The organism is Kaistella yonginensis (assembly GCF_030409525.1).
GTDB lineage: Bacteria > Bacteroidota > Bacteroidia > Flavobacteriales > Weeksellaceae > Kaistella > Kaistella yonginensis.
The window spans coordinates 1-57,671 of the sequence record NZ_JAUFQB010000011.1; the positions used below are offsets into that span (position 1 = coordinate 1).

Consider the following 57,671-nt stretch of genomic DNA (forward strand, 5'->3'; position numbering starts at 1 on the left):
AATGAGATTGTTCATGTATTTAAGTGATTGGTAGTCAGGTAAATATACGATTTTTTAATCAAATGAACAATCTTTTTTCCTATATTTCTAAATGCACAACGGGTTGCTTTAATAAATAATGAAAAGATTCAAAAAAGCTTCATCGTTTTGTGCCATGTAAAATTGGTACAACATAAGAAAGAGTATATTTTTCAGTTTGAAAAAGAGATTACACAGTTTCCAGAAGTGTTAGAATGTTTTCATGTGGCGGGTGATTACGATTACATTCTTAAGATTTGTGTACGTGACATTCAGGAATACCGTGAATTTATGGTGAGTAAACTAACGAATTTGCAACATATCGCCAGTACGCAAAGCGCTTTTATGATTAAAGAAGTTAAAAACTCTACGGTGATAGAACCTTAAAATAATTCCCACTTATAAGAAAAAAAACGAAGCAGATATTCATCTTCGTAATTTATTAATAGTTTTGTGTGCGCTGTGAAAGTTATTTTATTTCCCGAAGAAATCCATCAAGTCCATATAATTTTTTTGATTTACGCCATGTCCGCTCATGTATTCGCGGAAAGAAAAATAGGCCCCTTTTTCATAAAGCATATCTGCGGCTTTTCGGCCCCAGTCCAATGGGATAATTGCGTCATCGGTTCCATGAGAAATAAAGAAGCGTAATTTTTCGATTTTCTTTTTATCTTTTACCATATTGGTGAGCAACTTTTCTTCTGCATAACAACTCATGCAGGCAACCTTATTGAACAAATCTGGTTGGTTTAGCGCCAAAGCATAGCTTAAAATTCCCCCTTGCGAAAATCCACACAAATGCGTTTCATTTTCTGTTAAACCATAGTCATTAGAAATTTTCAAAATATGTTCTAAGATGGCTTCTTGTGATTCTTTGGCTTGGCGAACATCAATTCGGTTTTCTTCATTCATTAGATCAATATCGTACCAAGAATAACCTTCGTAATTGGTGTTGAATGGTGCCCTGAAACTTACGATTAACCAATCCTCTGGCAAAGTAGGTGCGAAAGAAAATAAATCCTGTTCATTGCTTCCATATCCGTGAAGCAATATAAGTAAAGGTGTTTTTGAAGTAATATTTTGAGGTTCGCGAACGATATAGTGTAAATCCATTTGGCAAAGATAATAATTTAGGTTGAAGGTCGAAGGGTGCGGTTTCCGATTGGCAATGAGGTAAAGATAGCTTCTGACATTGAAATAGTGCTTAAACTCTTCATCATGACCTATGAAACTCCGAGTGCTTATTAAACTTGTAAGCTTTTTATTTTAATAATATCTTTGTGAAAATTATAATTATGAGTGATACCGTACTTTGTCCGAAATGCCAATCAGAGTTCACCTATGAGCAAGATGATATGATGGTTTGTTCCCAATGCTTTCATGAGTGGAAGCCGGGAGAAACTGCAGATGAAGATAGAATTTTAGATGCCAACGGAAATGAATTGAAAGATGGCGATACCGTAGTTGTCGTAAAAGATTTGCCAGTAAAAGGGGCACCGAAACCTGTTAAAGCGGGTACAAAAGTTAAAAACATTCGATTAAGACCCCACAGCGATCACAATATCGACTGTAAAATTGATGGGTTTGGGTCAATGGCGCTCAAATCAGAATTTGTGAAAAAGGCATAAAAAAAGGAAAAATTTGGACAGGGTTCCGTTTCGAAGACTAGTTGTACAAATGAATTGTCCTAATTTCGTCTCAGGGGCAGAAAGAGAATTAACCAAAAATTTCCTTACGTTTTGAATACCAAAGCTAAGAATTATTTTTAAAAAATAAAAACGAAGTGATAAAAGTCAAGTTTCTATTCATTATTATTGAATAGGCTTGACTTTTTTTAATCTTTAAAAGATAATTGAACCGAACCTTCTGCTTTTTCAGGCGTGTAAATAATGAGCTGTTTGTTGTTGACTGAAACTTTAGTCCAATAATAACTTCCCGCAAATCGGCTTTCTACTACCACAGCTTCTTTTCCAGTGTCTGCAATTTTGATTTCGTGCGGATACCAAAAGTTTTTCGAAAGATTGAACGCAGATTTCTCTTCGTCTGAAAAAATATTTACTTCGCCAAAAAGCGATGCAACATATTGATTATAAGGATTTTTGTAGGTTTCTTCTGCGTTATCATTTTGAATTAATCTGCCTTCATGCAAGACGATAATTTGATCCAGCCAAGGCATGACTTCCTGAATTTCATGCGTGGAAATGATCAGTGAAATGTTCTTTTCTTGAACATACTTAAATAACCGCTCTCGCAATTCTATCTTTCGAGAAAAATCGATGTTGCTAAATGGTTCATCCAACAGTAAAAGTTTGGGCATTACCGACAAAGCTCTTGCAATCGCCACGCGCTGCATTTGTCCGCCACTGAGGTATTTTGGCAGAATATATTCGTATTCTTCTAATCCAACTACTTTCAAGAGTTCCTGAACTCTTTGTTTTTTTTCTTCTAAATCAATATTAGAAATGAATTTACCAACATTTTCCGCAACAGTTGCATACGGCATCAAATCGTAATTTTGCGCGACCAATTTCATGTTTTCTTCCCCTGGAACCAAATTGTGGTCGGGACCTAAAACCGGTAAACCATCAAAGATAATTTCACCTTGTTGCCAATCGAGCAGGCCGTAAATTAAATTTAGTAAAGTAGATTTCCCACAGCCACTTTCACCCGCCAAAGCGATGATTTTACTTTCCTCAACCTTTAAATTAAAATTTTGAAAAAGCCTTTGATCGGACCGATGCGAAAAAAATAAATTCTTGATTTCTAATAGCATACTGCAAAAATAACATATTTGTCTTTAATAAAGATATTTTTGTTATTTTAGCCAAAACAATTTAATAAAAAGGTATTTAATGATGAAAAACATTACAAATTCGGTATTTTTAGGTCTATTTTCGGCGATGGTATTGGTGTCTTGTGGAAAAGATAAACCACTGACAAGTGAGGTAACCGAAGTTTCTACGACCAATCAGGGTGCAACATATGAACTCGATACGCTAAACAGTAGAATTGAATGGAAAGGCTACAAGGTAGTGAAATCTGACCAGTCAAGTCATTTCGGAACGATTAAGTTCGAGAGTGGCGACCTTACCGTGAAAGATGGAGTTTTGGAAAGTGGAAAATTCGTGGCAGACATGAACTCGCTTACCTCTGAAGATTTGAAAGATGATGCTGAGCAATTGGCCAAACTGAATGGACATTTAAAAAGCGGCGATTTCTTTGAAGCTGATAAATTCCCAACTGCGTCATTTGAAATTACCAAAGTTTCAGCGAACGAGTCTGGCGATTATAACATGCTTTTAGATGGAAACTTAACCATCAAAGGAATTACAAAACCAGTTCAGTTTAATGCAAATGTTTCTATTAAAGATGGTGAAGCAACCATTGCAACGGAACCTAAAGATATTATGCGCGAAGAATTTGGTGTGAAATTTCAAATGCCTCTAGCGAACGGGGTGATTAAAGATGAAGTAAATATTCAGATTTTAATTAAAGCTTTAGAGAAAAAATAGCATTTTAATTTAAAGGTATTATAATTTAAATTCCGTCTCATTCTTTTGGGACGGTTTTTTTTTGTCTAAATTTATCTTTAAGAATGAAAAATAAACTTACCAAGAAATATTATGTCCCAGGACTGATGAGCGCACTGATCATCCCGCTTCTTTTTTGGCATTATGGAAATAGAGAGCTGCAAAAGCCCATCCCGAATGTGATGGATTTGGGGTTGCCAGGGAAATACAATCCGAAGATTCCTTTGAACCAGCAATTCTCTTTTGAAAATTTCACGAAATTTCAATTTGATTTAACAAACCTTCCCAAAAATACAGTTTATATTATTTTTGGATTTCTTATTCTTTTAAATGTTTCAATCTTGAACATCAAAAAATTTTTATAAAAAAAAGGTTGCCTTTCGACAACCTTTAATTTTATTATTTCGCCGAGGGAAGCGGGTTTGCTTTTTTTGCTTCTTCAAAAACGGAAAGCGGAATGTGGCAATATCCACCGGGATTTTTATCTAAATAATCTTGATGATAATCTTCTGCTTTATAGAAGTTCTTCAAAGCGATTGTTTCTACAACAACGGGTTTATTATAATTCTTAGCTAATTTTGCAACTTCGGTTTTTACGATTGCTTCAATCGCTGCGTCGGTGGAATAGATTCCGGTTCTGTAATTATCGCCCACATCATTTCCCTGTCGGTTTAAAACGGTAGGATCAATCGATTTAAAAAAGACTGCGATCAGCAGTGGTAAGTCTACCTGATCGGCATCATATTTTACTTTCACCGCTTCAGCGAAACCGGTGGTGTGGCTGATGACCTGTTCGTAAGTCGGGTTTTTAATCTTTCCGTTTGCATATCCAACTTCAGTCTCTACAACACCTCTTATGAGTTGAAAAAGATGTTCTGTTCCCCAGAAACATCCACCAGCAAAATAGATTTCTTTAATATTTTTACCTTCCATATTTATTTCATTTTTTTTGTTTTCTTCAATAGTTTTTACTTTGGCTTTCGAGCAAGAAAAAGAGGTTGCGGCAAAAATACCGACTCCAAAGATAAATGCCAAGAGTGTTAAAATATTTTTCATTTTTTTGTTCTTATTTTTATTCATTGTTTTGAATTGATTTTAGTCTACATGCAAATATAAGGCTGAAATGTAAAGAAATTAGTAGGAATTATCTATCGTGCTCATTTCAATAATTAGAAATGATCTCCCGATAATTATAGATACGATAGCAATTCGAATCTGGTTTTTCGTAACCAATATTCCAGATGAAAAACTTTAAAAATGAATAATTTTAAATTCACGAAAACATTATTCGACAGTCATTCTAAAAATCATTAAATTTGCCAACTTATAGATACGCTAAAGCCAATTCAATCATGACTTCACAACAAATAAGACAACAGTTTTTAGATTTTTTTAAAGAAAAAGGACATCTTATCGTTCCCTCTGCACCCATCGTGTTAAAAGACGATCCGACTTTGATGTTCTCTAATTCTGGAATGACGCAGTTTAAGGATTATTTCTTAGGTTATAAAGAACCAAAAGCACCCAGAATTGCAGATACCCAAAAGTGTTTGAGGGTTTCCGGGAAGCACAATGATTTGGACGATGTTGGTCGGGATACCTATCACCACACCATGTTTGAAATGTTGGGAAACTGGTCTTTTGGCGATTATTTTAAAAAAGAGGCGATCGATTTTGCCTGGGAATTATTGACCGAGGTTTACAAAATTCCAAAAGAGAATTTATACGTTACTATTTTTGAAGGAGATGCTTCTGAAAATTTAGACCGCGATAACGATGCTTATAATTTCTGGAAAGCACATATTTCTGAGGACCGAATTATCAACGGAAATAAAAAAGATAATTTCTGGGAAATGGGCGAAAGCGGACCTTGCGGACCTTGTTCAGAAATTCATATTGATATAAGAACTGAAGAAGAAAAAGCCAAAGTTTCCGGTTTAGAGCTGGTGAATAACGATCATCCGCAAGTGGTAGAAGTTTGGAATTTGGTTTTTATGGAATTCAACAGAAAAGCCGATGGAAGTTTAGAAAAATTACCTTCCCGACACGTTGATACCGGAATGGGATTTGAGCGTTTGTGCATGGCTTTACAAAGCAAAACTTCAAATTATGACACTGATGTTTTTACGCCTTTAATTGCAAAAGTAGAAGAACTTTCAGGAAAAAAATATACAGGGATTTTAGATGATGAAAAAGATATTGCGATTCGCGTGGTGGTGGATCATATTCGTGCCGTTGCGTTTGCGATTGCTGATGGACAATTGCCATCCAATGGTGGCGCCGGTTATGTAATCCGTAGAATTTTGCGTCGTGGGATTTCTTATGCCTACCGATTTTTAGGAATGAAAGAAGCCTTCCTTTTTGAATTGGTTGCCATTTTGAAAACGGAAATGGGCGACTTTTTCCCAGAGTTGGTGAGGCAAGAAAAACTAGTAACTGAAGTCATTAAAGAAGAAGAAAACTCATTCCTAAAGACGATAGAACACGGTTTAAAAAGAATCGATTTGGTGATTAAAGAAACCTTAGCTAAAAATGAAATAACACTTCCGGGAGCTGTTGTTTTCGAATTATATGATACCTACGGCTTCCCAGCAGATTTGTCCAGAATCATTGCCGAAGAAAAGCACTTGACTGTGGATGAAAAAGGTTTTGAAGAGGAAATGGCGAAACAAAAGCAACGCTCAAAAAAAGATTCTGCCGCGAAAGTTTATGATTGGGTAATATTAGAAGAAAAACCAGAAACATTCGTTGGCTACGACGTTTTGGAAACCGAAACTTTTATAACGCGGTACCGTAAAGTAGAAAATAAAGATGGCGAATTTTATCAAATCGTTTTATCCAAATCGCCTTTTTATCCAGAAGGTGGTGGGCAAATCGGCGACAAAGGAATTTTAATTCCAAGTTATACGGAGGGTTTTGATATTTCAAATCCGAGCGTTTCTACGATTACCGACTGTTCCGAGATCATCGAAGTTCTGGAAACAAGAAAAGAAAATAATCTGATCGTCTCTCTAATTAAAGAAATGCCGAAAGATGCCGGTGCCGTTTTTTATGCTAAAGTAAACCAATCAGAACGGAAAAACACCGAGGCAAATCACTCGGTAACCCATTTGTTGCATGAAGCTTTGCGTGAAGTTTTAGGAATGCACGTTGAACAGAAAGGTTCCTTCGTTGGTCCTGATTATTTGCGTTTTGATTTCTCCCATTTTTCAAAAATGGATGAGGAACAGTTGAAAACCGTCGAGGAAAAAGTAAATGCTAAAATCAAAGAAAATATTGCATTGCAAGAATTCCGTGAAATTCCAATAACGGAAGCAATGGAAAAAGGTGCTATGGCGCTTTTTGGTGAGAAATACGGTGATAAAGTTCGAATGATCCAATTTGGTTCTTCTAAAGAATTGTGTGGAGGAACTCATGTGAAACATACTGGTGAAATCGGTCATTTTAAAATTCAGAGTGAAAGTTCAACAGCTGCCGGAATTCGTAGGATTGAAGCGATTTCTGGCGATCAATCGGCTGCCTATTTCCGTAATTTGGAAATGCAGCTCAAGGAAATTTCTTTCTTATTAAAATCTAAAGATCTTAAAAAATCCGTTGAGAAATTAATGGAGGATAATTCCGTTTTAAAAGCTGAAATTGAATCGTTGAAAAAAGAAAAAGCAAAATCAGAAACATCAAATTGGGTGGATGACTTTGTTGAAAAAGAAGGTAAAAAATTATTGGTAAAAAAAGTTTCTCTGGATCCTGGTAGTGTCAAAGACATCGTGTTTCAGTTAAAGAAGGAGATCGAAAATGCGCTAATCATCATTCTTTCGGAAGCGGAAGGAAAACCAATGATTACCGTTGGCGTATCTGGCTCTTTAGAAACGACTTACCACGCTGGAAATATTGTTAAAGATTTAGCGAAGGAAATCCAAGGCGGCGGCGGCGGTAATCCTGGCTTTGCAACGGCGGGTGGCAAAAACCTTGACGGCTTAGAAAATGCGTATCAAAAAGCACTTGCTTTATAATGAAAATTCAAGTCATTAACCGAGATAGAAAATCCCGAAACTTTCAAAAAGTTTCGGGATTTTAATTTGGTGAACGCAAAGAATTATTTTTTTTCAAGTTCGACCGCGTAGTCAAGCTTGTTCAATTTCTCTTCTAATTTTGCGAGATCCTTCTCTAGCTTTGCAATTTTTTGATTGCTGCTTCTTAAATCTTTATTTGCTGATTCTGTTTTCCTCAAAAGCTTGGCTGTGTTTTTTGCATCTTTCGCGGTATCTTTTGGGCTCGATGGCGAAAATTTGTTGGTCGCTTTATTCGATTGTTTATTGAGGCTTTCTACCTCTTTGGTGATTTTGGCATTATTTTGCAGCTCTTTTTCTAAGTCCATTTTTTTAGCAATCACTTGTCCTTTGATTTTTACAACCAAAGCTTTTTGCTTCATTTCTTTTAGGTTTTGTTCTTGAGCCGGGGCAGAAATAGAAATCATTGTAAATCCGAAGATTAAAAGTAGCGCGATCAATTTTGTTTTCATAGTGCTTTATTGTATTTGATTAACAGCAGGCAAAAATAATCGAAATAATCATCAAAACATTGCTTTTTGCAAATTATTATAAAACCGCTTGATGAGTCTATAAAAAAAATCCAGAAAAATATTTTTCTGGATTCATTATTTGAAATATTGTAGAACTATTTACTGCCTCCTCCTCTTGCGATTAGGGCAATAATAACGATCAGTACCAAAGCACCAATTACCCAAACCAATGGATTACTCATCCAGTCTGCACCCATCATGTCGCTGCCTTTGTTTACATCTACATCTACTTTTAAATCAGCTGCTCCTTCCTGTGCTCTAACCATTAGTACTGAGAAATTTGCAATCAATGCCAATGCGAAAATCTGAAACTTTGAGAATAAATTAGATCGTGTCATAATTTTAAATTTTTAATGTTATTAATTTTACCAATTCTAAAATTATACCAAAATAAAAATGAGCTTCATTTAGAGCTGAATAATCAGTCATTTAAAGAAGGTGCTCCATTAAAAAATCATCCATCACATAACCATTTCCGATGTCAAAAACTTCCTCTTTAAAAACTTTGAAACCTTGTGATTCATACATTTTTCTGGCGGGGTTTTCTTTGTTTACATTTAGAATAATTCGTTTGTCACTTGTTTCTGCTGTCATTTTTTTCATGAAATCGAGTCCTTTTTTACCCAATCCTTTTCCTTTAAATTCGTTTAAAAGATAAATGCGATGAAGTTTGGTAGTCTCTTTCTCATAATGAAATTCAAAACCGATAAATCCCGCAGGAATCACATCACTTAAAATTAAATAATACTGATAATTGGGGTTTTGAAGCTGTTTAAATAATTCATCTTTTGCATACATTTCGGTTAACATATACTCAATCTGGTCTGTAGATAAGATATTTGCGTAGGCAGAATTCCAGGATTTTTCTGCTAGTTCTTGGAGCAGTGTAATATCTTGGTCGGTTGCTTTTTTAAACGATACCATCAACTTATTTTTAAATTAACTCAGTTCAAATAAGGTTATTTCTGGATCAATACCAACTCTTCCGGGGTAACCAATCACGCCGAAACCTCTGTTTACGTATAGATACTGGTCATTGCTTTCATATAAATCCGCCCATTTTTTATAACGGTATTGCGCAGGAGACCATCGAATATTTTTAAGATCGAGCCCGAATTGCATGCCATGCGTATGTCCGGAAAGTGTAAGCTGAACCTTTGAAGGGTGTTTTTTCACAATGTAATCAAAGTGCGTTGGGTCGTGGCTCATCAAAATTTTTGCCGCTTCTGGTGGGATTCCCTTCGCCGCTTTATCTAAGTCGCCGTACTGCGGAAAAGGTTTCTCTCCCCAATTTTCGACGCCTAGCAAATAAAGTTTTTCACCTCCTTGTTCAATGATTCGATGTTCATTTCTTAGCATTTCAAAACCTGCTTGTTTTTGTAAATTGATTAAATCTGGAAGGTTTTTTGCTTTTTCTGCGGTAGATTCCCACGCGCCGTAATCGCCATAATCATGATTTCCAAGAATCGAAAATTTACCATCTTTCGCAGTGATGCTTTTGAAAAGTGCCACAAATGGTTCAAATTCACTAGCATAATTATTTACCATGTCGCCCGTAAACAAAACCAAATCTGGTTTTTGCTCATTGATCAAATCAATTGCTTGCTGCAATTTTTCGGGGTGTAAAAAACTTCCGGCATGCACATCGGAAATTTGAATGATTTTGTATCCTTTAAAACTATTGGGTAAACCTTTAATTTTCAGTTTCACTTTTCTAATGGTATGTCGATACTTTCCGAAAATAATTCCATCTAGAAATAAACCAGAAAGTAGAGCGGCGGTGCCCACCCCAAGAATACTTAGAAATTTCCGACGATCTGGTAAATGGTTTTCGCCAGTACCAAATGATTGTACAAAAAATTGAGCTCCTCGACCCAAATCTTCAATGATAAGGAAAAAAGCGACAAATAGTTTGGGCAGCATAAATATCATAAAAATCGAGGCGATAAGTTGAATTCGAGAGTGATCACGGTCGGTTTTTTTGAAATTTAATATTTCATAAATGAAAAAGAAATACACCAAGATGGTGATTGCCCAATAAGCAATTCTTAAATAGTTGTTGTTGGTTAGGGTTTTAAACGCTTGATAAATATAAAATTCCAGAGCGAATAAAATTCCCGTAATGATTAAAATGTTTTTCTGCATAGTATTGTCAATAAAAAAGCACAAAACAAATTTTGTGCTTTTTTGTATTTTTTAAGGATAATAATTAAGGAAAACGGTAAACAATCGCATTGATGTTCATTCCTGCTCCTACAGAAGTGAACACGATATTTCCTTTTTCTTTAAAAGATTGTCCATCCATTTTTCCTTTGATGATTAAGTCAAACATAGTTGGTATTGTAGCTACAGACGAATTTCCTAAATATTGAATGGTCATTGGCGAAACCGCATGGTCATAATCTGTTCTGCCGTATAATTTAAACAAACGAGAGATCATGGCATAATCCATTTTGGCATTGGCTTGATGAATTAGGATTTTGTCGATATCGTCGATGGTTAAGTGCGCTTTATCGATGGTTTCTTTAATTGCGTCTGGAACGTTTTTCAGTGCATATTCATAGATTTTCCTACCGTGCATTCTAATGTATAAAGGTCGGCGGTCTTCATCTTTTTTTAAGGAAGGCGCATTTTCTAAGTAGTTTAATTCTGGCCCGCTATCACAAAGCGTGCAATCAGCGATAATTCCTACGGTCTCATCATCGGTGGCTTGTACCACCACTGCTCCGGCACCGTCTGCAAAAATCATTTTATTACGGTCAAAAGCATCGGTAACTCTACTCAATGTTTCTGAACCTACCACCAAGATGAGTTTTGCTTTTTTTGCTTTGATAAGCGTATCTGCCATGATCATGGCTTCTACCCAGCCTGGGCAACCAAAAATCATGTCATAATTTACGGTTCTTCTGTTCTTGATTCCCAATTTATGTTTAACTCGAGCGGACATCGACGGCATGAAATTGGTCATTCCGTTATGATCAACTTCTCCAAAATTACTGGCATAGATAATATAGTCCAACTCTTCTTGGTCAATTTTCGCATCATCGATCGCTTCTTTAGCGGCGCGAAAGCCTAAATCAGAATTAAATTCATCTTCCTGTAAATAACGACGGGTTTCGATTTCGGTGATTTCTACAAACTTCTGAATAACTTCTTCGTTGGGTTTGTCGATTAATTCACCATCATCAGTATAAAAAACCGAGTTCATGAAATGTTCTTTGCCGATTATCTTAGTAGGAAGGTAACTTCCTGAACCGATTATGATTGTGTTGGGCATATATTTGAATGAAAAATTTACGGCAAAGTTAATAATAATATTGTATCGTTAAGAAACAAAATTATTATTAAATTTGCAAAAGTTTTTTTACTACAATATTTCTTATGAAAATCAGTCCATCAGCAAAAGGCTTAATTATTTCAATCATCACCGTATTGGTTGCGTTTGGGATTTATAATTTCTTTTTAGCAAAAAGAAACTATTATCTGGTTGATAATCCTTCAGAACAAACTTATTATTTTAATATTAATAATGGGGTTGAAAAAATCATCACTGCGGGACAGAAAGTTCAGGTGGAATTAAAAAAAGGAAACAATCAAATTAAGGTTTTAAATGGTGAAAAGAAGGTTTTGTTTGATTCCGCCTTTGTTGTGAACAAAAACCGGGGCTTGGTAAACATTGCTCATCAAGATTATTATATCAATGAACAGTTTTATGGCTATGGTTTAAATAAAGATTCATTAATTGCCGTACGACCCCGAACCACCATCGATGGAAAACTATTTGTAAATGCTCCGGTACGATTTAATAAATTGTATACGGATGCATTCTATTACAATATCGATGAAGAGTATGATCCAATCGTAAAAAATATTCAGAAAGTAGAATCCAGAACGAAGATATTTCGAAAAGCTGATTTTTTGAAATATTACAAAGAATATTATCAATTTTAATAAACCTATTTTGAACCAAGTTACCCCTTACAATACCGAAGCCGGCAAGAAAAAAGAAGTCGAAGATATGTTCGACAACATTGCACCGAAATACGATTTATTAAATCATGTTCTCTCAATGAAAATTGATGTTCTATGGAGAAACACCTTGGTGAAATGGATGAACGCTGATCAACCAAAAGAAGTTTTAGATGTTGCCACCGGAACAGGTGATTTAGCAATTGCTGTGCAAAAAGGAACAGGCGCCAAAATCGTTGGTCTAGACTTGTCTCAGCAGATGTTAAATGTCGGAATCACCAAAATCCAGAAGATTAATCTAACCGACCAAATCGAAATGATAAAAGGAGACGCCGAAAATCTACCTTTCGAAAGCAATAAATTCGATGCGGTTTCCGTTGCTTTTGGAGTACGGAACTTCGAAAATTTAGAAAAGGGATTGTCTGAACTAAAAAGGGTCGTGAAAGAAGAAAAAAGCGTTTATATTTTAGAATTCTCCAAAGTAGAAGGTTTTTTAGCACCGTTCTATATGTTCTATTTTAAAAATATTTTGCCTCAAATTGGTAAATTGGTCTCAAAAGACAATCGCGCTTATACTTATTTACCAGACTCGGTAAATGCTTTTCCTTTTGGCGAAAAAATGAAGTCGATATTGTTAAATGTAGGATTTAAAAAAGTAGAGTACAAAAAATTAAGTTTAGGGATCGCAACTATTTACAAGGCAACCAAATAATATGGGGAACACTCTTTTAAAAATAAATTGTATTGCAGCATTCTTACTGTGCAGCTTTGCAAACGCTCAATTGTTCCGAACCAAAGACCGAATGGATAATTTGGAGGGATTCGACGGGCAGAAATTCAGTTACGGATTTTACTTGGCTGCCAATAATTTCGATTATAAGATGGTTCTTCACCCAAAATTTGGAATGGATGGACAAAAAAATTCGGTGCAAACCAAGTCTGCATATAGTTTTGGAGCAGGTCTTATTGGTAAATTAAGGTTAAATGATAATTTTGATTTACGAATCGAACCCGGTTTACAATTTGTTGAACGTGAGATTTTCTTTAATACCCAATCCAATGATCAGTTTGCAGCAGGAACACCTGCCAATCAACCATTTACACCCAGGGTTTTAACGGATGCTGATCGATTGCGCACCGTAAAATCTACCTATGTTGATGTGCCATTACTTATTGAAGTTCATGGGGATCGCTGGTATAATTCTCGCCCGTATGCGGCGGCAGGAGTAAATTGGATGGTGAATTTACAATCCAATAGCAAGGCCGAAGATGATAATCAGCAAGGGATTTTTCGTACGACAGCGAGTAATTTTGCGTGGTCTGCTGAAATCGGAATGCAGTTTTATTTTAGTAGATTTAAGTTGACACCCGGTTTCAGAGGAACCTTTATGATAAATAACGAATCGGTGGCAGATAATGCGGAAACTCCGCCGTATTGGTCATCTGCAATCTCAAGCGCAAAAACCCGAGCGTTTATGTTCGTACTGAAATTTGAATAAAATATCCTATTTCAACGATATTAAAGAGAAAGTTTCAGGGCTCTCTCTTTTTTTATTTCGCCATTTCAACAATTAGTAGGCAAGAAGTGATACTTTCAATTTAATTTTTTATATTTTTGCTCAAGAGTTAGAATAAATTAACCTGAGAAATGCTCAAAGATTTAGAAAATAATTTTTCGGTTTTAGAAAAAAAGATTGTAGCGGTAAGTAAAAGCTATCAAAATCTTAACGAAAAATATTTGGAATTAGATCAAGAGCATGAAGCGTTGAAGATGAAATATGAAGAGGAAAGGAAAAAAAATCAGGTTTTAGCAGAAGAACAAAAAAATATAAAACTTTATTCAGCAATATCAGGAAACCCAGATCATAACCGATTGATGAAAAATCATATTAACCGATTGATCAAAGAAGTGGATTATTGTATTGCAGAACTTCAAAACAGTGGATTGTAATGGATGTAAGAAGAATTACCATCACGATTGCCGGAAGAAGTTATCCGCTGAATGTACCCTCCGCAGAGGAAGAAACTTTGCGAAAAGTTGGGAAGCAGATTGAAGCGATGATTAAAGATTTTGAACAGAATTTTGACGTTAGAGATAAACAGGATGCTTTGGCCATGTGTTGCTTAAAATTTGGAACCAATGCAGAAGTAGCCCAAATCAATAACGATAAAAACATAATAGATTCCACAGAAAGATTGCAAAAAATCAATCAATTCTTGGAAGAGTTGGAAAAGTAGATTTTTCTTTTTCAATCAACGACTGCCTACAATAGTTCTAACACATTACAGGTAAACTCAACGCAAAACTATTACCGAACGAAAGTTTATTTAATGGCGTGCCGACTTGCTCGGATTACAGAAAGTAAAAAACAGTTCAAATCGTGTTGATTAGGAGTTTACTCTAAATCCGTGGACTATTGTAGGCTTTTTTTTAACCAATAATCAAGGTTGATGAAAAGAAAAATTATTTTTTTTAATCTAAAAGCTTGATTTTTAACAGAATTATTATTAAAACTAAACATATATGACACCAACAATCGCCATTATTATCGGTATTGTTTGCTTAGGTGTAGGAGCGCTAATTGGAATGGTTTTTTCCAAAAGTGCTCTAAATACAAAAGCAAAATTCATCGTTCAAGATGCAAAGAAAAACGCCGAAAACCTTATAGAAAAAGCCACTGTACAGGCAGAATCCCTTAAGAAAGAAAAGCATTTTCAGGCCAAAGAAAAGTTTATGGAACTGAAATCGCAACATGACGCAGATATTCAGACCAGAGAAAAGAAAATGCAGGATTCCGAAAAAAGAATCAAAGACAAAGAGCAAAAGCTCAATGATGAACTCAGTAAAACAGGTAAACTAGAAAAAGACCTGGATCGCCAAATTGCTGATTACAGTAAAAAACACGAAATTCTTGAAAGAAAACAACAGGAACTAGACACGGTAACTGCTCAGAAAGTAGAGATTTTAGAAAAAATTTCTGGCTATTCTGCAGAAGATGCAAAAAATGAATTGGTAGAAGCATTAAAATCAGAAGCGAAAACCAAAGCCCAAGCTCATGTTCAGAATATCATGGCCGAAGCCAATCTTAATGCGAAACAAGAAGCCAAGAAAATCGTGATTCAAACCATCCAACGAATTGGAACCGAGCAGGCTATCGAGAATTCAGTTTCTGTTTTCAATATTGAATCGGACGAGGTGAAAGGTAGAATTATCGGACGAGAAGGAAGAAACATCCGCGCATTAGAAGCAGCAACAGGAGTAGAAATTATTGTAGATGACACTCCGGAAGCGATTTTACTTTCGTGTTTTGATCCAGTGAGAAGAGAAATCGCGAGATTATCACTACACCGATTGGTTACCGATGGTAGAATTCACCCGGCAAGAATCGAAGAAGTGGTTGATAAAACCAAAAAACAAATAGAAGAAGAAATTATCGAAGTCGGTAAAAGAACCGTAATCGATTTAGGAGTTCACGGACTGCACCCAGAACTAGTGAAAATTGTAGGGAGAATGAAATTCCGTTCTTCTTACGGTCAGAATTTGTTGCAACACTCCAGAGAAGTTGCCAATATCGCCGGAACCATGGCCGCAGAATTAGGACTCAACGTTAAATTGGCCAAAAGAGCTGGTTTGTTACACGATATTGGAAAAGTTCCTGAACAGGAATCTGAATTGCCGCATGCTCTTCTAGGAATGCAGTGGGCCGAAAAATATGGCGAAAATCCAGAAGTGGTGAATGCCATTGGAGCACACCATGATGAGGTAGAAATGACGACCCTTTTATCCCCGATTATTCAAGTTGCTGATGCGATTTCGGGAGCCAGACCGGGAGCCAGAAGACAAGTCCTAGAATCGTATATCCAAAGGTTAAAAGATCTGGAAGCAGCCGCTTTAAGTTTTGATGGCGTTTCAAGTGCGTACGCAATTCAAGCAGGTAGAGAATTGCGAGTAATGGTTGAAAGTGGGAAAGTTAGTGATGACCAATCTGCACAGCTTTCTTACGATATTTCAGAGAAAATTCAAAATGAATTAACCTATCCGGGACAAGTACGGGTAACGGTAATTCGTGAGACCAGATCGGTAAATATTGCGAGATAAAACTTAACCAATAGTAGATTAGAATGCCAACGAATAATTTCGTTGGCTTTTCTTTTATACAAAAAAGGGTGAGTTTCCTGTTTTTTTTATTAATAATAAAGCTAGTTTTGTTAAAATAATTATTATGAAAACGAAAAAAACTCTTTTTACGGCATCTATTGCAATTTCATTGTTGCTCTTGGTGTATTCCTGTATGATCAGTGTAGGCACGGGTCTCGGAGGTGTTTCTACCACGACGACCACCGTGAGTGCGCTCTCGGAACATCTGATCTCGGCAGCGCAGGCGAAAGTACTTAGCGACGAATACAACAATAATAACTATAAAATTCTGAACGCTGGTAAAGTTGATCCTGAAACGAAAGAAGTCTATTATGACATTGAAGTGTTGCAAGATTATATTAATTACGTAAAAGCAGAAGCTAAAAAACAAAAGATTAAAAAGATTGGGATCACCATTGCTTTCGGTCAATATCCTAATAATGGAAACTTTGATAACAGGTTAAAAAAACAATACCAAGGAAAACAAACAGTGTATCTCAAAGCAAGTGTAAAACCTTTGCCTGGAAGCGGTAAAGTTGGAATTGGTGGTTATAGTCCAGCTGAAGACAATCCTGGCATTTCAGAGATTAGTGCATTTGATTTTGGAAACTTAACTCCGCCAGAATGATAAAATAATGGAATGGAATAGAGACATAGGCCTTTTTTTAATTAATCTTTTGATCCTAAGTATTTTAGTGTTATTGATTAAACGAAGGGATATATTAGGAGATTATAAATACTTAATGATCGCCGCAATCGCGGTGACTTATATTATTGATGCGCTTACTTATTATATTCGATTTACTAAAAGTTTGCCTGCAATTTATACCCTTTACATCTACATCTATCTTGGTTTAGGGTTGTTTTTTCTCCTTCTTTTTTTGATGTACCAGAAATTAATTAAAAATAGGATGTTGAAAAAAATAGCGTATGCTATCACCCTATTATTTTTGCTTTTTTATTGTTATCAAGTTGTAACGATTGACCTTGCAGATGGCTTTCCACAAATCATACTCTTCTTTAATGTCTTTCTATTACTTTTTGTAATTGCGTTGTTTTTACTAGATACATTTAAAACGGATCTCATTTTAGAAATTAATCAGTATTATCCTTTTTGGTTTTCCTTGGGATTAATTGTTGTTTACTTGGGAATGGTGCCATCCATCATTATTAGCAAAATATCTTCTTCAACAATGACAAGTGGGTTATGGGTTTTCATTACCTTTATCATCAACTTTGTGGGGTACGGTATTCTTTTAATCGGTTTATTTAAAGCTAAAAAGATTGTACGATGACGAATTTCTCTGAAGTGGATATCATTTATCTGTTTACCACCGTTTTGGTTTTTGCCATCGTACTCATTATGGTGGTGGTCTATATTTTTTTCTACAAAAAAAAATCTGAATTATTATTTGATCGAAAAATAAAGGAGGCCCAATTCGAACAAGAACTTACCCTGGCGATTATTGAGATGAAAGAAACAACGCTCAGCTATATCGGACAGGAGTTGCATGATGATTTAGGACAAAAAATGTCCATCGCAAAATTAATGGTTAACTTGGGTCTAGAAACTGCTGAAGGGCCGCAAAAAGAAATCTTACAGGAAATAAATGAAGTCATTGGCGAAAGTATTCGGGACATTCGCAGTTTGAGTAAAAGTTTTATTACAGAACAAATAGAAAATTTAGGATTAGTACAATCTGTTCAGAAAGAGGTTTCTAGGATTGATCGATTGAATCTCATGAAAATTAAATTTACTCATAATACCAACAAGATTATTTTAGAATCCAAAGACTGTTTGATTCTTTTCCGTATTATTCAGGAATCCATTAACAATGTACTCAAACATTCGAGAGCAAAAAATATGACCATATCACTGCAAGATGAACCGAGGTTTGTAGAAATTATTTTAAGTGATGACGGAATCGGTTTTAATGAGAATAAACATAAATCGGGAAGTGGATTAATGAGTATGAAAAAAAGAGCTAACTTAATCCAAACGGATTTGGATGTAAACACCATTATAGGTGAAGGCACCACAATCACCATTAAATACAATAAAAATTAAACAAAAATTTTATGGAAACCATAAAAATTGCAATTGTAGATGATCATAAAATGCTTTCCGGGGCCATCGAAAAAATGCTTTCTATTAATAAAAAATATAAGGTCATCAATACTTCTTCTAATGGCGAGGAATTTATCCACGCAATTGAAGTGGAGCATATCAATCCAGATGTGGTGCTCATGGATGTAAATATGCCCGTAAAAAATGGTGTGGAAACGACTCAATATCTAAAGGATCATTTTCCTGAAATAAAGGTCATTGCCCTAACGATGGAAGACGATGAGAAAACAATTATTGCAATGCTAAAAGCCGGAGCCAGAGGTTATCTCTTAAAAGAAATGTCGCCCAAAATCTTATTTGAAGCCATAGAAACCGTGCATGATAAAGGAGTATTCTATACCGATATGGTTACGCAGTGTTTGTTGAATATTCGAACAGAAGAAAAACTGGTGAAAGAATGCGTAGAAGATCTGAAGGATCGCGAAAAAGAATTCATCAAATTAGCGTGCAGTGAGCTAACCTATAAGGAAATTGCCGATGTAATGTTTCTAAGCCCTAAAACAATTGATGGGTACCGCGATTCTGTATTTGTAAAACTCGATGTGAAAAGTAGAGTAGGTTTGGTGCTTTTTGCGATTAAAAATCAACTCCATTGAAATTATTGAGGTAAATATTTCACTCATAATCATTAAACATAGACCGTTTCAAACTTGAAGCGGTTTTTTTTGCCCCTAAAATAAAGGGGCATTTTCCTGTTCCAATCTTAGGGGTTTACCTCTTTTAAATAGCTTTCAATAATAGCAACTTTGTCATACAAATTACAAATACTATTAATTAAAAATTATCAAAATGAAAAATTTAAAAGTTATTTTAGCAAGTGCCTTTTTAGCAACTAATTTTTTAGGAATTCTAAAAGCGCAAGAAACACCAATTCAAAAATTAGAAGACAAACATTCTTATTGGCAAATTTCTGCTAGGGCAGGTTACGATTTTCCTATGTACAAAGAAACCTTTCGCTTTATTGATTATAAAGGTGGTTTTATGGGCGGTCTATCCGTAAACAAATACTGGAATTGGTTTGGCGTAGAAGCTGATGTAGATTTTATTAACAACACGCCAGAAGCAGTTGATTTACCCGGTCAATACGTAGAGCGTACCCTGCAAAATACCATTCTGGATTATGCTTCTTTCAAAATTCAAAAGAAAGAAATCTCCAGAACATTTGTTGGAGCCGGACCAGCCTTTAAATGGCAAACTGAAAACAATAAATTCACCTCAGAACTAGGTTTAATGGGCGGAGTTGGATTTATAGATGGTGGCGAAATATTGGTAGATGGTGTTAGACAAAATGCTCTTAATGATGTCATCACCTACCACTCAGGTTTTGATAAAGAAGTGGTCTTCTCGACCAAAGCACAGCTGCGATTTAATTATTTCTTTAATGACAATTGGGGACTTAATGCTGGTGCATATTACATGAACCACTATAATGTAGCTGAATCTACTAAAAATGAGATTTTAGACAAAACTTACGGTACAAAACCAGCCACGTATTATTACGTTGAGCGCGGAAAAATAGACAATGTATACGATGATAAAATCATCATGAGATCTGATATTGCAGGAGTTAATGAACCCAACCAAATGCAAAAAATGACTTTACAATCAGTTGGGGTGTTCGCTGGATTATCTTATCGTTTCGGACCGAAAAATCCTGCGAAAGTGGTCGAAACCAAAGCACCAGAAGTAAAATCATATCGACTCGTAGTTACCGCTAAAGATAAATTTTCAGGGCAAGTAATTCCCAATACGCAAGTTTTGATTAAAGATCTGCAGGGAAATATAATAAAAACTGCAATGACAGACGCTTCGGGTAAAGTATATATCGATGAGATCAATCCGAACAATTATGCAATTACGGGTTCATTTAATGAAATTTCACTGGATCCTACTTCAACCAAGACCGCTGAGTTTATTGCCAACGGAGATTTAAACAAAGAACTCATTTACGCTGATCGTAATTTTATTCTTAAAGGTAGAACCTTCCAATGTAACTCTTCGGTTCCGCTTTCAGGAGCTGCAGTTTATTTAGAAAATAAATTTGATGCCTATAAAAAATCGACCATGTCTGATGCAAATGGAGATTTTATTTTACAATTACCACCAAATGCAACCTTCGAACTGTATGCGAAAAAAGAAAATTATTTTTCACAAATAGAAATGGTAAATACGCAAAATTATAATAGAGACCGAAACCTATTTGTAAATATTGAGATTTGCGCCCAAGAAACCAAATGTGGAGAAGGGATTGCTCTGGATAATATTTTATATAATCTTGATAAATACAATATAAGAGAAGATGCAAAACCTGAATTAAACAAAGTAGTGAGATTTATGGAAGATCATCCAGGAGTAAATGTAGAGTTAGGTTCTCATACAGATTCCAGAGGTAGCGATTCTTACAATCAAAAACTTTCTCAAAACAGAGCACAATCTGCGGTAGATTATATTACTTCCAGAGGAATTAGCAGTGCCAGAATTAGCGCGAAAGGTTATGGTGAATCGGTTTTATTAAATAAATGTGCAGACGGCGTACCCTGTTCAGAACAAGAGCAACAAGTGAACAGAAGAACAGAATTTAAAGTTATTTGTCCTAAATAATTGATGTTTTATTTAATAGGAAACTGCCTTGCTTTACGCGAGGCAGTTTTTTTAGTTAAGGTGAAAACCGTACTTCACAAACTTCGTCTAATGAATCACCAATTGTGTAGTGGAGTCTTTTAATCAATGATGAACAGAGGATATTTCATATCAAAAATAATAATTCCACGAACGAGCGGATCAAATCTGATGTCGTACAACGTTCTTTACTATAAATGATCGAAATTTAATTTGCCAGCCTCACCTTTAAAAATGCATTTATAACAGCGAACCTTCAGCGATAAAAAATAAAACGCCGCTATAAACCGCACTAATTCCTATTTTTAAGGGTTACATATCCGGTTAATATTCTGCCATCAGAAAGCGTGATATAGTACCAGTAATTGCCTGTCGGAAGATTTCTACTCAGATATTCGCCGTTCCAAGAGAAAGGTCCTTTCACAGTCTTGTCTAAAACCACCGTTCCAAAGCGGTCGATCACCCGTACTTTGGATCCAGGATAGTTTTCAATTCCTTCTATTTTCCATTCATCATTTACCCCATCTGCATTTGGTGTAAATACGTTGTTTATTTTAAAAATGGTAAAATCTCTCTCGGCAACAGCACAATTTTGCAACCCACTTCGAACATAAGCCGTGTGATTTCCATTGGGCACATTGTAAAAATAATTAGAAGTTTGCCACTGAATATTATCGACGGAATATTCTAAAATTCCAACTCCAGTTGCGATGATTTGAACGGTGCTGTTTTCTATTCTAATGTCCGTGATGATAGGTAATTCTACCTTTTTTACCGATACCGATTTCGTGGTGCTGCATCCAGAAATGTGGGTTACCGTAACTTCATATTTTCCGTTTTTATCTGCGGTAATGACCTGCTGTGTGCTCACTGGATTTCCATTAAAAGTCCATGTGAAAGTGGTATTGGCAGGTTGCACCCCTGCATCGATTTTTACAAATTCTTCGGGACAATATTCAGCAGTTGCAGGTAAATTCACAATTGGCGAAGCATTAAGTTGAATACTGAGTTGAACTTTTGCAGAACATCCAGTGGTAGAATTCAGTTCAACAAAAATTTTATTGAGGCCAGTTTGTAGCGTATGGTTGGTCGGATCAGGAATTACTTGGTTATTTTGGTTGTAAAACTTGTAGGTGTAACTCGCTGAATTGGCTACCAAATTGGTTTGATAAGTGGTTAAATCAATTTTCTTCGTGCCATTTTCATCAGAACATAAAGCCGGAGCAGAAAAATCGGACGCAGGAATATTTGTTGTTACCAAAGTTACTTTAACCGGAAGCCGCGCTACGCTTTCGCAATTTTCACTTGTTTGTGTTGCGTAATAGGTTACCCCATCTTGCAACTGCGTATTATTCGGAAGTGTAGATGATGCAGAAATACTGCTGTACCATTTGATCTGCGTTCCTGAGACCAAAAGATGAGTAAGCGTGGCATTTTGACTGATGCAAAATGTTTGCACAGAATTTCCAATCGGAGCAGCAGTGGTGATTATATTTACAAAAACCGGTGTTCTTTCACTTTCACAGAAATTTATAGTTTGCGTTGCGTAATAAATATTTCCATTACTTAAAGCCGTATTATTTGGAATAGAATTCCCACCAGAAATTGTAGAATACCATAAAATATTGGTTCCCGTTGCTGTAATATTTGCAACTGTCGCATTTTGCTGTACACAGAAACTCTGACTAGTATTGACCAAAGGTTTCGGCGTTGGATTATTAAATATATTGATAACAATCGAAGTTGCCACCGATTCGCAACCTAAGGCATTTTTTATTTTAATCAGATAAGTTTTTGGAAGCAATCCCGTAAAAGCGTTGGAGTTTTGCCAAGATATGCCATCATCGATACTGTATTGGGCGGCATTTTCATTAATGGTAATTTTTGCAGAAGGATTCGTACAGTCAATTTGTTGAACGGTAGCGGTTGGTTTCTTTGGGGTATCAGCAGGCACATTGATTGTTGCCAAAACCGTTGCGCTTTCACAACCTGCGCTATTTTTCACCTTCAAAAGATAAATTCCTGGCGAAAGAAGTCCAGAAGTGGCATTCGATGAATAGCTAACGCCATTATCAAAACTATATTGATTTTCTGTAGAGCTAATCGTAATGGTTCCTAAAGGATTTACACAAGAACTCGGTTGAGCAATTGCAAATAGGGGAAGTGCTGGTGCATTTGGAGGAACATCCACCGTTGCGGTTGTCGCGGGCGAAGGACAGCCATTCACAGTTAATTTTATTTTTACATGATACGTTCCTGGAGATAAATTCGCAGAAGCGGAAGTGAGCCACGTAATTCCATCATCGAAACTGTAAAAACCCGCTGCAGAAATTACGGTAATTGTTCCCGTAGATGCAGTACACCCGGAAGGATGAGCAATAGAAACTTGTGGAGCGGTGGGAGTTGTTGGTTGTACATTTACCGTCGCAATTCCTGCCAAAGAAGTACAGCCCGCACTGTCTTTAATCATCAAGTTGTAAGTTCCAGGTCCTAGATTCGGTTTGGTTTTAGAAGTAACATAAGTCAAGCCATTATCAAAACTATATTCTGCTGCCGGTGTCGTAATTTCAATAGAGCCTAATGAATTTGTACAATCTGGTTGTGCAATCATGAAAGACGGAGCAGGTAAAGGAGCCGGAGTTGTAACCACCGCCGTTGCACCATCGGAAATACAACCTGCTGCATTTTTTATTTTTATCTTATACGTTCCAGGAGATAAACCGGTTTTTGTGTCGGCATAAATAAAAGTTAAACCATCATCAAAACTATATGTTGCTGCAGAAGTTGTTATGGTAATTGATCCAGTAGAAACGCTACAAGTTGGTTGAGTTACACTAAAAGAGGGAGCAGCGATATTAATTCCTGAGTTTAATGTTACCGCTACAGAAGCGGATTCACAAGTGGAACTATTGTTCTTTATTTTCACAATATAGGTTCCAGAACCAATGTTTTTTTTCACCGGAATTGTACTCCAAGTTGCTCCATCATTAAAGGAATAACTACTGCCAGGAGTGGTAATGGTGATGCTTCCGTTTGTAGCGTCGCATTGTGTGGGATGGATTACCGTAACTGCGGGAGTTGGCGGAATTGAAGGTGCCGAATAAATATAAGCATAAGAACTTTCCGACATACACCCGGAAGAATTTTTAACCAAAATATTATAATTTCCTGGATTCAAATTATTTTTTACGGGATTTGTCGTCCAAGTTATTCCGTTGTCAAAACTGTATAAATCTGCGATCGTATTAATGAAAATGCTTCCTTTCGGTACAGAACAAGTCGGCTGAATCGTGGTAACACTTGGTCGGCTGAGGTAAAATTTATTAATCGATGCAGAAACGGTTTGGGAAATACAACCCGCACTATTTTTAATTAAAATATTATAATAGCCCGGCGTTGGATTAAGCAAAGAAGGATTTGTGCCCCACGTGACTCCATTATCAAAAGAATATTGAGCTCCTTGTGAAACCACCGTAATGCTTCCATTATTGCCACAAGTTGGCTGAACCACTTTTATTAAAGGTCGTGGCAGATAAAAAGTATTAATGTACACATTCAAATCATATGGATTTGAGGTGCAATTTTGTGCATTTTTTATGACAATATGAAAGGAGCCAGAAGTTAAGCCGGTTTTTTCATTCACCGTACTCCAAGTCTGTCCACCATCGAAACTATAAGCGCTTGCGGGAGTTACAATTTTGATGCTGCCTTTATTTCCACAAGTGGGTTGTATGACTAAAATATCGGGTCTGGGTAAGTAAAATCTTGCTAAACTCACCGAAACACCATATGGAGCTGATTTACAATCCTGTGCATTTTTTATGCTGATATTGTAATAACCGTCGGCTAAATTGGTGAAATTGGGAGAAGTGCTCCATGTTTGCCCACCGTTGATGCTGTATTGCGCGGCCAGCGATGTAATGGATATGGTGCCACCCACGCCGCAAGTGGGTTGGGTATAAGTATAAGTCGGGTTGGGTAGGAAAAAATCAGAAATATTTACCCAGGTATAATTGGAAGTACAAGTTCCTTTTTTAATTTTAATGTAATAATTATTTGGCGCAAGATTGGTAAAAATCGGCGAAGTAACCCAAGTATTTCCTTCATTAATACTATAGAAATCTGCAGGAGTGGTAATGGTAATCGAGCCCAAAGTCCCACAAACCGGCTGAATAGCCGTATAAGACGGCTCTGCCAAATCGGTCGTATTTAAATAAACAGCGATCGGATTCGATTTGCAATTCTGAGTGTTTTTGGTTACCAAATAATAACTTGCGGCAACTAGATTATCGAAAACTGGTGTAGTTACCCAGGTGTAACCATTATCGATACTATAAAAATCTGCTGCAGAGGTGAAAGTAATATTTCCGATATTACCACAACTTGGACTGGTGGCAATATACGTGGGCTCATTTAAATACGCTGAATTCAAATAAACATAATTGCTTTCCGATACACAATTCAGTGCATTTTTGACCATCACGGTATAACTTGTTCCGATTAGATTATTATAGACATTATTGGTAGACCAAGTTGCCCCTCCATTAATACTATAAAAACTCGCGGACGTAGTAATGGTGATGGATCCTTTCGTCGTACACGTTGGTTGTACTACCGTAGCAGTTGGTGCAGGGAGTTTTGGTTCATAGAGGTAAACACCTTGTGAATAGGAGGTACAGCCCAAGTTATTTTTGATCATCACTTGATAATTTCCAGCAGGAACACTTTTACTGTTGGTAGTTACCCAAGTTGCACCATTATCAAAACTGTAAAAATCTGCCACGGAATTGATGGTAATTGTACCATTACCAGCGCATATAGGTTGAATTACACTGATATAAGGGGTGTCAAGTTTTGGGGGATATAAATTCACAGATTGCGATAGAGATAAACAACCCGCTGTATTTTTAAGTCGAATGGAGTAGGTTCCCACCGGCAAATCTTTCGTATTACTCGTCGACCATGTTGAACCATTATCGAAACTGTATAAATCTGCTTCCGTTTTTATGTAGATGGTTCCTAATTCTCCACAAGTAGGCTGAATAACATCGTAATCGGGGTAGGTATTCTGAAAAGGTTGCAGGTAAATACTTTGAAAATAAGAAGTACATCCTAAACTATTTTTAATTCCGATGGAAAAATTCCCGGATAATACATTCGATAAAACATTAGAAGTTACCCACGTTTGTCCTCCATTGAAAGTATAAAAATCTGCTGGCGTATTGATCGTGATGCTTCCAGCAACAGTACATGCCGGATTCTTCACTGAAAAATCGGGATTTCCGAGGGTGTTACTTTGTATTAAAATAACCGCAGGATTAGAAATACAACCGGCAATATCTTTCGTTCTGATGGTGTACGTTCCAGGTTGAAGTTGATCAATCGTAGCGCTGTTTACCCAAGTTGTACCATCATCAAAACTGTAAAATGCTGCAGTTGAGGCAATCGTAATACTTCCGGTATCGCCACAAAATCTTGGCTGTATCGCTGAATAATAAGGATATGGAGTTAAGGAGGAAACGATGGTTACCGATTGTGCATAGGATGTACAACCCTTCAGGGTTTTTATCATCACCTGATAAGTTCCAGGATATAACCCAGATTTCACTGGATTTGTTCCCCAAGTTTGTCCGTTATCAAAACTGTATTCCGATGCAATTGACGTTACTTTGATGGTTCCCGACGACACAAAACAAGAAGGTTGTGTAATTTCTAAAGTCGGCGTTACTGCAGTTTGGCTCGGTTCTATTACTACGGTCGCGGTACTCGCACAACCAAAACTATCGGTGACCGTTACGGTGTAAGTTCCGATATTGCTAATGGTGATATTCTGTGTAGTTTCTCCAGTACTCCATACATAAGTTGCACCTGAGGAAGCTTTCAATTCGGTACTTCCGGAACACACATTCAAAATCCCAGAAATAGTTGCGGTCGGATTTTTAACTTCAACATTTACTGGAATAATTTTGTAACAACCCGGATCTTTAGAAACTCTGATGTATATAATTGCCGAGGCAGAATTATAACTTGTGAAATTGGCAATTGCATTGGTATTGTTAAAGGCGTCGTTATAATTTTTAAAATAAGTAAAACTAAGACCACTTGTAGAAACAACGACTTGATTATTAAAATTGGTGAGGTTAAAATCCTCTGAACCATCTTTATTCGTATCACATTTTGAAACTTTTGCAGTCTGCACCACAAGGTTACACCCGGAGGAACAATTTAGAAAACTAATATCCCACCCATCATTGGCATCGGGATCATTAGCCGAGGCGAAAATTTGGGTATTGCCACTGCTTCCACAACCTCCTGCAGAACCTGCAACATCGAAATCAGCATTGACTCCCACATTATAATTGCCACTGGTAATATTTGGGAAATCCTGCGCTAAAAGCGAAAAACAGAATTTTTTGTTGACCGTATCCAAACTCGAGGTGGTAGCGCTGGTGTAAACTACATTTCCGGTCGCATCGTAAACCTTTAAAGTCAATTTTTTTAAAGTAGCCGTAATCCCGCCCGAATTTGGCAAAGTGTAATTTCCGCAAACGCTGATCGGAAGCGTAGGACAAACCGCATACAATGGATCCAATGTTACGGATCCTACAAAATTTTCATTCGATTGAAGCAGACAGATGTCATCAACATAAGCATAGCCGAAATGACCACCTAATCCACAACGGGATGCCATAAATTCTACCGTAAATTCTTCGTTATTGGGAATAGACGAAATATCTAAAATTCCCGATTGCCAATTGGCGGTGTAGAGCGTTACGTAACCATAACCACCTTCTGGAACCTTGGTGAATATGCAATTTTTCTCATCTCCAACCAAACAAAATTCACTGACGACTTTTTTGTTTTTATCCAGAATTCTGGCTTTGAAAAATGCTTGATTATCGGTATGGCTCGTATCATAAACCGATTGAAGTATGGCTTTATAATTAAATTTTAAGAAATTTTCGTTGTTGGTTTTAAATCTTTTTCCTTGTACAATAGAGCCATAAGTAGAGGAGCTTTCATGATTGATTTTCAACGCATATTGGTCAAATGCTTTTATATCTCCCATATAACGATCGAAAAGATTGGCAGGGACGGAAGTTGCCATCACGTAAGTACTGGCAGGATTGTATTGGGGAATAGCAGTGTCGCCCGTATTTGAAATCGATTTACATTGCGTTGGTCCCGGTGGATCACCGATATTGTAAAGGAAATTTTTAATGAAATTGGTTCCGCCTATGTTTTCAACTTGCTCGAAACCTCCATTCGTACACATTTCTACCGGAATTTGTGTTGCTTTTTGCATGTTCAATTTTTCCAACTGAATTTGGCGATTTCTTTCTTGTAAGAATTTTATTTTTTCGGAGTTGTTGGTAATAATTTTACCAGACGCATTTTCGAACATGCCATTCCGAAGGTAATTCGAGGTATCAAGCGGAATTTTTTGGGCAAATGATTTTTGAAAAAAGCATAGGATGATTAACAGGTAAAATTTCTTCATTCAAGTAAATTTAATCAGCAAAAATAATGTTAAAAACTTCTTAAAATAAACTTAAAAAAAGCTTAACAAATATAAATAAAAAATGAATTTGAAAGAAACATAATTTTAAAAAAAAACAGAGTAAAAACCTGTTTGCTTAGAGAAATATTTTGAGTAATTACTTGCATTGAGAATTTGTCTGTAGAACTCCTCTATGATTTTTTTCGTTTCTTTTTTGAAAAAAAATATTTGTTCTGATGTTAAAAATTTTTGACTATCGAACGCGAATTGGTTTGGTTGAATAACGGATCATGTTTCAAATGCTCCATTTTATTTAAAGAATATAATTCCTGAATTTTTTCTCCTATGTATTTTGCATCAAAAAGATAAGATGAAATCCTATGAAACTCCACTCAACGAATGAAAAAAAGCCACGAAGTGGCGAAATCAAAAAATCATAAAAAACGCCACTAAAAACCGGCATATTTTAAGAGAAAAACATTTACAAAAACCGTTTCATCTCTTCCTCAATTTGTTTGCGCAAATCCATCAATTTTATCGCATATTGTTCCAACTGTTTTTCTTGCTCGGTTTTCGGTTGAAACTTTGGGACTTCCACAGAATTTCCCTCATCATCAACCGCTACAAATACAATAATACAGTGTGTTTTTTTCTCGAAATCTTTTCTTTTAATGTTCCTAGAAAAAACATTAATCGCAATATGCATACTTGTTTTCCCCGTGTAAATAACCTCGGCCTCCACCTTTACAATATGACCGATTTTGATGGGTGAATAAAACCGAATTCCACCCACATAAACCGTTACGCAATAACTTGAAGCCCATGAACTTGCACAAGCATAACCGGCTTGATCAATCCATTTCATCACACTTCCACCATGAACATTGCCTCCATAGTTAACATCACTCGGTTCCGAGATAAACTGAAAAACTGTTTTATTTTGCATAAAATCTTATTTGATATTAAAGATATTCATTAATTTTTAAAATGTTTAATTTATTCCTAAATTTGAAACATGCAAAAAATATTTTACCTGAAAACCTGCGGAACGTGTACCAAAATTATGAACAAATTCGACCTTTCGTATTGGGAACTGCGCGAACTGAAAAGTACGCCGGTTACGAAAGATGACTTGGCTCAAATGTATGCCCACACCAAATCATATGAATCGCTTTTTAGTAGAAGATCAACGCAGATTAAAACAAGAAATATTGATGTTAAAGCTTTAACAGAAAAAAATTTCAGGGATTTAATATTAGACCATTATTCTTTTTTAAAACGGCCAGTATTTCTTACTAATAACGAAATTTTCATCGGAAATGAAAAGAAAAATATTGTAGAGTTAGAACAATTTTTCAAAACGAAATAATGCGATTTTTAATACTGCTGTTGTTTTCGATTCAATTGTCTGCACAAGCGGTTTACAAAACACCAGCAGGTGCAAAATATCATTTGTCGACGTGTAGAATGGTGAAGAATGTCTCATCCTCCATAGCTCTAGAAGATGCGCTGAAGAGTGGCCTGATACCATGTAAAATCTGTCGCCCTCCTTTTCGCAAGATCGATGAACCAATTTCTCCACCCAAAAAAATGGCGGGTGTAAATTCTCCTAATCAATGTCATGCTCAGACAAAAGCCGGGTCCCGTTGCAAACGAACCACTAAAATAGGAAATGACTTCTGCTTTCAGCATTTGCCTTAAAAAAATATCCCATCGAGGATGAGATATTTTGTCTTTTTACTTGTTCAACTTTCGCTCAAGCACGTTGTACACCCCTATGCTTACTAGCGCTCCCAAAAGATAATAACCCGTCGTCATCCATTTTTTCTGATTGGTGTCTGTGGCGTTATTATTACCGAGCAATTGATCTGCTAAACCAATTGTTCCCGCTGCGCCCAATAATCCAGTTCCTAAGGTTTTAGAAATAATTTGCGTCGTGTTGGTTGAAGTAGCTAGCGTTGAAAATAATAACGCATTCGATAAAATATTCCCACCCATTGCCGCAGCATATACTTCTTCTTCGTCTGTTGGTTGTAAATTTGCCTTGTCCAAAGATGCGCGAACCGCAACTTCACCCACCTCTTCCAAATTGGGTGCCTCGGAACTGTATTTTTTAAAAATTTGATGAACTGCGGTAAGCGCTAATGAGCCTGCTAAGCCAGCGAGGCTTCTGTTAATAAATGACATAATATTTAGATTTATTGTGAGCCAACAAGACTGCGAAAACGATGCCATACAAAAAAAACAGCCTTTGATTACAGCTGTTTTTTTAAATTTTCAATGGTAGTTTTTTAAATGAAAGGTGTCTTCACCACTTTCGCCGGCACATTCTTATTTCTAATTTGAATAAATATATCAGTATCCACTTTCATAAAATCTTTGGCCACATAAGCCAAGCCAATGCCAATTCCTTTCATCGGACTCATCGTGCCCGAGGTTACTTTTCCTATTTCGTTTCCTGCTGAATCTACTACCAAATAATCATGTCTTGGGATGGCTCTTTCCTGCATTTCAAAACCGACTAATTTCCGTGTAATTCCTTCTTCTTTTTGTTTGGCAAAACGTTCCTTGTCTACAAATTCTTTGTCGAATTTCGTAATCCAGCCCAAGCCAGCTTCTAGGGGAGAAGTTGTGTCATCAATATCATTTCCGTACAGACAGAAACCTTTTTCTAAACGCAAAGTGTCTCTAGATGCTAAACCACAAGGAAGTAGTCCAAATTCCTCACCCGCTACATTAATCGCGTCCCAAAGTTTTACCGCGTCTTCATTGTTAAAATAAATTTCAAAACCTCCACTTCCTGTATAACCGGTATTGGAAATAATCACGTCGGAAACCCCTGCGACCGACCCCACCGAAAAATGGTAATAAGGCAGTTCAGAAAGATTGACCTCAGTTATTTTTTGCAACGTTTCGGTCGCTTTTGGACCTTGGATTGCCAACAATGACATTTCATCAGAAGCATTGGTTAATTTCGCTCCAAATTTCTCATTATATTTCGAAATGTGCGCCCAATCTTTCTCAATATTCGAAGCATTTACAACCACGAAATATTTCTCGTCTGTCATTTTATACACAATTAAATCATCTACAATTCCGCCATTTCCGTTCGGCAAACACGTGTATTGTGCTTTTCCATTTTCAAGGGTATTCACATTATTGGTGCCTACAAATTGCAATAAATCTTTTGCAGCAGGTCCTTCTACAAAAAACTGACCCATATGTGAGACATCAAAAACGCCTACTTTCTCACGAACTGCAAAATGTTCCTGCGTCACGCCCGTATACTGCACGGGCATTTCAAAACCAGCAAAAGGAACCATTTTCGCGCCGAGCGACACATGTTTATCAAATAATGGAGTTTTTTTCATAGTATCTTTTTCTTAATTTATTTTTTAGGAGCAACATGATTTTCGTTTCTTTCAAAACCCGTCCCGCTGTACGTTATATCCACTCACCACTTTCGTGGATTCGTGGGATGCCACTACCATCGGGGCTAGGAGTGCAGTTGGTTACTATATTATTGATTTATTTTTGATGCTGAAATAATTTTCTTTTTCATTATTCACTTTATATTTTCAACGAGCGGTTGATCATTTTTATTTTACAACTTCGGTTGTAGTTCAATTTCTTTAATTGCCGTAATTGGTGCTATTTTGACATTTTTATTTTCTTTGGTCACGTAAAAATAATACAAACTATTGGATCCAATTAAATAAATTTGCTGCTTTTCTCCGGTATTAAATTTTAAAATGCTAAGAAATTCTAACTGGTTGCTTTTAATTTTTTTTGCAATTTTAGCTCCGGAGCACCAGCCAAATCCTAGAAAGAACGAGAGTAAAAATACAGCCATAGCCAATAGAAATCTATTTTTGATCTTGTTTTGATTTTCTTTTGCCGTTGAAATATCATCCGTTTTTAATCCCACAAGTTTCTGTGTAATCCGTTTATCTGTATTTTTACTTACATAAAAACTGAGTGCTAAGGTTAATGTCACAATCATAATAACTGCAATGATTAGAGATATGTTTGCGGTTAAATCAGCAATAGGGCCGAGTAAAATATCCATCACAGACGAATAATTTAGGATGTTTACGCCCAACTGATTATACAGAAGACTTTGTTTAAGAATTCCAAGGATGATGAGATACAAATATCCAAGCGGTAAAAATTGTAAAAGCTTTTCTAAATTTTTAATCATATTTGCTTGATGTAAATCGACCGTTTTTGATCATTTTTTACGATTTCGTATTTTACAATTGCTCATTAATAATCCTTTACAACCGATCTTTATATTCACCCAGAATAATCTTAAACCATTCTGTAAAATTTTCCGGATTCGATTCCATTTCTGCATCCAGTGCTTCCATGGTGATATATCTGATGTCCGAAACTTCTTCTTCATTCAAAGAAAATTTTCCGTCATAATTTCCCGTAAAAACGTGGTCTAGTTCGTGTTCCCAAAGATTTCCACCCACATCTGCTTTATAGATAAAGTGAAATTTTGGAGTGAGTTCCATTCCTTCAATTCCCAACTCTTCTTTCAATCTGCGTTGTGCTGCTTCCAGATAGGTTTCACCATCTCGGGGATGAGAACAAACTGCATTCGTCCATTGATTTGGGGAATGGTATTTTTCGGCGGCTCTTTTTTGTAAGAGCACTTCTCCTTTTTCATTAAACAAAAAAACAGAAAAAGCACGATGCAAAAGACCGTTTTCGTGCGCCTGCATTTTATCCATTAAACCCAAAACCTCGTCTTTTTCCGAGATTAAAACTACTTGTTCTTCCATCTTCACAAAATTAAGATTAAATAATCTATTGGGGAAATTTTTAACTTCAATTTAACCTACAAAATTGGGGATTTTTTTGAGAGCAAATATGGTAAGATTTTCATGATTAATCGTTCTTTTTGTAAATTTTTATTCTCATCAGAGTACCATTAACAAAAGGAAAAACCGCTTCGCATAACGATTGCAAATATTTAATAGGCTGTAAATCAATGAAATTTTGTAATTTTGCACCTTAAATTTTTGATGATGGAATTAGAATACAAAGACCATTTAAGCCCAATGCTCAAAGGAGAGATGAAGAATTACTTAATCGATATCGATGGTACGATTACAGATGATGTGCCCAACGAAGAGCCGGAACGAATGGTGACTTGTGAGCCGTATTTAGACGCCTTGGAGACCATTAACAGATGGTACGATCAAGGTCATATCATTTGTTTTTTTACCTCTAGAACCGAAAATTTAAAACAATTGACCATCGATTGGCTCGATAAACATGGCTTCAAATACCATAGCGTTTTATGTGGAAAACCTCGGGGTGGAAATTACCATTGGATTGATAATCATATCGTGAAAGCGACCCAATACAGAGGTAAATTTACTGATATGGTAGAAAAAAAGTTGACCATTGAAGTTTTTAATGATTAAAATAAAGGATGAAGATATTAGCAAATGACGGTTTAGATCAATCAGGAATTGATGCTTTAACAGAAAAAGGATTCGACGTAATTACCACCAAAGTTCCACAGGAATTTTTAGTCGATTTTATCAATGGACATCAGATAAGAACACTGCTGGTAAGGAGTGCAACTGAAGTTAGAAAAGATTTAATCGATGCTTGTCCAACTTTAGAAATCATTGGTCGCGGTGGTGTGGGTATGGATAATATTGATGTGGATTACGCTCGGTCTAAAAATATTCATGTGATCAATACACCCGCTGCTTCGTCAGCTTCCGTGGCAGAATTGGTTTTCGCACATTTGTTTAGCGGTGCAAGATTTTTACAAGATTCAAATCGGAAAATGCCTTTGATTGGCGACACCCAATTTAATCAGTTGAAAAAATCCTATGAGAAGGGAATTGAACTTCGTGGTAAAACCATCGGGATTGTAGGCATGGGCAGAATCGGACAAGAAGTAGCGAGGATCGCTTTAGGTTTAGGAATGCGGGTAATTGCAGCGGATAATAATATCGGTCGAGCCAGCATAAAAGTTAAGTTTTACAATAATCAATTCATCAATGTTGATATAGAAACAGAACCTTTGGGTGATGTTTTGAAGCATGCAGATTTTATTACGCTTCATGTTCCGGCACAAAAAGAAGGGTGTATGATTGGTGCTCCAGAGTTTGAGAAAATGAAAAATGGCGCAGTCATTGTGAATTGCAGTAGAGGAGGGGTGATCGATGAACAAGATCTGATCAGTGCACTCGATTCTGGCAAACTTGCCTTTGCAGCTTTGGATGTTTTCAATAATGAACCAACGCCTTCAAAAGCCATTTTGAACCATCCTAAAATTTCCTTGACTCCTCATACAGGAGCTTCTACGGTGGAAGCACAAGATCGAATCGGTCTTTCTTTAGCCGAACAGATCTGTAGTATTTTACAGACTCATTAACAAAATAATGTACTTATAAATAAAAAGACGCATTTTTCAATGCGTCTTTTTAGCGATATCAAAAATGCTTTTATTTATTTTTCAATAGATCTCTGATTTCTGCCAGAAGATCTTCTTGACTAGGTCCTGCTGGTGCAGCTTCTGGTTCAGGTTTCTGCATTTTGTTTGCTCCTTTAATTAAAAAGAAAAGAACCACAGCAATACATAGAAAATTAATAATCGCGGATAAAAAATTCCCATAGGTTATCCCATTCCAAGCTAATTTGGATATGTCTTCTGCACCTGCCGCCTTCAATGCAGGATTCAAAAGTAGTGGCGTGATGACATCTTCCACCAAAGAAGATACAATTTTTCCGAAAGCAGCACCGATAATTACACCCACTGCCAAATCCATTACATTCCCTTTAAAGGCAAATGCCTTAAATTCTTGAATCATTCCCATAATTTATGTTTTTAATTTTGTAAAGCAAAAATAAAAAATTATTTTACAATTAAGCCGTGAATTGGTTATCTTATTTTATTTTTAGCCAATAATTTATAAATAAAATAGTAAAGTATGGTATAATTCCTTAAATTTAAATAGTGAAAAAGGCATATAATGAAAATATTTTCAGCAGCACAAATCAAAAATTGGGATTCATACTCCATAAATATTGAACCGATTTCCGCTTTGCAATTAATGGAAAGAGCTGCGAATTCCTGTGTAGATTGGATGGTTGAAAGCTATGAAATTAATGACTCATTTTCTGTTTTTTGTGGCAACGGAAATAACGGAGGTGATGGTTTTGCAATCGCCCGATTATTATATTTAAAAGGTTTTGAGGTGGCTTTATTCACCAATCAAAAGCAGGAATATTCAGAAAATGCTTGGATTAATTTAAAAAAATGTCAGGAAATCACTGGAATTGATATTTACGATTTTGAAAGGCTCAGCCAATTTAATTTTAAGGAAAACACAATTATAATTGATGCACTTTTTGGAATTGGATTAAATCGAAAACTCGAAGGAGAAAACGCCGAAATTATTGACGTGCTTAATAAATTACCTTTTTCTAAAATTTCTATTGATCTGCCTTCGGGACTACTTGCTGATCGGATCACAGAACAAAACGCACTCGTATTTAAAGCAGACCAAACCCTCACATTTCAAACTTGGAAAAAGGCATTTCTTCATCCAGAAACCGGCATTTTTTGTGGAAAAGTTCATCTTTTGAATATCGGTTTAAGCGAGCAATTTGGGGCAGAAGAACCATCGGATGACTTGGTGATTGATGAGGAAATGATTCAAAATATTTATAAATTACGAAGTGAGTTTTCGCACAAAGGAACTTTTGGAAAAGCAACCCTAATTGCCGGAAGTTTTGGAAAAATGGGTGCGGCGGTTTTAGCCACGAAAGCTTCGCTTAAAACTGGAAGTGGATTAACCTTCGTACTTGCACCAAAATGCGGATACGATATTCTTCAAACCTCTTGCCCCGAAGCAATGTTTAGTAACGGTGGTGAAAATAGGATCGTAAACTTTGACTTTGAAGATGATTCAGTTCTTGGAATCGGTCCTGCTTTAGGAACTGATGCATCGACCGAATCTTCTTTTTTAAAATTTTTGAAAACGCACCGAAATCCTATGATATTAGATGCTGATGCTTTAAATATACTTTCTAAAAATCCTGATAATCTAAAACTGATTCCTAAAAACGCAATCATAACGCCACATCCAAAAGAGTTTGAGCGACTTTTTGCCCCGACAAAAAACTCATTTGAAAGATTGAATTTAGCCAGACAACAGGCGAAGGAATTAAAGATTTTCATCGTTTTAAAAGATCATCACACCCAAATTATCACTCCGGATAATAGGGTTTTTTATAATGTTTCTGGGAATTCTGGGATGGCAAAAGGAGGAAGTGGCGATGCATTATTAGGGATTTTAGCATCACTGCTTGCGCAGAATTATTCCGCAGAGAATACAGCGATTTTTGGGGTTTGGCTTCATGGAAAAGCAGGTGATTTCGCTGCGGAAAAATATTCCAAAGAAGCCATGCTCGCCTCTGATTTGATTGAAGAAATTGGGACGGTTTTTAAATATCTGAATTAAAAAATCCTTCCAAATAGAATTGAAAGGATTGCGTTTTACACGAAAATTTTTAAGAGTTTATGCAGGTTCTTGCTTGTTTTCTTCAGGGGTCACATTGTTTTTTGAATACCACATAATGACAAGTCCTGCCAAGATTAATGGGATAGAAAGCACTTGCCCGGTATTTAAAATTCCTAAGGTTATTTTTTCTACGCCTTGTGGTTCTTTCAGAAATTCAACCAAAAAACGAATCGACCAAAGTACGGCAAAGAAAAAACCAAAAAGCCAGCCTTGTTGGTATTTTTTATTGGTTTTAAGATAGATCATCCACATGATGAAGAACAGCGCTAAATAAGAAAATCCCTCAAAAAGTTGTGTAGGATATCTGGGGACAATTTCACCATAACTTAAACTCTGCTGCGGAAATTTAATCGCAAAAATTGAATTTTCAGGAGCGGGTTTTCCGATAATTTCTGAATTGAAAAAATTTCCAAACCTGATAAAAAATCCAGCCAAAGCCACTGTTATTGCAACCCGATCTAGCATCCAAAAAGGATTTTTCTTCACCACTTTAATCGCGAAAATGATTGTTGAGGTCACCAAAACAATCGCCGCTCCATGACTTGCCAAACCGGAAAATCCTGTGAATTCAAAAGTGGGATTGGTGCGAATAGGTAAAAAAACGGACCAGAAATCTGTTTTGAAAAGTTCAGGTTCATAAAATGCAACGTGTCCAATCCGGGCTCCGAAAATAGTCCCGATTAAAGTCCAGGTAAAAAGTGGCTCTACAAATTTTACATCAACATGATCGATTTTAAACATTTTGGTCATTAAAACATAGCCAAGTCCAAAGGCAATGATAAACATTAAACTGTAATAATGAAGGGTAATTGGTCCTAAAGGAATCCCTGTGGACGGATCCCAAGTGGAATATAAGAATGTAAACATATAATTTATTTCATTTTTTTAATAACGCACTAAGGCACTAACTTAATCATTCAATCACACAAAAACTTACGGCTTCTTTTCCGGAACCGGATCGTAGCCTTCGCCTCCCCAAGGGTGGCATCTCGCAATTCTTTTAGCGCCCAACCATAATCCCTTAACCGGCCCGTGAATTTTAAGTGCTTCGATCATATAATGGGAGCAGGTGGGCTCGTACCGACAATTTTTTGGCAATAATGGTGAGATAAACCACTGATAAAATTTTATCAGGACAACCAAAGGAAATGTGATGATTTTGTTGAACATACAAAGATAATACTTCGCAAAAGTAGAGCTTTTTATGTAACAAATAAATATTTAAATAATAGATTCTGTTTTGTGTGTTTTCTATATTTCACAGTTTAAGTAGATAATTGTATTCATAAACTTAAATTTTTCTATGTTTTTTTATGATATTTTAAGTAAAAATTTTAAATTATTGCGAGAATACAAAATATTATACCAATCTTTGCACGATATTTTTTAATAATGATAAGAGCGTATATAAAAGGAACAGGATCTTACACCCCACCAAAAATCTTAAAAAATGATTTTTTTGAAGCAGTAGGATCTTCAGATGAGTGGATTTTTAAAAATTTAGGGATCAAGGAAAGAAGAATAGCAGTAGGTGAAGTGACCAGCGATTTAGCTTCTAAAGCAGCTTTGGAAGCTTTAAAAGACGCAGGCATTAATGCTGCTGAAGTTGATTTAATCATTGTAGCAACTTCTACCCCCGACAGGCAAGCACCTTCAACAGCTTGTTTTGTCCAGGAAAAAATCAAAGCACCAAATTCGGTCGCTTTTGATATTTCTGCCGTTTGCTCGGGCGGTCTTTATGGTTTGGCGATTGGCTGCCAGTTTATACAAACCGGACTGTACAAAAATGTCTTAATTATTGGGGCAGATACATTTTCCACTATTACCGATTGGAACCGAAAAGATTCTGTTTTTTTTGGGGATGGTGCGGGAGCAGTTTTGCTTTCTGCAACCCATGAAGATAAGGGTTTCTTTGATTTTAAATTGCATGCAGACGGAACAGGGAAAATGCATTTTAATATTCCTGCTGGTGGGTGCGAAATCCCTGCCACAGAAGAAACCATTAAACAAGGCCTTCAGTATTTCCAAATGAATGGTAAAGAAGTATATGAAACTGCAACCAGGGTTTTACCGGAATGCATCAACGAGATTCTAGAGGCAAATCATTTAAAATCAGATGATGTAGCGTGGGTTATTCCACACCAGCCAAGTATTAGAATTTTGCAAAAAGTTGCTGCTGAAGTTAATATTCCTTTTGAGAAAGTGATGACCAATATGGATAAATATGCGAATACCTCAGGAGGAACAATTCCTATCGTGCTCGATGAAACCTATAAAAGCGGAAAAATAAATGAAGGAGATCTATTGCTCTTTGCTGCTGTAGGATCTGGCTGGACTTGGGGAACTGCCCTGTATAAAGCCTAATATTCAATCAAAACTTTAATCATAACCCTATAATTTATCAAATTTAGAATGCTTTCAAATCAAACTTTTTTAATTACCGGAATTGCAGATGAAAATTCTCTCGCAATGAAAGTCGCTCAAGAAATTTTATCCTATAATGGCAAGGTCGTGTGTACCGGATTAGGGGTGACCCCTTTTCATACCAATTTATCTGAAAAAGCAACCAACTTTCTTACCAAATCATATGCAGATTTCGAAGAAGCTTGCAAGAAGAACTTGGGAAATGATGTTTTGCTTTTCCCGTTAGATGTGACCCTACCCGAAAATTTACATTCATTTGCCAATGAACTTTTAACTCGAAATATCAAGTTAAGCGGGTTTTTACATGCAATCGCAATGGACAAAACCATTCGCCAAAAGTCGGTAAAACCAATGTTAGAAGTTACTGCTGAAGAGTTTAATGATACGATGACCGTTTCTGCATTCTCCTTGATCAGCCTATCTCATGCTTTATTGCAAAATGGCGTATTGCAAAACGGAAGTTCTATAGTCTCCCTAAGTTACATCGCTGCCGAAAAAGTTTCTTTTTTTCCGTACATCAATATGAGTATCGCCAAAGCTGCACTCGAAAGATTAACGATTGAAATGGCGTACGAACTTGGCAAAGATTATGGCATCAGAGCTAATTGCGTGCGATTCTCTCCTTACATGGGAAGTAAGGCAGGAAATGCAACGCTCAAAGATGAAGATGTAGCTAGAGCTGACCGATTGAGTCCCTTAGGAAACGCAACTCCAGAGGATTTAGCGCACGAGGTTATTCATCTTTTTCGTAAAGAGATCAGAATCACAGGAGAAATTCGCCATGTAGATGGAGGCTTCCATATTATGGGATAAACTTTAAAATCGCTCCACCTAAAAGCTCATTTATTAAAAAAGAATGGGCTTTTTTCTATTCAGTTATTCCTAGCGTTTTTTTTGTTAAGTAGGTCTTTATTCATATCACTTCTAATTGTTTTTAACAGAAGCAATTTCGTGGATATTTAAAAAATATAATTTTTAGAACAGAATTGCCTTGCTGTGGTATTCCAAATTCTTAAAAAAATAGTGCAATTTTGTACCATGATTAATTCGAATATTCCTCTTGCCGAAAGATTAAGACCAAAAACTTTAGACCAGGTTTTAGGGCAGGAACATTTAACCGGAGAAAACGGGCCGATTCGTAAAATGTTAGAAAATGATACGCTGAATTCACTCATTTTTTGGGGGCCACCAGGCACCGGTAAAACAACTTTAGCAGAAATTATTTCGGAAACTTCTGGACGCAAATTTTATAAGCTTTCGGCAGTTTCAAGTGGGGTTAAAGATATTCGGGAAATTATTGAGGAAGCCAAAAAACAAAATCTCTTTTCCGGAAAATCACCCATTTTATTTATTGATGAAATTCACAGATTTAATAAATCACAACAGGATTCCTTGCTTCATGCGGTTGAAAAAGGTTGGGTGGTATTAATGGGTGCCACCACTGAAAACCCAAGTTTTGAGGTGGTTTCGGCGTTGCTTTCTCGTTCGCAGGTTTATGTTTTGAAAGCTTTGGAATACGAAAAGTTAGAAGAACTCATCGATATTTCTTTGGCTAAATACAACCAAGATTTCCAGACCGATTTCCGTATTAAAGATCAAGAAGCGTTTATTCAGTATTCTGGTGGCGATGCGAGAAAGTTGATTAATGCCATAGAAAATGTGCTCAATCAATTTAAAAATACAGAACAGAAAGAGATTGATAATCAAGATGTACTGTCTGTCCTACAAGAAACCATGGCGCTTTATGATAAAAATGGTGAACAGCATTATGATATTATTTCTGCCTTCATCAAATCCATGCGAGGTTCTGATCCCAATGGTGCCGTATATTGGTTAGCGAGAATGCTGGTTGGCGGTGAAGATATAAAATTTATTGCGAGACGGATGTTAATTTTGGCCGCTGAAGATATTGGACTGGCAAATCCGAATGCTTTGATTATGGCGAACAATTGCTTCCAGGCGATTAACGTGATTGGAAATCCGGAAGCCAGAATTATTCTGAGTCAAACAGCGGTATATCTAGCGGTGTCACCAAAAAGCAATTCTACTTATATGGCGATTAACGATGCGATGGCAAAAGTAAAACAAAGCGGGAACTTGCCGGTCCCTTTGCATCTCAGAAATGCTCCGACAAAATTAATGAAGGATTTGAACTATGGTAAAGATTATGATTACGCACATTCTCATGAAGGAAATTTCGTCGATTTAGAATTTTTGCCGGAAGAATTAAAAGGAACTGCATTTTACAATCCCGGAAATAATGCTACCGAAAATAAAATTGCCGAGCAACTCAAAAAGAAATGGAAAGATAAGTATTGATTTTTGCTTTCTTAATCAGCGCAGAAAATTAGCTTTCGAGCAAATATTCATGGTAATGTCCCAAGAATTTCACGGCAGCTCCGATAGATTCTAATTCTTCTAAGGCATTTTTTGATCGCACAGGATGCCACTCATTTGCAATATTCATAAAGAAAAAATAATTTCCTAAACCAGTTTTTAACGTTCGGCTTTCAATCTTTGAAAGATTCATTTGCCGCCAGGCAAAAACAGAAAGTACTTGATGTAATCCGCCAGCATGATCTTCCGGAAGCGTTATTAATAATGAGGTTTTTTCGGAAGTTTTTGGAATATCCAGGTTTAATAATTGATTCTTTTTAGAGATCACGATGAACTTGGTATGGTTCTGCTCAAAATCCTGAATATCAGAATGAAGAATTTTTAAGCCATACAATTTCGCTGCATAAGAATTGGCAACAGCGGCCCATTTTTCTTGAGGATTTTCTGCAACTAATTTTGCCGCCGCCGCTGTAGAGCTGAAATCGCGGGTTTCTTTATCTTTATAATGATCTTGTCGAAAGTGAAAAGTTTGTGCAAGCGCTTGTGGATGAGAAATAAAGGTGTCGAATCTTTCATTGTCTGGGTGAACCATCAAATGATGAGCAATAGGCATGACTACTTCTGTTTCGATAAAAATCCCCTCAAAATCATAAAGATAATCCAAGGTCATCGAAACCGTTCCTTCAATCGAATTTTCTAAAGGAACAACGGCTTTGTCAGCCTCATTATTCATCACCGCAGTAAAACAATCGATGATGCTTGATTGCGGAATCAGTTCGTTTTCAGGAAAGATTTGGGAACAGGCTAATTGGGTAAAACTTGCTTGCGGCCCGAGGAATGCAATTTTCATTCAGCAAAAATAAAAAAGCGTTTTGAATAGCGCCGCTATTATAGGTTTATTTTTTTTTATTCAGATTTAAAAACGGGTGATCGTTCAGAAATTCCATTATTATTAAAGGCTTCAATTTGAAAATAATACGCATCCACGCGATCTGCACCGGTGAAAAAGTACTCATTTTTACCATAAACCATAATGCTGCCGTATAATTTGTCGGGTGATTTTCCAAAATAAATAACGTACCCGTCGGCATTTTGATTTTGTTTCCATTTCATCCAAATGCTTCTCCGTTCGCCATATTTTTTAGGATCAGCACGCAAAGGAACAAAATCTTCAACCTTGTCAGGTTTTGCACCAGCGCCACTACCAAAAACTCTGAAGCCGCTTAAGGCAAATTTTCCGGTAGGCATTTTTAAATTTTCCATCTTCAAAAATCGGGCTTTTGCAGGCTTTTCTAATTCGATATAATCATGTGGAACATCGGTTATATTTTTACTTTTGTCTATTAAAGTTTTCCAATTTTTCCCATCATTAGAACTGTAAATTTTATACTGATGCATTTTCCCTGAGGTTTTTCCTTTGAATTCAACATCCTGATCTGCATAATTAATTTGAATGGCGTTGATGGTCGAAATTTCTCCAAGATCTGTTTGATAATATTCTCCAGGGTTGGCGGTTTTTGCAGACCAATACGTTTTAATGTCTTCATCAACCGCAAGGTTGGGTTGGTATCCGCCAAATGTTGATGAAACCTGTACCGGTTTCTGATAATTCAATAACATCCAACCGGGAAATAATCCTTTAGTAAAATCTTTTCCTTGCGCATATTTCGGAAGCAAAGTCGGGTAGTCGCCATAAGCGGTATTGCTGTACAGGACATCATCTTTATCAAAGCCTGCCGGCCAGATTCCTAACCTTCTTTCAAAATTATTTTTCACTGAAATGAAAATGGTGGAAACATGCCAATAGTTTCCGTGTTTATCTTGAAATGTTGAACCGTGACCTGCGCCGCGGGCAAATCCTCCCGGTTTATAAGAAAAAGGATTGTGTTTTTGGTATTCATAACCATCGAGCGGATTATTGCTCACATAAACACCATCAGCATAACCACTGAATTCGGTCGCTGGCGCACCGTATTGCATGTAATATTTCCCGTTGTGTTTTGTAACCCAAGCTCCTTCTATGAAAGGTTGTAAAAAGACATTATCATTGTATTCGCCAAATCTTTCCCAACCATGATCTTGGGGTTTAAGTTTGATAATCGGCTTTACATAGCCTTCCGACTGCATGGTTTTCGTATTGATTTCAGTTCCCAAAAGCGGCCATTCATTGCTAGAACCCCAATATAAGTAGAGTTTATCTTTGTCTTCATCATAATGAAAAGCGGGATCCCAAGCACCCACTTTCAGAGTGTCTACGGCGATTTCCCATTCATCTTTGGTCGGATTGGTCGATTTCCAAATCGGGAAATCAGATTCCCAGGTGGAGCCATAAACATACAAAGTATCTTTCATCGCCCATACAGCAGGAGCGTTCAGGTCGTGAATGTATTTTTTATCTCTTAAAAATTTTCTGGAAACAAATTCCCAGTGGAGCATATCATCGCTATGCCAATACCCTTCTTGATTGGTAGAAAACAGAAACAATTTATCTTTGAAATTAACAATCACAGGATCTGCCGTTGCACGGTGTTTTCCTTGCTTAGAAAATACGTCAAACGGCGTATAACCATAATCAATATTGATGGGGTTGCAATACGTTTTTTGTTGTGAAAAAAAGAGGGGCATTATCAGTAATGATAAAAAGTAGCCTAAATTTTGAATTTTCATTAAAATGCTTTTTGAATAGTAGTAAAGGTAACTAAAATTAATTTTTTTAGCGTTTTGATACTAAAAAAAATCTACCTCATTAAAGAAAGAGGCAGATTTGTGTGTTAAATAGTAAATGTGTTGCTACAAATTCAGCAAAAATTAATTCATTTGCGCAGGTGACAATGTGATTTCTGGTAGTGCATAAATATGCGATTTTGCGCGTAGGGCTACGATTTTTTTAATATAATTTAAGTCCTTTGCTTCATCAATAGTCATGTCTTTAAATTCATAGATTTTTACAGCCTTATTGGCTTCAAAAGATTTCTTCACATTTTTAAACTCTTCTTCATTTTTCACAGATACACTTGTGATTAAATGGTCGGGAGCAATATGAACTGCTTTTTGAGTTTTGAAAAGTTTAGCCCAGAAATTTTTTTTCACATCCGGCGCATTTTCTTGGTCGGTTCTGTAAATAATATAATCCTGGTTTCTGATTCCTGATTTTTCGATTCCTGCAGAAACTTCTTTGATGTTTTCTTGACTTGGAAAAAGACCAACAATCGTGTAATTCATGATAATTTTTTTTAGTTGTTAAATTCTATGCAAATATATTAATGTTTTATTTGTTAATGAAGTATATTTGTAAAATTAACATAAACTTGATAAAAATCAGGTTTAATTTTATTAATTTGATAATTATAGAATGGGTCGATTTATGACATCGTCTTTATTGATTATATTTACGCTTCTCAAATTTAAATTTTATGGAAATGAATGTTCTTTTAGCCTCAACTTCTACTTTATATGGAGGAAATTATTTGGAATACCTTACATCAGAAATTGCGGAGCTTTTTGCGGGAGTTGACGAAATTATTTTTATTCCGTTTGCTAGACCGGGTGGAATCTCTCATGATGATTATACGGATAAAGTGAAAGTCTTTTTTGCAGAACTGCAGATTAAAGCTACGGGATTGCATGAATTTGAAGACCAAGCTGAGGCCATTAACCACGCAAAAGGTTTTTTTACTGGTGGGGGAAATACTTTTTTATTGGTGAAAACGCTGCATGAAAATAATTTGATGCACCATGTAAAAGAGAATGTGAAAAAAGGAAAACCATATTTGGGTACAAGTGCCGGCTCAAATATTGGCGGACTCAATATGAAAACGACCAATGATATGCCTATTGTTTATCCCATGAGTTTTGAATGTATGGGCTTGGTTCCTTTTAATATTAACCCACATTATCTGGATCCGAATCCAGATTTGAAACATAATGGCGAAACAAGAGAAACCCGAATCAAAGAATTTTTAACCCAAAATGAGACCAAAGTGATTGGGCTGCGCGAAGGAAACTGGATTCGAAGAATTGGAAACCGAATTACCGTGGAAGGCAATGAAACGACTCGAATCTTTGAAAAAAATAAAGAACCTTATGAGATTAATTCGGGCACAGCATTATAATTTAATCTTGCCAATTTTTAAGGATGAGGTTCATTAAAAAATCCGGACATTTTACGACTTTATTTTTTTGAGAATCGAGGAAAAATAAAGTGGTTTTTGCCTCCGTAATTTTTTCTTTAGAATCATTATAAATTTCATATTCAAATTCGATTCTTACCCCAGGGATTTTTTTAATAAACGTATGAATTTCTAGATTTTGGTCATACCTCGCTGGTTTTAAATACTTAATGGAAAATTCAGATACTGGAAGCCATATTCCTTGTTTTTCAATATCATCATATGGAATCCCGAGCGTACGAAAGAGTTCAACTCTTGCCACTTCCAAATAGGTCGCGTAATGACCATAATAGACGTATTTCATAGGGTCGGTTTCAGCGTAACGAACTCGTAATGTGTGGGTTGTGTGTATCATCTTAAGTTTTAAATTAATCATACAAATATATTTTTAAATAATCAATAGTGCAAAGATTTTTTTTTAACGATTAAAAATTCCATCTTTGTCTTCCCGTCAAAATAAACAAACGAAGGAAAAATTGCAGCACGAAAATGGATGAAAATTTAACTATAATTTGGGAGAAATGTCTTACGTTCATGAGGGACAACCTCAATGCGGCGGAGGACAATACCGACCTAAAAAAACTCGAAAATTCTTTTGATTTATTATTTGATAATGTGCAACCTGTTTCATTAATCAGCAATAATTTAACCTTATTGGTTCCGAGTGATTTTTACAAAGAATATATAGAAGATAATTATTTATCATTGCTTTCTGCTGCCCTGAAAAAAAATATTGGAAAAGGCGTAAAACTTTGGTACTCGGTGATGGAAAATAAACCGACCGGGCAAGAAAAACCCATTACCATGAACATGAAAGGTAAAAGTGTTGCCACACCAAAAATGCAGGAAAGTTTACCTCCTTCATTTTCTGGAAACGTAATCAACCCTTTTGTGGTACCGGGAATGAAGAAAATAAATATTGATTCGAACTTGAAAGCTGACTTTTCCTTTGATAATTATGTAGAAGGAGAAAGCAATAAATTTGCGTCCACGGTTGCGAAATCAATTGCAAAAAGACCAGGTGCAACCGCTTTCAATCCATTATTTTTATATGGCGGTTATGGTGTTGGAAAAACCCATTTAGGCCACGCTGTTGGTTTGGAAGTAAAAAACGCTTATCCGGAAAAAGTAGTTCTTTATTTATCATCCGAGAAATTTATCCAGCAATTCGTTTCTGCCGCCAAAGCACACAAACAAACAGAATTTGCCAATTTCTATCAGATGGTTGATGTTCTGATTATTGATGATATTCAATTTCTATCTGGAAAAAAATCTACGCAGGACAGTTTTTTCCACATTTTCGATTATTTGCACCAAAATGGAAAGCAGATTATCTTGACCTCTGATAAAGCACCAGTAGATATTCTAGATATTCAAGATCGTATTGTCTCCCGATTTAAATGGGGACTTTCGGCAGAAATAAAATCTCCGGATTTTGATACGAGACGAAAAATTATCGTTGATAAATTAAGTCGTGATGGGATCGTTCTTACAGAAGATATGCTCGATTACCTCGCTTCTGAAGTGAAAACCAACGTTCGCGAATTAATCGGAGTGATTAATTCAGTGATCGCGTATTCGACCATTTACAAGTCAGATCTGTCATTAGAACTACTGAAGGAAACCATTAGTAAGATTGCCGCTAATCAGAAAAAGGTCATCAATATTCCTTATATTCAGGAGGTGGTTTGCGAATATTTCGGTATTCAAAGAGAGCAGTTATTATCGAAAACCCGTAAGAGAGAAATCGCCTTACCAAGACAGTTGGCGATGTATTTTGCAAAGGAGTTCACCAACGCAACCTTCAATAAAATCGGCGAAGAAATGGGTGGAAAAGACCATTCAACCGTAATGTACGCTTGCGATACGATTAAAGATGTTTCGAAAATCGATAAAGAAATTAAGAAATATGTTAAGGAATTAACAGAAAAGATTAAACAGTAAAAATTACTCCTTTAAAATGGAGGTAATATAATTTCAGAACCCTTTCAGCCTTTTAAAGGATGAAAGGGTTTTTTTAAATAAAGAAGAGTATGAAAATTTTAATGGTTTGCCTGGGAAATATTTGTAGAAGTCCCTTGGCTGAAGGTATTTTACAGTCTAAACTTCCCATCGGTTTTGTGGTAGATTCCGCTGGAACGATCGATATGCATCAAGGAAAAAATCCGGATTATCGTTCTGTTGAGACCGGACATCATTATAATGTTGATATTTCGCGACAACGCTCAAGACCTTTTACACCGAAAGATTTTGAAGAATTTGACCATATTTATTGTATGGATCAAAATAATTTGGAAGATGTTCTGTCCGTAGCAAAATCGGCCGATCACCGAAATAAAGTTTCCTTAATTCTAGAAAATAATCAAGAGGTTCCTGATCCATATTGGGGAGAAATGAAAGATTTTGATCATGTTTATCAGCTTTTAGATAAAGCTTGTGAAAGGATTGCGATCGACCTAAAGAGTCAAGTGAAAAGATATAATAATCAAATTAAGTAGCTATTATTTTTTTTGTCGTACACAAAAACACAAATATTCAACCACCCAAAATCTCAACCATGCTATTCCTTATTCCTGCTTACTTATCCGAAAATTCACCCCTTGATTATTTCGCCCCAGTGGTGAAAGAGTATATTTTAAAGACGGATTATTTCTTTGTAGAAAATGAAAAAACCGCTCGAAAAGTGATCAAATTTTTTGCACCTGAAAAAAAGCAGTCTGAACTGAAATTATTTCTACTGGATAAAAATACGGAGCGAAAAGATTTACAGGAAGCGCAAATGTTAATGAAAAAAGGACAGGATTTTGGTTTGCTTTCAGAAGCCGGGTTGCCCTGTATCGCTGATCCCGGAAATGTAATGGTTGCGTGGTGTCATGAAAATGCGGTCAAAGTAATTCCCATCAATGGACCTTCGTCAATTATTATGGCCTTGACTTCAAGTGGATTTAATGGTCAGGAATTTAGCTTCCACGGTTATTTACCCATTGATAAATCTGACAAAAAGGCTAAAATAAGATGGCTTGAAAATCAAGTTCATACTACGGGTTATTCCCAAATTTTTATGGAAACACCTTACCGTAATAATCCGCTTTTTGAAGATTTGTGTAAATTTTTAGCTCCTACAACCAAGCTTTGTATTGCGGCAAATATTAATGATCCGACTGAGGAATTCATCAAAACTTTAACCATAAAAGATTGGCTTAAAAACAAACCTGAACTTCATAAAATTCCTGCGGTTTTTGTGTTGGGAAAATAGATTTAAAGATCGTTTATAATTGTTTTTACCTTATTCCTTTTTATTTTTTTTTCGGTTTTTCCATTTTTTAAAACTGAAGATCAAAATGGGAATCATCAAAAAGAACGGCCAGAAAGAAATTACGCCCAACATAAAACCTACAAAACTATTCCAACCTTGCGAAATGGAATCTGCAAAACGGCTTCCAAAACCAATCCTGGAAGTAACGGAATCTCGCACTTTTTCTTTGTAAAGGGTAAGTTGCAAGGTGCTGTAATTCACTTGATCATCAATGAAACGTAGTCTGCCAACTGCCACGTCAATCTCATCTTCCAACCCTCTGATTTTTTCTTGAATTTCCAACATATCTTTGGTAGAAGAGGCTCCTTTCAATAAATCCCGATATTTCTCGAGGTAGATTTTTTTATTGGCTAACTTTATAGAAACATCGGTATATTCTTCGGTTACATCATCGGAAGAAATATTTTTTGAAAGTACTGAACCAATTCCCTCTGAAAAAGAAAGGATCAAAGCATCAAAATTTTGATAAGGAACTCGGATTTTCACATTTAAACTTTCGCTATACTCATCATTTCGAAAACTTTCATCTTGAATATACGCATTTGTCTTTTTTAATTTTTCTTCAATTTTTAGTTTGGATTTATCGATGCTGGCAACTTGAATTTCCATTCGCCCATTTTTGATGATTTTTTTGGAAATGGTATCCGATTTTCCAGAAGATTTATCTGGAATTGACTGTTTTGGAGCTAGGCTATTCGACGTTGATGGTGGTTCAGTAACCACTTCCATCAGGTTTGCATTGACTTCCATCGATTTCATTTCAGAACTACTGGAGTTCGAGTCGGAACAAGAAAAGAGTACTGCAAAGAGAGAAAGAGTTAAAAAATTTTTCATGTTGGAGGATTTGAAGAAGAGCATCAAAAATGGTGCTTAATATTTAATTTTGATTTTCTTTAAGAGAAAACTTAAAAGCCAGATAGGACCGATCAACAAAAATTGTAAGTCTTTTATGAAACTCGGTTTCTTACCTTCTATTTTATGTCCGTAAAATTGACCAAACCACGAAAGTGTGAAAATAGTAAGGAAAAATATCCAAGAGTGGTGCTCAAATTTTACATTGATAAAATAAACAAGATGTTCCATTAACAACATGATGAAAATCATGATTAAAGCAATGCGCCACGATAATTTGAAATAGAATAGGGTAACCAATGAAATCGCAAGGATCGAAACCAAACTGATCAACCCGAAATATTGAATGAAAATATGAGGCGACGGGATTAAGGAAATAAAGCCTAAAATTGACCAAAAAATCAACGGAACGCAAATCCAATGAATGATTTTGTTATTGTGGTTTTGATGACTTTCTGCGTACTCAGCAAAGAATTGATCTATTTTTCTCATTTATTCTGAAATTTCATCGTACTAAATTACTCATTCTTTTAATAAATAAATTACGTTTTTCCAGAAAGACTTTGATGAATGCGATTCTTGTTAATATTTCCTTATTTTTGGCAAAATTTATTAAGAATGAAAGATTTAATGGGACAGGCAATCTGGGACTTTTATCACGATGATAGCCCCGAGAATTTACTTACAGAAACTTCAATTTCTGAAATGGATGATTTGCCGGTTGAATATCTTTTTCGGGATTTTGATGAAATGAATTTGGTGGAACAAAAAGCTTTAGAATTAGCGAAAGGTAAAGTTTTGGATATTGGAGCAGGAGCCGGTTCACACAGCCTCTATCTTCAGAATGAAAAAGGTTTAGATGTTTTGGCCTTAGATTTTTCACCGAAATCTATTGAAGTTTGTAAGTTGCGTGGTGTTGAAAAAACACGCTGTTCTGATATTCTACAATATTCCGGGGAATCTTTTGATACCATTCTTTTATTAATGAATGGAACTGGCATTTTTGAATCGCTGGACAAAATCGATTTGTACCTTGAAAAATTACACTCATTTTTAAAGGACGAGGGACAAATTTTAATCGACAGTACCGATATTCTCTACATGTATGACCGAGATGAAGACGGAGGTGTGATGGTTCCAGCAGATCACTATTACGGCGAAGTCGATTATTTTTTGCACTATAAACTCGACACTGAAAAACCGATTAAATGGCTTTATCTGGATTTTAACACCATGAAAAAAGCTGTTGAAAATAATGGATTTACGATTGAAAAAATTCTGCAGGAAGAAGATTCTTTTTTAGCAAGATTAACGAAAAAATAAATTCTCGCAGATTTAGCAGATTTTATTAGAAGAAAATTTTAAGCGTCTCAAGTCCCTCTCCTTTGGAGAGGGACTTAGGGTGAGGAATTTACCCAATCTCAACACCGTTTTCTACTTGCTTTTCAGGAGTTACAAATACTAATTTTCCGTCAGCGTTATTTGTTAAAAGCAACATTCCCTGAGATTCGATTCCTCTGATTTTACGTGGAGCAAGATTGAGTAAAATCATGACTTGTTTTCCAACACATTCTTCCGGCGTGAAACTTTCAGCAACTCCAGAAACAACCGTTCTAACGTCAACTCCAGTATCTACGGAGAATTTCAATAATTTATCTGCTTTCTCTACTTTTTCTGCAGTGAGAATTGTAGCAGTTCTTAAATCGATTTTTGTAAAATCATCAAATTGAATTTCTTCTTTCATCGGGTTGGCTTTAGGATTTGTTTTTTTGTTAGATTCTTTGGTATTCTCTAATTTCTGAATTTGAAATTCAATCGTTTCATCTTCAATTTTTGAGAATAATAATTCTGCCGGATTAATTAGATGTCCGGTTTTGATGAGTACTTTTTCATTTTTAATGTCGCTCCAACTTAATTGAGAAACATTAAACATTTTCTGTAATTTCTCTGCACTGAAAGGAAGGAACGGTTCACAGATTTGTGCTAATCCAACTGCAATTTGTGCTGCGATAAATAAAGAACTTGCGGCTTTTTCCGGATTATCTTTAATGGTTTTCCAAGGTTCTTCAATTTGCAGATATTGATTTCCGAAACGTGCCAGATTCATCATCGCTGTCAAAGCATTTCTGAATTCGTATTGTTCTAAGAAATTTTCAACTTCGGTCGCGGCTTTTGTAATCTCGTTTAATTCTTCAGCATTTTCATTTCCGGCTGGAACAACTCCATCGTAATATTTATGAATAAGAACGGCAACTCTATTAATAAAGTTTCCGAAAATTCCCACCAATTCTGAATTGTTTTTGGTTTGGAAATCTTTCCAGGTAAAGTTATTGTCTTTGGTTTCCGGCGCTGAAGAAAGAAGAGCGTATCGCAATACATCTTGTTGCCCCGGGAATTCCTGAACATATTCGTGCGCCCAAACTGCCCAGTTTCTGGAAGTTGAGATTTTGTCGTTTTCTAAATTTAAAAATTCAAAAGCCGGAACATTGGTTGGCATTTTGTAATCGCCATGCGCTTTCATCATCGCCGGGAAAATAATGCAGTGGAAAACGATATTGTCTTTTCCGATAAAATGAACCAAGTCTGAATTCTCGTTTTGCCAGTAATCTTTCCAGTCTTTTCCGTTTTTTTCTGCCCACTCTTGGGTGAAAGAAATATAACCGATCGGCGCATCAAACCAAACATAAAGCACTTTTCCGTCGGCGTTTGGAAGAGGAACAGGCACCCCCCAATTCAGATCGCGGGTCATGGCTCTGGGCTTCAAACCATCGGTTAACCACGATTTTACTTGGCCGTAAACATTGGGTTTCCAATCATCTTTATGTCCTTCGATAATCCATTCATTCAGGAAATCTTCATATTCATTTAAAGGAAGGTACCAGTTTTTAGTTTCCTTTAAAATCGGAATATTTCCGCTCAACATGGATTTTGGATTGATTAATTCTGAGGGGGAAAGGGTAGACCCACATTTTTCGCACTGATCACCGTAAGCGTTATCGTTGCTACAATTAGGGCAGGTTCCAACGATATATCGGTCGGCTAAAAATTCATTGGCTTGTTCATCAAAATATTGTTCAGAAACTTCTTCGATAAACTTCTCTTTATTGTATAGCGTTTTGAAAAAATCCTGACTAACATCACGATGTCTTTCAGAAGTGGTGCGCGAATATTCATCAAATGAAATCCCTAAATCTTCAAAAGATTTTTTAATGATTCCATGATATTTATCTACAATATCCTGTGGGGTAACGCCTTCTTTTTTTGCACGAATCGTGATGGGAATTCCGTGTTCATCGGAACCGCAAATAAATGCAACGTCTTTTCCTAGTCTTCTTTGAAATCTCGCATATACATCAGCGGGAATATAAACTCCGGCTAAATGGCCAATATGAACTGGTCCGTTGGCGTACGGTAAGGCAGCCGTAATCATTTTTCTATTTGACATATATTTTGTCTAATTTTTTGCAAAGATAAGGGTTATCGAGTGGACTAGAAACTTTCCCAATTGATTATTATTAATTATTATCTTATTTTTAAAATCATCAAAATTTGGCGCGCTAAGTGGTATTCTTGCTAAACACTTGTTTATATTATTGTTAATTTATCTGAATTTATTTAGAACTACTCATTTTGTTATTGTAATGATTACTAGTACGTTATGATTTAGGTAGGTTTTTAAAGAATGATTCTTATCACGAATAATTAACATTTCCCTAAAAAAAATTATTATAACTGAAAAATTTCTTAAATTGCATTGCTCCTTTTAAGAGGATCGTGGTTATTGAATATTAATCCTTAAATTTTATTTTTGTGAGAAACTATACGAAAGTTTTAAAAATTGCTCCCGCTTTTTTATTGGCAGGAACAATGCTAAACGCACAAACAACTGACACCATTAAAACTGCCGAAATTGAGCAGGTTGTTTTAATTGGTTATGGAAAACAGAAGAAAGAAGATCTTACCGGATCAATTGCTTCAATCACTTCCAAAGACTTTAATCCTGGATCTACTTCAGCAGATCAGTTGATTATTGGAAAAGCACCTGGTGTTACCGTTACCGGAAACGGTGGTAATCCTGGGTCTGGAGCAACCATTCGTATTCGAGGTGGTGCTTCGTTAACAGCAAGTAATGATCCTTTAATTGTGATCGACGGTATTCCGATGGATTTTGGCGGGATCAGTGGCGCCTCAAATGCATTGGCATTGATTAACCCAAATGATATCGAATCTTTTGACGTTTTGAAAGATGCTTCTGCAGCTGCAATTTACGGAAACAGAGCCTCGAATGGGGTAATTTTGATTACCACCAAAAAAGGGTCTTCGGGTAAATTACGTGTAAACTTCTCCACCTCAGGTTCTGTATCTACCAAAATGGGAAATCAGAGCGTTTTAACTGCGGACGAGTTTAGAGCATTTGTACAAGCAAATGCTTCCCAGAATTACATCAACAAGCTCGGTAAAGCAAATACCAACTGGCAAGATTTAATTTATCAAACCGCTTGGGGAACTGATAATAACGTGGCAATTACTGGGGGAATCAAAAAATTACCTTACCGCTTGTCGCTAGGTTACAATGAGCAAAATGGTATTGTAAGAACCAATGAGTTTAAAAGAACATCAGTAGGTTTAAACCTTACACCGAAATTCTTTGACAACCATTTGAGTGTTACGGCTAACGTGAAAGGGTCGATGACCGAAAATCGTTTCCCAGCTGGTGTCATCGGAGCAGCACAGTTTTTTGATCCTACTCAAGAAGTCTATGACTACTCACCACAGGGAAATCAAGTGAATAATTACTGGGAATGGTTTTTAAATCCTACGAACATTAATGTCAATGCCACCAGAAACCCGATTGCTTCTTTATATGGCAGAAGAGATGTTTCTACCGTTTTCCGTGGAATTGGAAATTTACAGTTGGATTATAAATTTCATTTCTTACCCGACTTGCATTTTAATGTAATCGGTGGATATGATTATCAGAAAGGAAATGGAGCAATTACGCAATACCCAGGTTATGCGGGAATGCTTGCTTCCGGAGATGTAAGTACACGAAGAGATTATACGCAGGAAAAAACAAATAAGTTATTAGAAACGTATTTAAACTACGTTAAAACAATATCTGCAATTGATACTAAAGTAGATTTAATGGCTGGTTATTCTTATCAGCAGTTTCATGATGAGGTGCCTTCCGCAACTACGTATTATGGAAACCCAACCAGAGTTTCTACACCGAGTAATCGCTATGAAGGTAAATTGACCTTATTAGGATTTTATGGTCGTGGAATTTTCAGCATTGCCAACAAATATATCTTAACAGGATCGGTAAGAAGAGACGCTACGTCTCGATTCTACAATGGTACAGATTTGAAAAACAACTGGGGAACATTCTATGCAGCCTCAGGAGCTTGGAAAATTAAAAACGAAAGTTTCCTAAAAAACTCCAGCGTATTTTCTGATTTGAAATTAAGAGCAGGTTGGGGAGAAACCGGACAACAGGAAGTAGGTGGGTATTATAACTCCTTTGCCTCTTATAATGTATCTGATCCTACCGCTCAATATGGTTTCGGAGATCAATTTTATCTAATGTACCGCCCGACGCAGTATAACCCGAATTTAACTTGGGAAACTACGGAGACCATTAATGCTGGTTTAGATTTTGGCTTCTGGAGAAATAGAGTTACAGGTTCAATCGACTGGTTCAAGAAAAAAACCAGAGATTTACAAGCAAGAGTTCAAGTACCCGCAGGTGAATTCAGCAATACCAATATTAAAAATATAGGATTGATGGAAACAGACGGGATCGAATTCCTAATCAACGTAACTCCTATTAAAACAGAAGACTTTACCTGGGATTTCAGCTTTAATGTGGCTCAATACAACCCTGAAGTTACTCATTTTGATGATGTTGCCGATGGTTACATTATTCAGCAAGGAGGAATTTCTGGTGGAGTTGGGAATACCGTGCAAGCACACAGCGTAGGTTACACTCCATTTAGTTTTTATGTGTATCAACAAGCTTACGATGCTGCTGGGAAACCTTTAGAAGGAGTTTATGTAGACAGAAACGGAGACGGTAAAATCAGTGCAGATGGTGATAAATATTTCTACCAATCGACCACACCAGATGCTACCTTCGGTTTCTCGACCAAATTCAAATACAAAAACTGGGATCTGTCAACTTCTTTGAGAGCGGTTTTAGGTAATTATGTGTACAATAACTTTGATTCTCAATCGAATGTGCAAAGTATTGCAACCAATGAATACTTACAGAATATCTCTAGCACAACTGCAAACTACGGTTTTGGAACGCCGCAATACTGGAGTGATGCTTTTGTAGAAGATGCTTCATTCTTAAGAATGGATAATTTGACGCTTGGCTATAACTTTGGTGATGTTTTCAATTCAGGAAGTAACCTTAGAGTGTATGGTATGGCGCAGAACGTATTTGTAGTTACTGATTACTCAGGCGTAGATCCAGAAATTTTTGGAAATATTGATAATGGATTTTATCAAAGACCAAAAGTATATTCATTAGGATTAAACTTTCAATTTTAACAATTAACAACAATGAAAAATTTCAGAATAAAAAATATTTCGATCGTGTTAGCCCTTTTTGGTGGTTCGCTGGTAATGACCTCTTGTATTGATGATTTAAGACAAGAACCTATCACCGAAGTTACCGCTGCAAGTCTTTACAAAGACTTCGGTAATTACAAAAATCTCTTAGCGAAGTTATATGGTGGCTTAGCTGTTGGTGGACAAACTGGTGGCGATGGAAATGGTGATATCGCCGATATTGATGGTGGATTCTCCAACTACATGCGCTTGCTTTACACCATGCAAGAAATTACAACCGATGAAGCCGTAATTGGTTGGAATGATGGTACCTTACCAGAATTTCATAAAATGACGTGGACACCGTCTAATGAATTTAACAATGCCATGTATTACAGATTGTATACTGAAGTTGCTTTCTGTAATGAGTTTATTAAAAACACAACAGATGAGATGTTAAGTTCAAACGGCATCTCAGGAGCGAATGCTGACGAAGCAAAAGTAATGCGCGCAGAAGCTAAATTTATTAGAGCCCAAGCGTATTACCATTTGTTAGATCTTTATGGTAATGTTCCTTTTGTAGATGAAACTACTTTTGGTACTTTACCAAAACAAATTGCGAGACCAGAACTTTTTAAATATGTAGAAGCAGAATTATTGGCTGCGGCAAATGATTTAAAAGCACCGAAAACAAATGAATACGGAAGAGTTGACAAAGCAGCAGCTTGGTCTCTTCTTTCAAGATTATATCTAAATGCGAAAGTCTACACCGGAGCAGAACGAAATGCAGATGTTATTGCGAATACTGAAAAGGTAATTAGCGCTGGATATACACTCAATTCTAAATATGAAAATTTATTCTTAGCAGATAACCACCTAAACAACCCAGAAAATATTTTTTCTATTGTTTATGATGGCTTGAAAACCCAAACCAATGGTGGTACAACCTTTATGGTTCACGCTGCAATCGGTGGTACC

Annotated in this window: 53 protein-coding genes and 1 pseudogene (1 of these 54 running past the window's edge); 30 read left to right on the plus strand and 24 right to left on the minus strand. The window is 36.2% G+C overall.

The features are described 5' to 3' along the window. Positions 1 to 102 precede the first annotated feature (102 nt). Positions 103 to 405, plus strand: a pseudogene (locus QWY78_RS04440) (Lrp/AsnC family transcriptional regulator); the annotation flags it as partial. A gap of 87 nt (positions 406 to 492) precedes the next feature. Here QWY78_RS04440 and QWY78_RS04445 read toward each other — a convergent pair. After that, complete coding sequence (locus QWY78_RS04445; protein ID WP_290217005.1) at positions 493 to 1,131, minus strand: alpha/beta hydrolase; 639 nt, start codon at positions 1,129 to 1,131, stop codon at positions 493 to 495. A 182-nt stretch (positions 1,132 to 1,313) separates the two neighbouring features. Here QWY78_RS04445 and QWY78_RS04450 point away from each other — a divergent pair, with 182 nt between their 5' ends. Continuing rightward, positions 1,314 to 1,646 (plus strand): zinc ribbon domain-containing protein YjdM, encoded by a 333-nt coding sequence (locus QWY78_RS04450; protein WP_290217008.1) that lies wholly within the window; start codon positions 1,314 to 1,316, stop codon positions 1,644 to 1,646. A 206-nt stretch (positions 1,647 to 1,852) separates the two neighbouring features. Here the strand turns inward: QWY78_RS04450 and QWY78_RS04455 are convergent, their stop codons facing one another. Continuing rightward, positions 1,853 to 2,791 carry an ABC transporter ATP-binding protein gene (locus tag QWY78_RS04455; protein ID WP_290217010.1) on the minus strand — a complete coding sequence of 313 codons (939 nt, stop codon included), beginning with the start codon at positions 2,789 to 2,791 and terminating at the stop codon, positions 1,853 to 1,855. 79 nt (positions 2,792 to 2,870) lie between these two features. On the opposite strand from QWY78_RS04455, the gene QWY78_RS04460 reads away from it, so the two are divergent. Both QWY78_RS04460 and QWY78_RS04465 read left to right on the plus strand, forming a co-directional pair. Beyond that, on the plus strand, positions 2,871 to 3,530 hold the full coding sequence (locus QWY78_RS04460; protein WP_290217011.1) for a YceI family protein: 660 nt from the start codon (positions 2,871 to 2,873) through the stop codon (positions 3,528 to 3,530). An 83-nt stretch (positions 3,531 to 3,613) separates the two neighbouring features. After that, the gene (locus tag QWY78_RS04465) at positions 3,614 to 3,913 is read left to right on the plus strand and encodes a hypothetical protein (RefSeq protein WP_290217013.1); all 300 of its coding nucleotides are present in this window, start codon (positions 3,614 to 3,616) and stop codon (positions 3,911 to 3,913) included. A 34-nt stretch (positions 3,914 to 3,947) separates the two neighbouring features. Here QWY78_RS04465 and msrA read toward each other — a convergent pair whose 3' ends face one another. Beyond that, complete coding sequence (gene msrA, locus QWY78_RS04470; protein WP_353960519.1) at positions 3,948 to 4,604, minus strand: peptide-methionine (S)-S-oxide reductase MsrA; 657 nt, start codon at positions 4,602 to 4,604, stop codon at positions 3,948 to 3,950. 296 nt (positions 4,605 to 4,900) lie between these two features. Between msrA and alaS the strand changes: the two genes are divergently transcribed. Beyond that, positions 4,901 to 7,558 carry an alanine--tRNA ligase gene (gene alaS, locus QWY78_RS04475; protein WP_290217333.1) on the plus strand — a complete coding sequence of 886 codons (2,658 nt, stop codon included), beginning with the start codon at positions 4,901 to 4,903 and terminating at the stop codon, positions 7,556 to 7,558. 83 nt (positions 7,559 to 7,641) lie between these two features. Here the strand turns inward: alaS and QWY78_RS04480 are convergent, their stop codons facing one another. From QWY78_RS04480 to QWY78_RS04500, 5 genes are all read right to left on the minus strand, one after another. Then, positions 7,642 to 8,067 carry a hypothetical protein gene (locus QWY78_RS04480; RefSeq protein ID WP_290217015.1) on the minus strand — a complete coding sequence of 142 codons (426 nt, stop codon included), beginning with the start codon at positions 8,065 to 8,067 and terminating at the stop codon, positions 7,642 to 7,644. Positions 8,068 to 8,222: 155 nt separating this feature from the next. After that, the gene (locus QWY78_RS04485) at positions 8,223 to 8,465 is read right to left on the minus strand and encodes a hypothetical protein (protein ID WP_290217017.1); all 243 of its coding nucleotides are present in this window, start codon (positions 8,463 to 8,465) and stop codon (positions 8,223 to 8,225) included. 91 nt (positions 8,466 to 8,556) lie between these two features. Continuing rightward, complete coding sequence (locus QWY78_RS04490) at positions 8,557 to 9,051, minus strand: GNAT family N-acetyltransferase (RefSeq protein WP_290217019.1); 495 nt, start codon at positions 9,049 to 9,051, stop codon at positions 8,557 to 8,559. 15 nt (positions 9,052 to 9,066) lie between these two features. Then, positions 9,067 to 10,272 (minus strand): metallophosphoesterase, encoded by a 1,206-nt coding sequence (locus QWY78_RS04495; RefSeq protein ID WP_290217021.1) that lies wholly within the window; start codon positions 10,270 to 10,272, stop codon positions 9,067 to 9,069. Positions 10,273 to 10,336: 64 nt separating this feature from the next. Next, positions 10,337 to 11,404, minus strand: coding sequence for a 3-oxoacyl-ACP synthase III family protein (locus QWY78_RS04500; protein ID WP_290217023.1), 1,068 nt, complete (start codon positions 11,402 to 11,404; stop codon positions 10,337 to 10,339). Between the two features lie 104 nt (positions 11,405 to 11,508). On the opposite strand from QWY78_RS04500, the gene QWY78_RS04505 reads away from it, so the two are divergent. The 11 genes from QWY78_RS04505 to QWY78_RS04555 all read left to right on the plus strand — a co-directional run bounded on the left by QWY78_RS04505 (position 11,509) and on the right by QWY78_RS04555 (position 20,963). After that, complete coding sequence (locus tag QWY78_RS04505) at positions 11,509 to 12,078, plus strand: hypothetical protein (RefSeq protein WP_290217025.1); 570 nt, start codon at positions 11,509 to 11,511, stop codon at positions 12,076 to 12,078. A 10-nt stretch (positions 12,079 to 12,088) separates the two neighbouring features. After that, positions 12,089 to 12,808, plus strand: a complete 720-nt coding sequence (gene ubiE, locus QWY78_RS04510; RefSeq protein WP_435389048.1) for a bifunctional demethylmenaquinone methyltransferase/2-methoxy-6-polyprenyl-1,4-benzoquinol methylase UbiE — start codon at positions 12,089 to 12,091, stop codon at positions 12,806 to 12,808. A 1-nt stretch (position 12,809) separates the two neighbouring features. After that, a complete protein-coding gene (gene porT, locus QWY78_RS04515; protein ID WP_290217026.1) occupies positions 12,810 to 13,595 on the plus strand; it encodes a type IX secretion/gliding motility protein PorT/SprT in 786 nt (261 codons plus the stop codon). 149 nt (positions 13,596 to 13,744) lie between these two features. After that, positions 13,745 to 14,047, plus strand: a complete 303-nt coding sequence (locus QWY78_RS04520) for a hypothetical protein (RefSeq protein WP_290217029.1) — start codon at positions 13,745 to 13,747, stop codon at positions 14,045 to 14,047. Then, positions 14,047 to 14,334: a cell division protein ZapA gene (locus QWY78_RS04525; RefSeq protein WP_290217030.1), complete on the plus strand. Its 288-nt coding sequence runs from the start codon at positions 14,047 to 14,049 to the stop codon at positions 14,332 to 14,334. The genes QWY78_RS04520 and QWY78_RS04525 overlap by 1 nt, the downstream gene beginning before the upstream one ends. Before the next feature lie 286 nt (positions 14,335 to 14,620). Then, complete coding sequence (rny, locus tag QWY78_RS04530; RefSeq protein WP_290217036.1) at positions 14,621 to 16,195, plus strand: ribonuclease Y; 1,575 nt, start codon at positions 14,621 to 14,623, stop codon at positions 16,193 to 16,195. A 124-nt stretch (positions 16,196 to 16,319) separates the two neighbouring features. Beyond that, positions 16,320 to 16,862, plus strand: coding sequence for a hypothetical protein (locus tag QWY78_RS04535; protein ID WP_290217039.1), 543 nt, complete (start codon positions 16,320 to 16,322; stop codon positions 16,860 to 16,862). A gap of 115 nt (positions 16,863 to 16,977) precedes the next feature. Then, the gene (locus tag QWY78_RS04540; RefSeq protein ID WP_290217041.1) at positions 16,978 to 17,529 is read left to right on the plus strand and encodes a hypothetical protein; all 552 of its coding nucleotides are present in this window, start codon (positions 16,978 to 16,980) and stop codon (positions 17,527 to 17,529) included. Beyond that, positions 17,526 to 18,302 carry a sensor histidine kinase gene (locus QWY78_RS04545; protein WP_290217042.1) on the plus strand — a complete coding sequence of 259 codons (777 nt, stop codon included), beginning with the start codon at positions 17,526 to 17,528 and terminating at the stop codon, positions 18,300 to 18,302. The genes QWY78_RS04540 and QWY78_RS04545 overlap by 4 nt, the downstream gene beginning before the upstream one ends. Positions 18,303 to 18,313: 11 nt before the next feature. Next, positions 18,314 to 18,958 (plus strand): response regulator transcription factor, encoded by a 645-nt coding sequence (locus QWY78_RS04550; protein WP_290217044.1) that lies wholly within the window; start codon positions 18,314 to 18,316, stop codon positions 18,956 to 18,958. A 193-nt stretch (positions 18,959 to 19,151) separates the two neighbouring features. Continuing rightward, a complete protein-coding gene (locus tag QWY78_RS04555) occupies positions 19,152 to 20,963 on the plus strand; it encodes an OmpA family protein (RefSeq protein ID WP_290217045.1) in 1,812 nt (603 codons plus the stop codon). A gap of 310 nt (positions 20,964 to 21,273) precedes the next feature. Here QWY78_RS04555 and QWY78_RS04560 read toward each other — a convergent pair whose 3' ends face one another. Beyond that, on the minus strand, positions 21,274 to 28,482 hold the full coding sequence (locus tag QWY78_RS04560) for a T9SS type B sorting domain-containing protein (RefSeq protein WP_290217047.1): 7,209 nt from the start codon (positions 28,480 to 28,482) through the stop codon (positions 21,274 to 21,276). Between the two features lie 481 nt (positions 28,483 to 28,963). After that, a complete protein-coding gene (locus QWY78_RS04565; protein WP_290217049.1) occupies positions 28,964 to 29,428 on the minus strand; it encodes an acyl-CoA thioesterase in 465 nt (154 codons plus the stop codon). A 69-nt stretch (positions 29,429 to 29,497) separates the two neighbouring features. On the opposite strand from QWY78_RS04565, the gene QWY78_RS04570 reads away from it, so the two are divergent. Beyond that, positions 29,498 to 29,851 carry an arsenate reductase family protein gene (locus QWY78_RS04570; protein ID WP_290217051.1) on the plus strand — a complete coding sequence of 118 codons (354 nt, stop codon included), beginning with the start codon at positions 29,498 to 29,500 and terminating at the stop codon, positions 29,849 to 29,851. Positions 29,852 to 30,219: 368 nt separating this feature from the next. On the opposite strand, the gene QWY78_RS04575 is transcribed toward QWY78_RS04570, so the two are convergent. The 4 genes from QWY78_RS04575 to idi all read right to left on the minus strand — a co-directional run bounded on the left by QWY78_RS04575 (position 30,220) and on the right by idi (position 33,272). After that, positions 30,220 to 30,669, minus strand: a complete 450-nt coding sequence (locus tag QWY78_RS04575; RefSeq protein ID WP_290217053.1) for a hypothetical protein — start codon at positions 30,667 to 30,669, stop codon at positions 30,220 to 30,222. Positions 30,670 to 30,773: 104 nt separating this feature from the next. Then, entirely contained in the window at positions 30,774 to 31,853 is a 1,080-nt protein-coding gene (gcvT, locus tag QWY78_RS04580) for a glycine cleavage system aminomethyltransferase GcvT (RefSeq protein ID WP_290217055.1), read from the minus strand. Positions 31,854 to 32,086: 233 nt separating this feature from the next. After that, positions 32,087 to 32,683 carry a hypothetical protein gene (locus QWY78_RS04585; RefSeq protein WP_290217057.1) on the minus strand — a complete coding sequence of 199 codons (597 nt, stop codon included), beginning with the start codon at positions 32,681 to 32,683 and terminating at the stop codon, positions 32,087 to 32,089. A gap of 76 nt (positions 32,684 to 32,759) precedes the next feature. Beyond that, a complete protein-coding gene (gene idi / locus QWY78_RS04590) occupies positions 32,760 to 33,272 on the minus strand; it encodes an isopentenyl-diphosphate Delta-isomerase (protein WP_290217059.1) in 513 nt (170 codons plus the stop codon). A gap of 246 nt (positions 33,273 to 33,518) precedes the next feature. On the opposite strand from idi, the gene QWY78_RS04595 reads away from it, so the two are divergent. Then, complete coding sequence (locus QWY78_RS04595; protein WP_290217335.1) at positions 33,519 to 33,920, plus strand: LNS2 domain-containing protein; 402 nt, start codon at positions 33,519 to 33,521, stop codon at positions 33,918 to 33,920. Positions 33,921 to 33,928: 8 nt separating this feature from the next. After that, positions 33,929 to 34,888, plus strand: a complete 960-nt coding sequence (locus tag QWY78_RS04600) for a D-2-hydroxyacid dehydrogenase (RefSeq protein WP_290217061.1) — start codon at positions 33,929 to 33,931, stop codon at positions 34,886 to 34,888. A gap of 70 nt (positions 34,889 to 34,958) precedes the next feature. Here QWY78_RS04600 and mscL read toward each other — a convergent pair whose 3' ends face one another. Then, positions 34,959 to 35,330: a large conductance mechanosensitive channel protein MscL gene (mscL, locus tag QWY78_RS04605; RefSeq protein ID WP_290217062.1), complete on the minus strand. Its 372-nt coding sequence runs from the start codon at positions 35,328 to 35,330 to the stop codon at positions 34,959 to 34,961. Between the two features lie 156 nt (positions 35,331 to 35,486). Between mscL and QWY78_RS04610 the strand changes: the two genes are divergently transcribed. Beyond that, a complete protein-coding gene (locus QWY78_RS04610; protein ID WP_290217064.1) occupies positions 35,487 to 36,980 on the plus strand; it encodes an NAD(P)H-hydrate dehydratase in 1,494 nt (497 codons plus the stop codon). 57 nt (positions 36,981 to 37,037) lie between these two features. On the opposite strand, the gene lgt is transcribed toward QWY78_RS04610, so the two are convergent. Both lgt and yidD read right to left on the minus strand, forming a co-directional pair. Further along, positions 37,038 to 37,907 carry a prolipoprotein diacylglyceryl transferase gene (lgt, locus tag QWY78_RS04615; RefSeq protein ID WP_290217066.1) on the minus strand — a complete coding sequence of 290 codons (870 nt, stop codon included), beginning with the start codon at positions 37,905 to 37,907 and terminating at the stop codon, positions 37,038 to 37,040. Between the two features lie 66 nt (positions 37,908 to 37,973). Continuing rightward, a complete protein-coding gene (yidD, locus tag QWY78_RS04620) occupies positions 37,974 to 38,210 on the minus strand; it encodes a membrane protein insertion efficiency factor YidD (RefSeq protein ID WP_290217067.1) in 237 nt (78 codons plus the stop codon). A 222-nt stretch (positions 38,211 to 38,432) separates the two neighbouring features. Here yidD and QWY78_RS04625 point away from each other — a divergent pair, with 222 nt between their 5' ends. The 3 genes from QWY78_RS04625 to QWY78_RS04635 all read left to right on the plus strand — a co-directional run bounded on the left by QWY78_RS04625 (position 38,433) and on the right by QWY78_RS04635 (position 41,783). Further along, on the plus strand, positions 38,433 to 39,404 hold the full coding sequence (locus QWY78_RS04625) for a 3-oxoacyl-ACP synthase III family protein (protein WP_290217070.1): 972 nt from the start codon (positions 38,433 to 38,435) through the stop codon (positions 39,402 to 39,404). A 48-nt stretch (positions 39,405 to 39,452) separates the two neighbouring features. Further along, a complete protein-coding gene (locus QWY78_RS04630; protein WP_290217073.1) occupies positions 39,453 to 40,277 on the plus strand; it encodes an SDR family oxidoreductase in 825 nt (274 codons plus the stop codon). A 228-nt stretch (positions 40,278 to 40,505) separates the two neighbouring features. After that, positions 40,506 to 41,783 (plus strand): replication-associated recombination protein A, encoded by a 1,278-nt coding sequence (locus tag QWY78_RS04635; protein WP_290217337.1) that lies wholly within the window; start codon positions 40,506 to 40,508, stop codon positions 41,781 to 41,783. 28 nt (positions 41,784 to 41,811) lie between these two features. Here the strand turns inward: QWY78_RS04635 and pheA are convergent, their stop codons facing one another. The 3 genes from pheA to QWY78_RS04650 all read right to left on the minus strand — a co-directional run bounded on the left by pheA (position 41,812) and on the right by QWY78_RS04650 (position 45,023). Further along, positions 41,812 to 42,651: a prephenate dehydratase gene (pheA, locus tag QWY78_RS04640; protein WP_290217075.1), complete on the minus strand. Its 840-nt coding sequence runs from the start codon at positions 42,649 to 42,651 to the stop codon at positions 41,812 to 41,814. Between the two features lie 56 nt (positions 42,652 to 42,707). Then, positions 42,708 to 44,468 (minus strand): discoidin domain-containing protein, encoded by a 1,761-nt coding sequence (locus QWY78_RS04645; RefSeq protein ID WP_290217077.1) that lies wholly within the window; start codon positions 44,466 to 44,468, stop codon positions 42,708 to 42,710. A gap of 141 nt (positions 44,469 to 44,609) precedes the next feature. Continuing rightward, complete coding sequence (locus QWY78_RS04650; RefSeq protein WP_290217078.1) at positions 44,610 to 45,023, minus strand: hypothetical protein; 414 nt, start codon at positions 45,021 to 45,023, stop codon at positions 44,610 to 44,612. A gap of 197 nt (positions 45,024 to 45,220) precedes the next feature. Here QWY78_RS04650 and pepE point away from each other — a divergent pair, with 197 nt between their 5' ends. Next, positions 45,221 to 45,913, plus strand: a complete 693-nt coding sequence (pepE, locus tag QWY78_RS04655) for a dipeptidase PepE (RefSeq protein WP_290217079.1) — start codon at positions 45,221 to 45,223, stop codon at positions 45,911 to 45,913. Position 45,914: 1 nt separating this feature from the next. Here pepE and QWY78_RS04660 read toward each other — a convergent pair whose 3' ends face one another. Then, complete coding sequence (locus QWY78_RS04660; RefSeq protein WP_290217082.1) at positions 45,915 to 46,325, minus strand: acyl-CoA thioesterase; 411 nt, start codon at positions 46,323 to 46,325, stop codon at positions 45,915 to 45,917. 134 nt (positions 46,326 to 46,459) lie between these two features. Between QWY78_RS04660 and dnaA the strand changes: the two genes are divergently transcribed. The 3 genes from dnaA to QWY78_RS04675 all read left to right on the plus strand — a co-directional run bounded on the left by dnaA (position 46,460) and on the right by QWY78_RS04675 (position 49,226). After that, on the plus strand, positions 46,460 to 47,914 hold the full coding sequence (dnaA, locus tag QWY78_RS04665) for a chromosomal replication initiator protein DnaA (protein ID WP_290217083.1): 1,455 nt from the start codon (positions 46,460 to 46,462) through the stop codon (positions 47,912 to 47,914). Between the two features lie 89 nt (positions 47,915 to 48,003). Then, positions 48,004 to 48,468, plus strand: a complete 465-nt coding sequence (locus tag QWY78_RS04670) for a low molecular weight protein-tyrosine-phosphatase (RefSeq protein ID WP_290217086.1) — start codon at positions 48,004 to 48,006, stop codon at positions 48,466 to 48,468. Between the two features lie 59 nt (positions 48,469 to 48,527). Further along, positions 48,528 to 49,226 (plus strand): SAM-dependent methyltransferase, encoded by a 699-nt coding sequence (locus tag QWY78_RS04675; RefSeq protein ID WP_290217088.1) that lies wholly within the window; start codon positions 48,528 to 48,530, stop codon positions 49,224 to 49,226. A gap of 30 nt (positions 49,227 to 49,256) precedes the next feature. Here QWY78_RS04675 and QWY78_RS04680 read toward each other — a convergent pair whose 3' ends face one another. Continuing rightward, positions 49,257 to 50,120 (minus strand): DUF4349 domain-containing protein, encoded by an 864-nt coding sequence (locus QWY78_RS04680; protein WP_290217089.1) that lies wholly within the window; start codon positions 50,118 to 50,120, stop codon positions 49,257 to 49,259. Positions 50,121 to 50,156: 36 nt separating this feature from the next. Continuing rightward, positions 50,157 to 50,630, minus strand: a complete 474-nt coding sequence (locus QWY78_RS04685; protein ID WP_290217091.1) for an Mpo1 family 2-hydroxy fatty acid dioxygenase — start codon at positions 50,628 to 50,630, stop codon at positions 50,157 to 50,159. 126 nt (positions 50,631 to 50,756) lie between these two features. On the opposite strand from QWY78_RS04685, the gene QWY78_RS04690 reads away from it, so the two are divergent. After that, entirely contained in the window at positions 50,757 to 51,461 is a 705-nt protein-coding gene (locus QWY78_RS04690; RefSeq protein ID WP_290217093.1) for a class I SAM-dependent methyltransferase, read from the plus strand. A gap of 88 nt (positions 51,462 to 51,549) precedes the next feature. On the opposite strand, the gene metG is transcribed toward QWY78_RS04690, so the two are convergent. After that, entirely contained in the window at positions 51,550 to 53,583 is a 2,034-nt protein-coding gene (gene metG / locus QWY78_RS04695; protein ID WP_290217095.1) for a methionine--tRNA ligase, read from the minus strand. 365 nt (positions 53,584 to 53,948) lie between these two features. On the opposite strand from metG, the gene QWY78_RS04700 reads away from it, so the two are divergent. Both QWY78_RS04700 and QWY78_RS04705 read left to right on the plus strand, forming a co-directional pair. Further along, entirely contained in the window at positions 53,949 to 56,693 is a 2,745-nt protein-coding gene (locus tag QWY78_RS04700; protein WP_290217097.1) for a SusC/RagA family TonB-linked outer membrane protein, read from the plus strand. A gap of 12 nt (positions 56,694 to 56,705) precedes the next feature. Beyond that, positions 56,706 to 57,671, plus strand: the 5' portion of a protein-coding gene (locus QWY78_RS04705) for a RagB/SusD family nutrient uptake outer membrane protein (protein WP_290217099.1). The gene runs 597 nt beyond the window's last position; only the first 966 of its 1,563 coding nucleotides appear in the window; the start codon lies at positions 56,706 to 56,708; its stop codon lies beyond the right edge, outside the window.

What these genes read in the sequence shown, in the direction of transcription:
- QWY78_RS04450 (WP_290217008.1), top strand. Translation starts at nt 1,314, where the DNA reads ATGAGTGATACCGTACTTTGTCCGAAATGCCAATCAGAGTTCACCTAT.
- pheA (WP_290217075.1), bottom strand. Translation starts at nt 42,651, where the DNA reads ATGAAAATTGCATTCCTCGGGCCGCAAGCAAGTTTTACCCAATTAGCC.
- QWY78_RS04525 (WP_290217030.1), top strand. Translation starts at nt 14,047, where the DNA reads ATGGATGTAAGAAGAATTACCATCACGATTGCCGGAAGAAGTTATCCG.
- QWY78_RS04565 (WP_290217049.1), bottom strand. Translation starts at nt 29,428, where the DNA reads ATGCAAAATAAAACAGTTTTTCAGTTTATCTCGGAACCGAGTGATGTT.
- QWY78_RS04445 (WP_290217005.1), bottom strand. Translation starts at nt 1,131, where the DNA reads ATGGATTTACACTATATCGTTCGCGAACCTCAAAATATTACTTCAAAA.
- msrA (WP_353960519.1), bottom strand. Translation starts at nt 4,604, where the DNA reads ATGAAAAATATTTTAACACTCTTGGCATTTATCTTTGGAGTCGGTATT.
- QWY78_RS04660 (WP_290217082.1), bottom strand. Translation starts at nt 46,325, where the DNA reads ATGATACACACAACCCACACATTACGAGTTCGTTACGCTGAAACCGAC.
- QWY78_RS04550 (WP_290217044.1), top strand. Translation starts at nt 18,314, where the DNA reads ATGGAAACCATAAAAATTGCAATTGTAGATGATCATAAAATGCTTTCC.
- QWY78_RS04545 (WP_290217042.1), top strand. Translation starts at nt 17,526, where the DNA reads ATGACGAATTTCTCTGAAGTGGATATCATTTATCTGTTTACCACCGTT.
- rny (WP_290217036.1), top strand. Translation starts at nt 14,621, where the DNA reads ATGACACCAACAATCGCCATTATTATCGGTATTGTTTGCTTAGGTGTA.
- QWY78_RS04480 (WP_290217015.1), bottom strand. Translation starts at nt 8,067, where the DNA reads ATGAAAACAAAATTGATCGCGCTACTTTTAATCTTCGGATTTACAATG.
- lgt (WP_290217066.1), bottom strand. Translation starts at nt 37,907, where the DNA reads ATGTTTACATTCTTATATTCCACTTGGGATCCGTCCACAGGGATTCCT.
- QWY78_RS04610 (WP_290217064.1), top strand. Translation starts at nt 35,487, where the DNA reads ATGAAAATATTTTCAGCAGCACAAATCAAAAATTGGGATTCATACTCC.
- alaS (WP_290217333.1), top strand. Translation starts at nt 4,901, where the DNA reads ATGACTTCACAACAAATAAGACAACAGTTTTTAGATTTTTTTAAAGAA.
- yidD (WP_290217067.1), bottom strand. Translation starts at nt 38,210, where the DNA reads ATGTTCAACAAAATCATCACATTTCCTTTGGTTGTCCTGATAAAATTT.
- QWY78_RS04500 (WP_290217023.1), bottom strand. Translation starts at nt 11,404, where the DNA reads ATGCCCAACACAATCATAATCGGTTCAGGAAGTTACCTTCCTACTAAG.
- mscL (WP_290217062.1), bottom strand. Translation starts at nt 35,330, where the DNA reads ATGGGAATGATTCAAGAATTTAAGGCATTTGCCTTTAAAGGGAATGTA.
- dnaA (WP_290217083.1), top strand. Translation starts at nt 46,460, where the DNA reads ATGGATGAAAATTTAACTATAATTTGGGAGAAATGTCTTACGTTCATG.
- QWY78_RS04460 (WP_290217011.1), top strand. Translation starts at nt 2,871, where the DNA reads ATGATGAAAAACATTACAAATTCGGTATTTTTAGGTCTATTTTCGGCG.
- QWY78_RS04490 (WP_290217019.1), bottom strand. Translation starts at nt 9,051, where the DNA reads ATGGTATCGTTTAAAAAAGCAACCGACCAAGATATTACACTGCTCCAA.
- gcvT (WP_290217055.1), bottom strand. Translation starts at nt 31,853, where the DNA reads ATGAAAAAAACTCCATTATTTGATAAACATGTGTCGCTCGGCGCGAAA.
- metG (WP_290217095.1), bottom strand. Translation starts at nt 53,583, where the DNA reads ATGTCAAATAGAAAAATGATTACGGCTGCCTTACCGTACGCCAACGGA.
- QWY78_RS04560 (WP_290217047.1), bottom strand. Translation starts at nt 28,482, where the DNA reads ATGAAGAAATTTTACCTGTTAATCATCCTATGCTTTTTTCAAAAATCA.
- QWY78_RS04520 (WP_290217029.1), top strand. Translation starts at nt 13,745, where the DNA reads ATGCTCAAAGATTTAGAAAATAATTTTTCGGTTTTAGAAAAAAAGATT.
- QWY78_RS04570 (WP_290217051.1), top strand. Translation starts at nt 29,498, where the DNA reads ATGCAAAAAATATTTTACCTGAAAACCTGCGGAACGTGTACCAAAATT.
- QWY78_RS04670 (WP_290217086.1), top strand. Translation starts at nt 48,004, where the DNA reads ATGAAAATTTTAATGGTTTGCCTGGGAAATATTTGTAGAAGTCCCTTG.
- QWY78_RS04680 (WP_290217089.1), bottom strand. Translation starts at nt 50,120, where the DNA reads ATGAAAAATTTTTTAACTCTTTCTCTCTTTGCAGTACTCTTTTCTTGT.
- QWY78_RS04455 (WP_290217010.1), bottom strand. Translation starts at nt 2,791, where the DNA reads ATGCTATTAGAAATCAAGAATTTATTTTTTTCGCATCGGTCCGATCAA.
- idi (WP_290217059.1), bottom strand. Translation starts at nt 33,272, where the DNA reads ATGGAAGAACAAGTAGTTTTAATCTCGGAAAAAGACGAGGTTTTGGGT.
- QWY78_RS04505 (WP_290217025.1), top strand. Translation starts at nt 11,509, where the DNA reads ATGAAAATCAGTCCATCAGCAAAAGGCTTAATTATTTCAATCATCACC.
- pepE (WP_290217079.1), top strand. Translation starts at nt 45,221, where the DNA reads ATGAATGTTCTTTTAGCCTCAACTTCTACTTTATATGGAGGAAATTAT.
- QWY78_RS04540 (WP_290217041.1), top strand. Translation starts at nt 16,978, where the DNA reads ATGATCGCCGCAATCGCGGTGACTTATATTATTGATGCGCTTACTTAT.
- QWY78_RS04595 (WP_290217335.1), top strand. Translation starts at nt 33,519, where the DNA reads ATGGAATTAGAATACAAAGACCATTTAAGCCCAATGCTCAAAGGAGAG.
- QWY78_RS04675 (WP_290217088.1), top strand. Translation starts at nt 48,528, where the DNA reads ATGCTATTCCTTATTCCTGCTTACTTATCCGAAAATTCACCCCTTGAT.
- QWY78_RS04575 (WP_290217053.1), bottom strand. Translation starts at nt 30,669, where the DNA reads ATGTCATTTATTAACAGAAGCCTCGCTGGCTTAGCAGGCTCATTAGCG.
- QWY78_RS04535 (WP_290217039.1), top strand. Translation starts at nt 16,320, where the DNA reads ATGAAAACGAAAAAAACTCTTTTTACGGCATCTATTGCAATTTCATTG.
- QWY78_RS04690 (WP_290217093.1), top strand. Translation starts at nt 50,757, where the DNA reads ATGAAAGATTTAATGGGACAGGCAATCTGGGACTTTTATCACGATGAT.
- QWY78_RS04585 (WP_290217057.1), bottom strand. Translation starts at nt 32,683, where the DNA reads ATGATTAAAAATTTAGAAAAGCTTTTACAATTTTTACCGCTTGGATAT.
- porT (WP_290217026.1), top strand. Translation starts at nt 12,810, where the DNA reads ATGGGGAACACTCTTTTAAAAATAAATTGTATTGCAGCATTCTTACTG.
- QWY78_RS04630 (WP_290217073.1), top strand. Translation starts at nt 39,453, where the DNA reads ATGCTTTCAAATCAAACTTTTTTAATTACCGGAATTGCAGATGAAAAT.
- QWY78_RS04555 (WP_290217045.1), top strand. Translation starts at nt 19,152, where the DNA reads ATGAAAAATTTAAAAGTTATTTTAGCAAGTGCCTTTTTAGCAACTAAT.
- QWY78_RS04645 (WP_290217077.1), bottom strand. Translation starts at nt 44,468, where the DNA reads ATGAAAATTCAAAATTTAGGCTACTTTTTATCATTACTGATAATGCCC.
- QWY78_RS04485 (WP_290217017.1), bottom strand. Translation starts at nt 8,465, where the DNA reads ATGACACGATCTAATTTATTCTCAAAGTTTCAGATTTTCGCATTGGCA.
- QWY78_RS04465 (WP_290217013.1), top strand. Translation starts at nt 3,614, where the DNA reads ATGAAAAATAAACTTACCAAGAAATATTATGTCCCAGGACTGATGAGC.
- QWY78_RS04650 (WP_290217078.1), bottom strand. Translation starts at nt 45,023, where the DNA reads ATGAATTACACGATTGTTGGTCTTTTTCCAAGTCAAGAAAACATCAAA.
- QWY78_RS04625 (WP_290217070.1), top strand. Translation starts at nt 38,433, where the DNA reads ATGATAAGAGCGTATATAAAAGGAACAGGATCTTACACCCCACCAAAA.
- QWY78_RS04600 (WP_290217061.1), top strand. Translation starts at nt 33,929, where the DNA reads ATGAAGATATTAGCAAATGACGGTTTAGATCAATCAGGAATTGATGCT.
- QWY78_RS04495 (WP_290217021.1), bottom strand. Translation starts at nt 10,272, where the DNA reads ATGCAGAAAAACATTTTAATCATTACGGGAATTTTATTCGCTCTGGAA.
- QWY78_RS04685 (WP_290217091.1), bottom strand. Translation starts at nt 50,630, where the DNA reads ATGAGAAAAATAGATCAATTCTTTGCTGAGTACGCAGAAAGTCATCAA.